Raw genomic sequence first — 54,571 nt, 5'->3', positions numbered from 1 at the left:
AGATTATGGGGGGATTCTTCCGACCGGTGCTCTCATCACTCGCACCTTCAAGAGGCAACTACGACTCTAGGCAATCATTCTGGATATTCCATGGGCAACGGCATCGCGTTTCATGTGACTGCAGTTGTGCGCGCTTACTGGGCGTGCGAGAAATGCATGCTGCCGCGTCGGCCGACGAGAACCGCGGACAGGACAATGCCCAGGACGGCGAAGACGCTGGTCATCCACCAGGTCGAAGACCAGCCGCCGGTGCTCATGGCCAGCCAGGCCACGATCATCGGGCCGGTGAAGTTGCCGACGTTGTAGATCTGCTGCATCAAGCCCATGGCGGCCGGGGCCGAACCGCCCTCCGGGGCCAGGTCAACCGCCATCCGGGTCATGGTTGCCGGGATCATGGCCCCGGAGAGCGAGAAGAACCCGACGCAAGCGACCTGCCAGGCCAGTCCGCCGGGAACCGGCGACCAGTCAACGGCAAAGGTCAGCAGGCCGGCCGCGGCCATCAACACGAAGGAGAGGAACAGCAGGGCGCGGGCCGGGGCGCCACGCTGGAGCAGCATTCCGGTGATGATGGCGCCGACCCCGTTGAGCCCGCCGACAACGGCCGACAACACCCCGGCGTGCGTGCCGCTCAATCCGCTGTCCCCGTAGAGCGTAGGCAGGAATCCCACCACGGCCATCCACTGGACGGTGTAGCAGCCGAAAACAACCCCTGCGAGCCACACCTTGGGCGAACGGGCGGTGATGCCGATGCGTCCGGCGGCCGCCTTGGCACCCCCGGCCCCCGCGGGTTGGTCCTTCGGAACCATGCGCAGCACCAGCGGGATCGGCACCAGGCTGACGGCGGCCATGACCCACCACCACGCCTGCCACGTGCCGACCTGCAGGAAGTAGGCGCTGGCGATCAATCCCACGAAGGTCGCGGTGCCCTGGTAGGCACTCCAGCAGCCGACGGCCAGGTTGACGCGGCGAAACGGTGCATGGCGGCGGATCAAGCCCGGTCCCACCACGGTGGCCACAATGAAGCCGATGCCCTCGATGGCCCGCGAAGCCAGCAGGGTGTTCGCGCCGATGGACAGGGCACCAAAGATCGACCCGGCACTCAGGAAAAGCAATCCCAGCAGCAGGGTCCGGCGCTCGCCGATGACCTCGGCCAACAGGGACACCGCCAGGCCGCCGACCATGCCGGCCACCTGCACGATGCCCAGCAGCACCCCGGCGGCAAGCAGGGACAGGCCCATGTCTTCCTGGATCCTTGGAAGTGCCGCGGGCAGTTTCCAGATATGCAGGGCGGCGGAGATGCCGGCAACCACCACCACGATCCAGGCGGCATTGCCGCTGGCGGTGCGTTGGAGACTCGGTTGGGTCAAGGTCAATGGAACAGGTCCTTCGTTGGGCAGTTGATCGGATTCTTCCACGTCAATGTCCGGAACACGAAGATATGTCGTGGCGAGCCAGCGGGCGGACAGCGATCCGGAATACGAGTAGGCACGGAACCCTGTCGGATTCCTTCAAGACCGCGGACCTGCATGAGGGGTTCAATGGAACGACAAGCAACCGTCCAGACCTTTGAAAGGTGAGAGACCATGCCCATGGAACCAACAACCACGGCAGCAACCGGCAAGCACACGACCAACGGGGTGCCGCACGGCTACACGGCGCTGACGCCGTTCATCGTCGTCGAGCCGGCGCAGGCAGCCATCGAGTTCTACCGCGAGGTCTTCGGCGCCACCGTGCTCTCGGTGATGCCAGGTGCCCCGAAGGAGGACGGCAGCCCCACCGTCTCGCATGCCGAGCTCGACTTCGGCAACGGAATCCTGCAGCTCTCGGACCCGCAGCCGGGGTACGGGCTGGTTGCGGCCGACGCCCAGCACACCAACAATTCCCTTGCGGTCTACGTGCAGGACGTGGACGCCGTCTTCGCACGTGCGCTGGAACGCGGCGCCACCGCCGTTGAGCAGCCCGCCGACTTCGTCTCCGGGGACCGCTTCGCCACCTTCGTGGATGCGTTCGGGCGGCGCTGGAACGTCATGACCCGCGTGGAAGACCTGTCCCGGGAGGAATCCGAGCGCCGGGTCACGGCCTGGCTGGAGACCTTCAACGCCACGGGCACCGCGTAGCGGGACCGCGGCGCGGCGCAGCTGCCGGCGGACCCGGCCTGGACCTGCCGGATGTACTCGCCCGGGCTCATCCCGGTGACGCCGGCGAAATCCCGGGTGAAATGCGCCTGGTCCGCATAGCCCAGCGCGTGGGCCAGGCGAGCCAGGTTCGGGCCGGTGCCCCGGCCCATGAGCGCCGCGGCCTCCTGGAGCCGGCGGCGCTGCAACAACCACTTCGGCGAGACGCCCATGCGGGCGTGCACCAGCCGCTGCAACGCCCGCTCGCCGATCTGCCAGCGCTCGCTCAGCTGTGCCACGCGCCCGATGCCCGGGGTGGACTCGATGTCGGCGCAGATCCGGTTCAGCAGCAGTCCTTCGTCGTCCATGCCCTCCGGGAGCCGTTCCACCAGCCAGTCCTCGAAGATTTCGATGGCGCGGCGCTGCCGGTGCCCGGTGGTTCCCTCCGCGAAAAGGGCCTGGTGGATGGCGCCGGCGCGATCCAGCCCGCAGTCCAGGGCCGGGATCGAGCCGTCCACCAGCTCCGGAAGGGGAATGTTGCACAGCAGGGCACCGGTGCCCGGACGCAACAGCACCCCGAATGCGCGGCCCGAGCCGGACAGCCGCTTGAGCGAGAGCCGCGTGAGAGGCCCATAGAGCGTGCCGACGCCGTCCTCGATGGCCAGGTTGCAGCCCGGGTAGGAAAGGATGCGCTGTTCGTGGGTGGCTCCGGCAGGGATCTGCCAGGTGGGAAGCCAATAGTGGACCACCAGCTCGCGCAGCGCATCGGACGGTTCGAAGCGGGTCACGTGCGCCGTTCCTTCACCTGTCGGCTGCAGCGGTCCGCGCGGGGTGTCCATGGAAGCCATTATGTCGCTCCGGCACGGCGAAAGCCGTGGTTCGGCGCAGGAAAATCGGGGGACAGGGCGCCGGGGAGCCCTGCTGGCCCCCCGATGCACCAGACTGGAACCATGAAGAACCTGCGTACCCAACACACGCTGCACATCCAACTCCATGGCTCGGAACCGGCCATCTGGCGGCGCCTCGAGGTCGACGGATCCATGACGTTGGAGCGTTTCCACGAGGTCCTGCAGGGTGCGCTGGGCTGGACCAACTCCCACCTGCACCTGTACATGGACCGCAATCCCTTCATCCGCGGCCAGGTTGCGGCGGGCGAGCAGCCGACCACCTGGCTGATGGCCAGCAGCATCGAGGACGGGCTGGAGGGCGAGGACGAAACCGGCTCCACCCTGACCCAAGCGCTGGCCCGCTCCGGAGGCACGCTCTGGTACGAGTACGACCTGGGCGACAGCTGGATGCACCTGATCACCGAGGAATCCTCCCGGCCGCTGGACCCCGCGGTTCCCGAGGCCCGCGTGCTCGACGGCGCCCTGCGCGTCCCGCTGGAAGACTGCGGGGGACTGGGCAGCTGGTACGAGATGCTCAAGCTGTCCCGGGTCCCCTCGGCGAACCCCGACCGAAGCTACATCGTGGATTGGTTCAGGGCCCACGCCGGCTATTTCACGCCCGTGGATCCGGAGGCCTTCGACGCGGGAGCCGCGAACCTGCGGGTGCGCCTGCTGCTCGGCGGGATTCCGGAAGCCACCGCGATCGGCAAGTGGCTTTCCACCCTCCCGGTGCATGCCCGCATGGTGTTGGCCGAATTCCTCCACACCCTGGGAATCGACGTGTTCGCACACCCGGCGACGGCGGAAATGCCCGAGGAGGCACCGCGGGCCATGGCCTCGATCCTGTGGTGGATCAACGCCTGCGAGGGCGCGGGCCTGCCGCTGACCGCGGCCGGCTACCTGGCCCCATCCGTGCTGCCGGAGGTGATCGCGGGGATCGGCTGGGAGCACGAGGACTTCGTGCAATTCGGCGGCAAGACCGAGGTGCACCTGCACGGCATCCATGATTTCCGCTTGATGCTCATGGACGTCGGCCTGCTCAAGGCCCAGGGCAAGAAGCTGGTGGCCACGCCCGCCGCGCTGCGCGTGGCCCGGGACCCGGCCAAGCTGTGGGCGCACCTGGCCAAACGTGCCCGGGATTCGGTGCGGGACAAGGTCACCTACGACGCGACGATGCTGGCCCTGCTGGCTGCCGCCGGGGAGGGCGACGCGGAATCCAAGGCCATCGCGGCGCGCACCAACGAGGGCATGCGGCTGCTGGAATACGTCCACCACGACGGGCGCACGATCGAGGACGACGACTTCAACAGGCTCGGGGACAGGTACGACGCCATCACCAAGGCGTTCCGCATGGCGGTGCTGGAAAACGGCAATAGGGGCCGCGCGCCCGGGCTCGAACGGGCCTTCGCCCTGGCCGTGCTGCGCTCCTGAGGTAATTGAACCCCGGCATGACAAGGCCCCGGCGCCTCCCGAAATCGGGAGGCACCGGGGCCTTGGGTGCGGTGTGCCGCGGCGCTACTGCAGGTGGGCGCCGGAGGCGCTTTCCACCTTGTGCGCGGTGCGGCCCAAAAGGTGCGTGGGCACCTTGTAGGTTTCCTTGGCGGTCAGCGCGGAGACCGAGGCGATCAGCGCGATCGCCAGGGTGAAGAAGCTGATGACCACCCAGCCGCCGGGCTGCAAGCCGCCCAGTGCCGCAACGATGGACGGGGCGAAGCCCGCCATCAGGAAGCCGAGCTGGGTGCCGATGGCCAGGCCGGAGAAGCGGACCTGGGAGGAGAACATCTCCGCGTAGAAGGAGGGCCAGACGGCGTTGGCCGCGGCGTAGGCGCAGGAGAAGACCAGCACCGAGAGTGCGAACTGCAACAGGGTGTTGCTGGTTTCCATCGAGCGCAGGTAGAACGGCATGAAGGCCGCCGAGGACAGCGCGCCGTAGATGAACACCGGCTTGCGGCCGATCCGATCGGCCAGCTTCCCGAAGAACGGCTGGGTGAACAGCGCCCCGACGTTGCCGGCGACCACCAGCCACAGGGTGACCGACTCGTCCATGTGCCCGATTTGCTTGCCATAGGAAATGGCCAGGGTGCCGTAGACGGTGGAGACCGCGGCGATGAAGGCGCAGAAGACCACGCGCAGCACATCGCGCCAGTGGAAGCGGATCAGCACGCCCAGCGGCAGCTTGGCGATCTCGTTGTTCTTCTTGGCCTCTTCGAACTCCGGGGTCTCGTGCAGCGAGCGGCGGATGAAGAAGGTGACGATGACGACCACGGCCGAAAGCCAGAACGGGATGCGCCAGCCGATGCCGAACTTGAACTCGTCGGGCATGGCCACCACGGGAATGAAGATCAGCGCGGCGAGGATCTGGCCGCCCTGGGTGCCGGTCAGCGTCCAGGAAGTGAAGAAGGAGCGGCGGTCATCCGGTGCGTGTTCCAGGGTCAGGGAGGAGGCTCCCGCCTGCTCGCCGGCGGCGGAGAGGCCCTGCAGCAGGCGCGCCAGCACCAGCAGTGCCGGGGCCCACCAGCCGATCTGGTCGAAGGTGGGCAGGCAGCCGATGGCGAAGGTGGCGGCTCCCATCAGCACCAGGGTGAACATCAAGACCTTCTGCCGGCCGATCCGGTCGCCGAAGTGTCCCAGGATGACCGCGCCGATGGGGCGGGCCACGTAGGCGAAGCCGAAGGTCGCCAGCGACATCACCGCGGCATTGGCGCCGGCGTCGGGGAAGAACACGTGCGGGAAGATCAGTGCGGCGGCGGAGCCGAAGATGAAGAAGTCGTAGTATTCCACGGCACTGCCCATGAAGCTGGCCAGGGCGGCCTTGACCGGCGTCCTGCCCCCGGTGCCGGGCGCGGATTGCGCCGGTGTGTTCTCGGTGTTTGGCATCGGATACTCCTAGGTAAGACTGGGGCTGTGGGGGAGGCGAACGGCCTATTGTGCGTATTGCGTACAGTTGTACGAATTGCGTACAACCACTAGGGTAGAGCTAAATCACATTCAAGACAATCCGCACGCGAAAAATCTCAAGGACTGGAACACTCATGAGCACCAGCACGCAGTCGTACCTTGTAGGCCTGATCGGGGACGGGGTCCTGCCATCGTTGACCCCGCCGATGCATGAGGCCGAGGCGGACGCGCACGGATTGCGCTACCTCTACCGGCCCATCGACCTCACCGAGATCGGCAAAGAGGGCGCGGACGTCGGGGAGCTGCTGCGCGCCGGGGCGATGCTGGGATTCAACGCCTTCAACATCACACACCCCTGCAAGCAGTTGGTGCTCGAGCACCTCGACGAGATCAGCGACGAGGCCCGCGCCATCGGCGCAGTGAACACCGTCGTCATCAAGGACGGCAAGTTCCACGGGTTCAACACCGACGCCTCCGGTTTCGCCTGGGCCCTGGCCAACGGCCTGCCCGGCGCCGAGCTTGATTCGGTGCTGCAGCTGGGCGTCGGCGGTGCCGGTTCCGCGGTGGCCTACGCGCTGCTGGACTCCGGGGTGAAGGAGCTGCTGCTGGTGGACCCCGAGGCCACCCGCGCCGCCGAACGCGCCGCGACCCTGTCCATGCAATTCCCGGACCGCACCATCCTGGCCTGCACCCCTGACACCGTCCCGGAGCTGCTGCCGCGCGTGGACGGCGTGCTCAACGCCAGCCCCATCGGCATGCACCACCACCCCGGCCTGCCCCTCGACGTCGCCGGGCTCACGCCCGGGCACTGGGTCGCCGACGTGGTCTACCGACCCGTGGACACCGAGCTGATCCGTGCAGCCCAGGCCCTTGGCTGCCGCACCCTCGACGGCGGGCACATGGCCGTGGGCCAGGCCGTCGACGCCTTCAACATCATCACCGGGATCGCCCCGGACACCGCCCGGATGCGCAAGCATCTGCTCGACATGCTGGAAGCTGGTCTCTAATGCGCACCTCCATCGCCACCGTCTGCATCTCCGGCACCCTCGAGCAGAAGATGCTCGCCTGCGCCAAGGCCGGCTTCGACGGCATCGAGATCTTCGAACAAGACCTCACCGTCTCGCCCATGTCCCCCGAAGAGGTGCGCGCCCTGGCCGAGCGGCTCGGGCTCACCCTGGACCTCTTCCAGCCCTTCCGCGACTTCGAAGGGGTCGATACGGCAACGCTGGCCGCAAACCTGGCCCGCGCCGAGGCCAAGTTCCGGCTCATGAACCGCCTGGGCATCGACACCATCCTGCTGTGCTCCAACGTCGGCACCGCCACCATCAACGACGACGAACTGTTCGCCACCCAGATCCGCGCCCTGGCCGAACTCGCCGCCGGCTACGGCGTGAAGATCGCCTACGAGGCCCTGGCCTGGGGCAAATACGTGAACACCTACCTGCACTCCTGGCGCATCGTGGAACTGGTGGACCACCCCAACGTCGGGCTCTGCCTGGATTCCTTCCACATCCTCTCGCGCGGGGACGACCCGGCGGGCATCGCGGACATCCCGGCCGAGAAGATCTTCTTCGTCCAGCTGGCCGACGCCCCGGTGCTGTCCATGGATGTGCTGTCCTGGTCGCGGCACTACCGGGTGTTCCCCGGCGAGGGCGGCTTCGAGCTCGACGCGTTCATGGGGCACCTGGTCCGCTCCGGCTACGACGGGATCGTCTCGCTGGAGATCTTCAACGACGTCTTCCGCCAGTCCAACGTGGAGCGCACCGCCGTGGACGGGATGCGCTCGCTGATCTGGCTGCAAGACCGGGCCATCGCGCTGCTGGGTGCCGGCGCGGCCGGCTACCCGCTGGGGATCGCCGCGCTGCCCGGGGCCCAGGCGCCCTCCGGCTTCGACTACGCCGAGATCCGCACCGAGGACCCCGAGGCCGTGGCCGGGATGCTGGCCCAGCTGGGCTTCACCTTCCGCGGCCAGCACCGCCGCAAGCCGGTCACCCTCTGGAGCGCCGGGGATGCCCGGATCATCATCAACACCCAGCGCAGCCGCGGGATCACCGCGGAGGTCTCCGGCTTCGGCATCCAGGTCCCCGACGCCGCCCTGGGCACCCGGCGGGCCACCGCGCTGAAGGCCCCGGCCGTCCCGCGCCACCACACCAGCGACGAGCAGCCGCTGCACGGCTTCACCGCCCCGGACGCGACCGAGGTTTTCTTCGGGACCACCTCCTCCGAGCCGGCCTGGGCCCCGGAATTCGGCAACGGCAGCAAGCCCGCGGACACCGGGCTGGTGACGGGCATCGACCACGTCAATCTCGCCCAGCCCTGGCAGGCCTTCGACGAATCGGTCCTCTTCTACACCTCCACGCTGAACCTCCAGGCCCGCCCGGGCACCGAGGTTCCCAGCCCCATGGGCCTGGTCCGCTCCCAGGTGCTGCGCACCGACGACGGCGCCGTGCGCCTGGCACTGAACATCGTGCCGCACGGGTTGGAGAACACCACCGACCGCGCCCTGGGCTATCCCGAGCACATCGCGGTGCACACCGATGACATCGTCGCCTTGGCCCGCCGCGCGGTGGGGGCCGGCATGGAGTTCCTGGCCGTGCCGAACAACTATTATGAGGACCTGGCGGCACGCTTCGGGCTGGACGCGGCCACGCTGGGGCAGTTGCAGGAACTGAACCTGCTCTACGACCGCGACGAGCACGGCGAATTCCTGCATTTCTACACCGAAACCGTGGGCACCATGTTCCTCGAGGTCGTGCAGCGCCGCGGCGGCTACGACGGCTACGGGGCACCGAACGCCCCGGTGCGGCTTGCCGCGCAGTTCGAGCGCAACCGCCTGATGACGTACTAGGGAAGAACAAGGGGAATGGTGGACCATGGCCGAGCAGCCTGACTACTACGTGAAGTCGGCGGAAAAGACGCTGGCGGTGCTGCTGGCGTTCGACGCCGGCCACCAGGCGCTGACCGTCACCCAGGTGGCCGAGGCCATCTCGGTCTCGCGCGCCGCGGCCCGCCGCTTCCTGCTGACCCTGGTGGATTTGGGGTATCTGGAAACCGACGGCAACGCCTACCGGCAAACCCCGCGGGTGCTGGACATCGGCGCCTCCTACCTCTCCGGGCTGACCCTGCCGCAGGTGGCACGCCCGCACCTGCAGCAGCTGGCCGTCGAGCTGTCCGAGACCACGGCCCTGTGCGTGCTCGACGACCAGGACATCCTCTACGTCGAGCGCATCAGCAATCCCCGCCTGCATTCGATGAACGTGTCCATCGGCAACCGGCTGCCGGCCTGGGCCACCTCCATGGGCAGGGTGCTGGTCGCCGAGCTGCCAGAGGCGGCGCGCGAGGAGTTCCTCTCCAAGGCCAGGCTCACCCACTACACCGCCAAGACCGTGGCGAGCATCGACGAGCTGCGCGCGGAACTCGACACCGTGCGCGCCCAGGGCTGGTCCCTGGTCGCGCAGGAACTTGACGAGGGGCTGCGCGGGCTGGCGGTCCCCGTGTACCGCGGCAAGCAACTGCTCGGCGCGCTGAACGTCTCGGTGCAGCCCGGGCGCATCGGCTCCGCCTCGATCACCGAGGAGATGTTGCCGCTGATGCGCCGGACCGCCCAGGACATCGCCGACGACTTCGGCGGACGCACCGCGGCCAGGAACTAGCGGCGCCGGCCTCGCCTCCGACCTGGTTCCGCCGGACGGCGGCGAGGCCCGAAGTCGCTACCGCGGTGCCGGCGCCTCCGCGGCCGTGCCGGCCAGGCGCAGCCAGGTGTCAACCACGGTGTCAGGGTTCAGCGACACCGAATCGATGCCCTCGTCCACCAGCCACTGCGCGAAGTCCGCGTGGTCGCTGGGCCCCTGTCCGCAGATGCCCACGTACTTGCCGCGCGCCTTGGCAGCGGCAATGGCCATGCCGAGGATCTTCTTGACCGCCGGGTTCCGTTCGTCGAAGCTCTCGGCGATCACCGCGGAATCGCGGTCCAGGCCCAGCACCAGCTGGGTCATGTCGTTGGAGCCGATGGAGAATCCGTCGAAGTGGTCAAGGAACTCGTCGGCCAGCAGCGCGTTGGACGGCAGCTCGCACATCATGATGACTTCCAGCCCGTTCTCGCCGCGGCGCAACCCGTTCTCCGCGAGCAGGTCGATGACCCCGCGGCCCTCGGCCACGGTGCGCACGAAGGGAATCATCAGCTTGACGTTGCTCAGGCCCATCTCGTTGCGGACAAAGGACAGGGCCTCGCATTCCAGGTCGAAGCAGTCCCGGAAGGACGGATGCAGGTAGCGGGAGGCACCGCGGAAGCCGAGCATCGGGTTTTCCTCGTGCGGCTCGTAGGCCGGTCCGCCCAGCAGGTTGGCGTACTCGTTGGACTTGAAGTCGGACATGCGCACGATCACCGGCTTGGGGGCGAAGGCCGCCGCGATGGTTGCCACGCCCTCGGCCAGGCGCTTGACGTAGTAGTCGCGCGGGGAGTCGTAGGCGGCAATCCGCTCGTGGATGGCCGAGGCCACCTCCGCCGGCTGGTCTTCCAGGTTGAGCAGGGCCTTGGGGTGGATGCCGATCTGCCGGTTGATGATGAATTCCAGCCGCGCCAGGCCCACCCCGTCGTTGGGGAGCTGCGCAAAGGTGAAGGCCTGTTCCGGGGTGCCGACGTTCATCATGACCTTGACCGGGGCCTGCGGGAGCGTGTCGATCTCGGTTTCCGCGAGGCTGAAGTCAAGCAGCCCCTCGTAGATGAAGCCCGCCTCGCCCTCGGCGCAGGAGACCGTCACCTCCATGCCGTCGGCCAGGGCCTCGGTGACGTTCCCGGTGCCCACCACCGCGGGGATCCCCAGCTCGCGGGCGATGATCGCCGCGTGGCAGGTGCGCCCGCCGCGGTTGGTGACGATGGCCGAGGCCCGCTTCATGATCGGTTCCCAGTCCGGGTCCGTCATGTCGGCGACCAGCACGTCGCCGGTGGTGAAGGCCGCCATCTGGTCGACGGAGGTGAGGATGCGGACCCGGCCCGCGCCGATGCGCTGTCCGATGGCCCGGCCCTCGGCGAGCACGCGGCCCGACTCGTTCAGGCGGAAGCGGCTGAGCCGGCCGGCGGCGCGGCGGGACTGCACGGTCTCCGGGCGGGCCTGCAGGACATAGATTTCCCCGTCGATCCCGTCCTTGCCCCACTCGATGTCCATGGGACGGCCGTAGTGCTCCTCGATGGCCAGGGCGTGGCGGGCGAGCGTCTGAACGTCCGCGTCGGTGATGCTGAAACGGTTGCGCAGCGAGGCTTCCACCGGCACAAAGTCGATGGTGCGGCCTACCTCCTCGCTGGCGGTGTAGGTCATCTGCAGCGCCTTCTCGCCCAGCCCGCGCTTGAGGATTGCGGGGCGCCCGGCCCGCAGGGCCGGCTTGTAGACGTAGAACTCGTCGGGGTTCACGGCCCCCTGCACCACCGCTTCGCCCAGCCCGTAGGAGGAGGTCACGAAGACCGCGTCCTGGAACCCGGATTCGGTGTCCATGGTGAACATGACGCCCGAGGCCCCCACATCCGAGCGCACCATGCGCTGGATCCCGGCGGAAAGGGCGACCTCGGCGTGCTCGAACTTGTGGTGCACGCGGTAGGCGATGGCGCGGTCGTTGTACAGGGAGGCGAAGACGTCCTTGATGGCCAGCAGGATGTTCTCGATGCCCCGGATGTTCAAGAAGGTTTCCTGCTGCCCGGCAAACGAGGCATCCGGAAGGTCCTCGGCGGTGGCGCTGGAACGCACGGCCCAGGAAAGCTCCGCCGACCCGCCGTGCTTGTCCACCAGTTCCCGGTAGGCGGTGCGGATCTGTGCCTCGAATTCCGGCAGGAACGGCGTCCGGCGCATCATCTCGCGGATCTCCTGGCCGGCGGCGGCCAAGGCCGTGACGTCGTCGGTGTCCAGCCCTTCCATCCGCGCCACGATCCTGCGGTCGAGGCCGGATTCGGCCAGGAAGGCACGGTAGGCCTCGGCCGTGGTGGCGAACCCGTCGGGGACCTGGACCCCGGCCGTTCTCAGGTTCTGCACCATCTCGCCGAGCGACGCGTTCTTGCCGCCCACCCGGTCCAGGTCTTTGAGTCCAAGTTCCGAGAACCAGAGGATGTCTGTTGTCATGGTCATTGCTCCTTTGCAATTGCTGACATGCGGTGCTGCTGCCTCCGGTGCGCGGCCGATGGCCGGGCAGGGGGGACGTTCCTGTCCACTGTGACAGGTTCCTGCGGTTTCTTACTAGGTGATGTGCACCATATTGACTTGGCGGGATTCCTTGCCTAGTGCTTCAGGCGCATTTTCTGCAGGATGGTCGCGGACATCTCTTCCACGGACACGCTGGCCGAATTCAGGTAGGGAATCCCGTGGGCAAGGTACAGCAGTTCGGCACTGCGCAGCTCGTAGCCGCATTGCTGAAGCGAGGCATACGAGGAACCCCGGCGGCGTTCGGTGCGGATCTGGCTCAGCCGCTGGGGAGTTGAGGTGAGCCCGAAACATTTCTGCGCAAACGGCCGCAGCGGCACCGGAAGCCCGTCCCTTTCAAAGTCCTCCTCGATCAGCGGGAAGTTCGCCGCGAAGATCCCGTGCTGCAGCGCCAGGTACATGGTGGTCGGCGTCTTCCCGCAGCGCGACGGAGCCACCAGGATGACCTGGGCCTTCTCCAGGGCCCGCAGGCTCTGCCCGTCATCATGCTCCATGGCATATTCCACGGCCGTCATCCGGGCCTGGTAGCGGACCGCGTTTCCCAGGCCGTGCGCCTGGCCCGGCTTGCCGCTGGCCGCGGTGCCCAGCGCACCCTCCAGTTGCCCGATGTGGGTCCCGATCAGGTCCACGACCGTTGCCCGGCATTCGGCCAGCGTCGCCCGGATGTCCCCGCCCACCACCGTGGAAAACACGATCGGCGGCAGGCCCCGGGCAGCGATCGCGTCGATGGCGTTCACCACCGACCGCGCCTGCTCGACGGTCGTGATGAAAGGTACGGTGGTGCGATTGAAATTGCTTTCGGGGAACTGGGTGAGCAGGGTGTTGCCCAGTGTTTCGGCAGTGATTCCGGTGCTGTCCGAGAGGAAATAGACGGGGCGGGACACCGGTTCATCGCCGCCGGGATTGTCGATCTTGCCCAAGATGCATCTCCTTTTTCCCCATCATTGCAGATGGCCGGAAACCAGATGCGTCCGCCCGAACGCCAAGACCCCGGAAAAACCCTTGGAGGGATCGGGGAGAGGCGCGGAAATGCGGGGTTTTCGGGCCGTCTGCCGCCGGCCGGTCCACGTGGCTGCCCTGCCCGGGCGGGCGGGCGAACCGGCGGAAGATCCACGGCAAACGACGGGTCAAACCGTGTGGAGGAAGACTAGAATTGCGTCAGTTTCCTTCGAATCGAGGCGTTCGCCATGCGCGGGCATTCATCTTCCACCCCTCGTTCCGCCGCACGCGCGGCACTCACCGGAGCCCTGGCGCTCGTGCTGGCGACGAGCCTCTCTCCATTTTCGCCGCCCCTGGCAACGCCCGGCCCGGCCGCCACGACCGCCGGCGTGCAACGCGCCGCGGTGAACATCGCCGCGCTGACCCCGTCCCAGACCTTGGCCACGCTGAGTCTTGACCAACGCGTCGGGCAGGTGCTGATGATGGGGGTGCCCGCCACCGGCGCCAGCTCCACCGACCTGTACATCCTCACGCACAACAAGATCGGCAACGTGTTCCTCAAGGGCCGCAGCTACTCCGGGGTCACCGCCACCAAGGCCGTGGTCACCAAGATCAATGCCACCGTGTCCCTGGCAACCACCGGCGGGCAGAAACGCTTCATCGCCACCGACCAGGAGGGCGGATACGTCCAGGTGCTCAAGGGGCCCGGCTTTTCCACCATGCCCACCGCGCTGCACCAGGGAACATGGGCTCCCTCGACGCTGAAGGCCGCGGCCACCACCTGGGGCAAGCAGTTGCATGCCGCTGGCCTGAACGTGAACCTGGCCCCGGTCGCCGACACCGTCCCGTCCGCGGCCTTCGCCCCCTACAACCTGCCCATCGGGTATTGGTACCGCGAGTACGGGTACACCTCCTGGCACGTCGCCGACGAGGTCGCGGCCTTCGTGTCCGGGATGCGCGCCGGCGGTGTGGCCCCGGTGGCCAAGCACTTCCCGGGCCTGGGCCGGGTCACCAAGAACACCGACACCTCCACCAACGTGAAGGACACCATCACCACCCGGTACAGCGTCTACCGCCGGCCGTTCATCCGGGCGATGGCCTACGGCACGCGCTGGATCATGGTTTCCAACGCCATCTACACGCAGATCGACCCGTACCACGTGGGGCCGTTCTCCCCGACGATCATGAAGACCATGCTGCGCCACGACCTGGGGTTCACCGGCATCGTGATCTCCGATGACATGTGCAACGCGAAGCAGCTCTCGCCCTGGAGCTACGCGACCCGCGCGAAGAACTTCTTCAACGCCGGCGGCACCATGATGCTGTGCGTGAATGCCGCCGCCATCCCGACCATCCACCAGGCGCTGGTCTCCGCGGCCAAGGCCAGCCCGAGCTTCCGGGCCAAGATCGACGCCGCCGCCCTGGAGGTGTTGCAGACCCGCGTCGGGCAGTAGCAGCAAAGGCGATTCGGCCGGCTATGGCTGCCCGAAATCGATGCGCATCACGAAGCGGCGCGGGGTCGGGTGGCCGACCTCCCTGAAGCCGGCGTCGGCAAAGATCGAGCGGCTACCCACATACAGCTCGCCCCACATCGGGGCCTTGCCCGCGGGCAACAGCAACGGGTAGCCCTCCAGGGCGCGGGCCCCGCGGGACCGGGCGAAGTCCACGGCCGCCGCAGCCAGGGCGCGGCTGACCCCGCGGCGCCGGAACCCCGTGCGGGTGACAAAGCAGACCGCCGTCCACACGCCCGCATCTTCCCGGTCCTCCTCGTCGCGGCCGCCAAAGGCCACGCGCGAGGTGCGCAGCCGCGGGTAGGCGGTGCGCGGCTCGACGGCGCACCAGCCCACCGGTTCGTCCCCGAGGTAGGCGACCAACCCGCTGGTGGTCTGCGCATCCGGAATCCCGCACCGGGTCTGGGTGCGCAAGTCGTGTGCGCGCTCCTGCACGGAGAGTGCGTCGAAGCTCTTGCCGGGATTCTGGAACCACTGGCACTGGCAATCCCACGCGGTGCCCCTGGAGCCGAAGACCTTCTCCAGGTCCGCGCTGCCGGCCTGGTTGGCCGGCACGATGCGCAGGTCCGCGGTCTTGGTGGATTCCCGGTTTGTTTCCATGTTCTTTTCGCTCCCGCCCTGGCGGCATGTGCCGGGCGAGGTTCGTCCGGCACCCTGGATACGAGACTGCCAGCGCAGTATCCGGCGGTCAAGGGTAAACGAGGCCCAGCGGCCCGGGGAGCCGGCGTCGCGGCGCTGCAAGACAAGGAAAGGGGACCCCGGAGCATGCTCCGGGGTCCCCTGGCTGGCCGTGCGGCCGGCGCTACTTGGCCTTCTTGGCAGCGCCCTTCTCGGTGCGGGTGTCCTTGTTGGACAGCTCCCCGGCGCTGTTTTCCAGGTGCGAGCGCATGAACCACTGGAACTGCTCCAGTTCGCCGGTCTGGCCGATGAGGATATCCTCGGTGATCGGGTCCAGCTTGCCGACCTCCTCGATGGTCTTGCGCATGGAGGTGATGACCCCGGTGTAGACCAGGTCCAGGGCTGCAAGGTGCTCGGTGGTGCTGGCCCGGCCGATCTCGTAGTCGTCCCAGGCGCGTGCCGCGACCAGGGCGCCGGGCAGGCCGTTGGGGGAAACACCCATGGTGGCCATGCGTTCGGCCAGGGCGTCGATCATGGCCCGGACCAGATCGATCTGCGGGTCAAGCATTTCGTGGACGCCGATGAAGTCGCGACCCACCACGTTCCAGTGTGCGTGCTTGAGGGTCAGCTGCAGGTCGTTGAATGCGTGGATCCGCATCTGCAGCGCATTGGCGACCTTGTGCCCGTTGGCCAGGCTCATGCCCGGGACCGTGAATCCTGCGTTGGTTTTTGCTGCCATAACTGCCTCCTCGATGATCGGCTGCCGCGCAGCCTTCCGTGGATATCCATGTGATGTAGCGGTGACAGCAACGTATCACGCACCGGGAAGGAAACGCCCGGGGATTTCGCGAATGGCAAACAACGGCGGGTTGATTCCTGCGTCGGGGTCGTTCATTCCGCCGGGAGCGTCGAGCGCGGGGTAACGATCCGCGGCAGCACCAGCAGCAGGAAGAGCGCGGCCGCCATCAGGATCCCGCCCACAAGCAGGCCCATCTGCCAACCATGCAGCACCTGGACGACGAACCAGACGCACCCGGCCACCAGCACCCCCACCCCCAAGACCACGAGCCGGGAAATGATGTGGCCCAGGTGGACGGTGGTGGCCTTGAGCTGCTGGCCGAAGAAGTGCCGGTGCACGGCCACGGGGGTGACCAACAGCAGGATCACCAGGGCCGAGGCCACCAGCAACACCAGGTAGAACCGTTCATCGGGTACCTCCAGGGTGTCGAAGCGGGACTGGAAGGGCAGGACCACCAGGAAAGCGGCGAGGATCTGCGCGCCGGTCTGCATCACGCGCATCTCCTGCAGCAGCTCGTTCCACTTGCGGTGCAGCTCCTCGTCGCTGTCCTCGGTCTTCGAAGCCGGTGTGCTGTGCTTGGCCATGTCTGTTCCTCTTGCCGGGAATGGTGTGTGGGAAAACCCTATGCGACACCGGGGCGCCGTGCCCGGCAACACGGCCCATGAATTGCACCGACAAGTGGCGCGGGTGGAGCTCCGGTGCACGCTGGCCCTAGGGTGGGGAAGGTGAACAGCATTGGCCAGGACACCGAATACACCCCGGCACCGGGCACGCATGACGGATTCGTCCACGTGCGCGGCGCCAACGAGAACAACCTGCGCGACGTCGAGGTGCGCATTCCGCGCGATGCCATCGTCGCCTTCACCGGGGTCTCCGGGTCCGGGAAGTCCTCGCTGGCCTTCGGCACGATCTTCGCCGAGGCGCAGCGACGGTTCCTGGAATCCGTGGCGCCCTATGCGCGCCGGCTCATCGCCCAGGGCCATACGCCGAAGGTCGAGTTCATTTCCGGCCTGCCTCCGGCCGTGGCGCTGCAGCAGCGCCGCGGCACCGCCAGCTCCCGCTCCACCGTGGGCACGCTGACCACGTTGTCGAACTCGGTGCGGATGCTCTTCTCCCGTGCCGGGGACTATCCGGCCGGGGCGCCGCGCCTGGATTCGGATTCCTTCTCTCCGAACACCGCGGTGGGCGCCTGCCCGCAATGCCACGGGCTGGGCGTCGCCCACACCGTCACCGAGGATTCGCTGGTCCCCGACCCGACCTTGAGCATCCGCGAGGGCGCGATTGCCGCGTGGCCCGGTGCCTGGCAAGGCAAGAACCTGCGCGACATCACCTCGCACCTGGGCCACGACGTGGATGTGCCCTTCCGCCAGCTGCCGAAGAAGGTGCGCGACTGGCTCCTGTTCACCGACGAACAACCCGTGGTCCAGGTGACGCCCGAGCGCGACAGGGTCGCCAAACCCTACCAGGGCCGCTTCTGGAGCGCGCGGCGCTACGTGCTGCACACCGTGGCCGACTCCAAGTCCGAAACGATGCGGGCCAAGGCGCTGCGCTTCATGCGCTCCGGGCCCTGCCCCCAATGCCATGGCACCGGCTTCCGCCCCGAAGCGCTGGCGGTCACGGTGGCGTCCCTGGACATTGCCGGCTTCAACGCCACCGCGCTGACCGACCTGGCCGCGGTGCTGCGGCCGCTGGCCGATCCCCGGAAGGAGGCCTCGGGGGACCTTGCCGCCGGGGTCGCCGCCTCGATCGCCGCCGACCTGCTGGGACGCATCGAGGTGCTGGTGAATCTGGGCCTGGGCTACCTGAGCCTTGACCGCGGAACCCCGACGCTCTCTCCCGGGGAGATGCAGCGCCTGCGCATCGCCACGCAGCTGCGCTCGGGCCTCTTCGGGGTCATCTATGTACTCGACGAGCCCTCGGCCGGCCTGCATCCGGCCGATGCGCGGCCGCTGCTTGAGGTGCTCGAGGCGCTGAAGGCGTCCGGGAACTCCGTCTTCGTGGTGGAACACAACATGGAGGTGGTGGCCCGGGCGGACTGGATCGTCGATGTGGGCCCGGGCGCCGGTGCCGGCGGCGGCAAGGTGCTCTACAGCGGCCCGGTGGCCGGACTCCGCCGCGTGGACGAATCGGTGACCCGGCGGTTCCTGGAGCCCCGCGCGGACGCCGCGGTGGCACGGGCGCCGCGGGTTGCCGAGCACTGGCTGGAGCTGGACGGGATTTCCCTGCACAACCTGGCGGACCTGGATGCGCGCTTCCCGCTGGGCGTGCTCAGCGCCGTCACCGGGGTGTCCGGATCGGGCAAGTCCTCCCTGGTCAGCCGGGCGCTGGCGCACGGGCTGGCGGACAGGTTGGGCGGCAGCCGGCGCAACGGATCCGCCGAAACCCCCGAGCCCGCGGCCCCGGGGCCGGAGGCGGAAACGGACTTCGCCACGGTGCTCGAGGTGCGCGGGGCGCAGCGGATCGAGCGGATCGTGGCCATGGACCAAAAGCCCATCGGCCGCACCCCGCGCTCGAACCTTGCCACCTACACCGGCCTGTTCGACGCGGTGCGCCAGGCCTTCGCCGACACGCCGCTGGCCAAGCGGCGCGGCTACGGCGCCGGGCGCTTCTCCTTCAACGTCGCCGGCGGCCGCTGCGAAACCTGCCTGGGCGAGGGCTACCTGGAGGTGGAGCTGCTCTTCCTGCCCGGAAGCTACGGGCCGTGCCCGGAATGCCACGGCTCGCGCTACAACCCCGAGACCCTCGAGGCCACCTATGCGGGCAAGAACATCGCCGAGGTCCTGGCCCTGAGCGTCGATGATGCCGCGGCGTTCCTGGCCGGGATCCCGGCCGCCGCACGGTCCCTTGAGACGTTGCGCGACGTGGGATTGGGCTACCTGGCCCTGGGGCAGCCGGCGCCCGAGCTCTCCGGCGGCGAGGCCCAGCGCATCAAGCTGGCCACCGAGCTGCAGCGTGCCCGGCGCGGGCACACGCTCTACCTGTTGGACGAGCCCACCACCGGCCTGCACCCGGCGGACGTGCAATTGCTGCTGGGCCAGCTGCACCGGCTGGTGGAGGCGGGCAACACCGTGATCGTGGTGGAGCACCACATGGACGTGGTGGCCGCCGCCGACTGGGTCATCGACCTGGGCCCGGCCGGGGGAGACGCCGGAGGGAAGATCGTGGCCACCGGGACCCCCCGGGAGCTGGCGCTCCACCCGGAGTCCAGGACCGCGCCCTACCTGGCCCGGCGCCTGGGGATGGCGGGGTCGAACGCGCCGTAACCGGCGAGCGCGGCACCTCGCGCTCGCCGGTTGGCCGGACGGCTCAGGCCGTAAAGCCCAGGTCCCGGCGGCGGCTCTGGCGCATCAGGTGGCGGATGCGCCCGACGGCGCTGGGCGTGAGCACCTCATCGATGTGCTCTTGCAGCAACCGCGACTGCTTCTCCCGGTGGGCCGGCCGCGCCCCCTGGCGCATTTGCCGGGCGGCGTCGGCGGCCAAGGCGTCCTGCGCATAGGCGATGAAGGCCTGCGGTCGCGCGGCGCGGATCATGTCGAAGGCCTCGATGGGCCGGTATCCGCGATCCAGCAGGATCGCGAAGCCCATGGACGGCCCGCGGTTGATCCCCATGTGGCAGTGGGCCAGCAGCTTTCCGCCCTCGCGCGCCGCGAGCCGGGCGAAGCGCACCCCCGCGTCGAAGATTTCCGGCGGGACCACGTGCCCGTCGGCGTCGTCGGTCCCCAGCCAACGGTAATTGACCTGCACGTGTTTCCAGATCTCTGCGTCGTTGGCCTCACTGCGCAGATCCACCACGTGGGTGATCCCCGCATCAAGGATCTCGGCCATTTGCTGCACCATGACGTCGTCGTCGACGTCCAGGTCCCCGCCGACGGCAAGGTCTGCGGTCACCCACCCCAAGTTGGCGCGCATGCTACTTGCCGGTGGCCTTGCGCTGGCGTGCGGTGAAGACCGACTCGGCGCGGACCTCGTCCCAGTCCGCGCCGAGGCGGGTGGCGCCGCGGGCCTTGCTGGTCATCTGGCTGTAGGCGTCCATGGCTTCGGCGGCGGTTTCCCGGGTGTAGGTCAGTGAGCGCTCGGGGGCGATGCCCAGGCTGGTGCCGATCTCGACGGCGTCCTGGTCGCAGCCCATGTAGGAAATGATCCAGTGGTCGACCTCCTGCTGGGTTTGGACCAGGTCCCGGATGGCCCGGCGGGTGTATCGGGTGGAAGCGTTCTCGTGTCCGTCGGTGGCGATGTTCAGGTGCACGATGCCCGGGCGCCGGTTGGCGGGCATGGCGGCAATGCGCTTGCGGGTGTTGGTGATGGTCGTGGCGATCGAATCGAACAGGGCCGTGGAGCCGCGGGGTTCCAGGGTGAAGGTGGGCACGTCCTCCAGCGGCAGGTCCACGTAGACGTCCTCATACTCGTTGTCGAATTGGTGCAGGGACGCGGTGGCGCTGCCTGCTTCGGCCTTCTGCTTGGCGACGTAGGCGTTCAGTCCGCCCTCGATGTCGTGCTTGATGTCGTGCATGGATCCGGAACGGTCGAGCAGGAAGACCAGCATGGCGGTGTCTTTGTCTGACATGATCAGTGCCTTTCGGATGTGGCGCGTCGTTTAGTTGGTGCGCCGGGGTTTGAAGGTCATCGGTTCGGTGGGCGCGGGGCGCCCGGTTTCCGAGTCGTAGCGGGCCCGCTCGATGGAGGAGCTTGACACCTTTCCGCCGGCGTCCGTGTAGCTGGACAGCTGCGAGGTGCGGGCCAGCCGCGGGGGGACCGCGTTGGGCGAGAGTCCGGCGCGGACGGCCACCGAACGGATCGATGCGCCTTCGAGGGCGGCCTTGGCCATCTCCTCGTTCAGTGCGGCATCGATCAGTTCGCGGACCTCGCCCAGTCGTTCGACTGCTGCCAGCGGGTCGGACGGGACGTCCCCCAGCAGCTGGCGGGCTTCGTCGATCGGGGTGCGCTTCTTCTTGTTCATAAACTCATTATGTGCAGTTTCTGAGCATGTGTCAATAGTGAGAAGTGGATTATTTTGCGCAGACGTGTCTCCGGCGGGCCGAAGGTCCCATGGAGGGCCGCCCAAAGAATGGCAGAATCGATTGCGTGGACAGCGAATCAGGACCGAGAACCCAAGCCCCATCTGCCGAAATCCAGTTTCGAGTGGAGAGCTGGGCACTATGGCTGGGACTGGGCTGCACCGTGGCGGGCATCGTGGCGGGACTCATCGGATTCGTCGGCTACCGCCCCGATCTGGCCGGCTTCCGCTCGGTGGGCGTCTTCGCCGCGGTTCTCGCTGCACTGGCCGCCACCGCCGGCGCCATCCTGGGATACCAGCGCTTCCTGCTGCAGACCCAGGTGTGGCTGCTCGAGTTTCCCCGCTACCGCCGGATCATCAACGCCGTTGCGCTCGTGCTCATCCATGCCGCCATCTGCGCCATGGCAGCGATCATCATCTTCCGGGTGTTCCAGGACGCCTTCCTGGGGCTGACCGTGGACAGGTTCGCCGGAAGCCTGATGGTGGGCATTTTTGCCGGGATCGCCGGGTACGCGGCGCTGGTCTCAGCGGCCAGGCTCAACGCCCTGAACCTCTCCGGACTGCTGGCCGTCTTCCTGGTGACGGGCGTTTTCATCAGCATGCTGGCGGCCGAGAACCCCTATTGGTGGAGGTCGATGTTTTCCTCGCTGGGAACCCGGACCTCGGGGCTCACCTCGTTCTGGACCTTCAATGTCACCCTGGTGATCTCCGGACTGGTGCTCAGCACCCTGACCGCGTTCATCGTGCGCAACGTCAGGCAGCTGGCCCTCATCCACGACGAATTCGCCCGTGCCCAGGGCAAGCCGCGGCCCAGGTTCATCCGGCCGCGGCCCGCGGTGGTGCGCACCTGCCTGCTGGGCCTGGGTGCCTGTGTCATCGGCATCGGGCTGGTTCCGGTCAACGTCGCGGCCCCGGTGCACTCGGTCATCGTGCGGATCGCGGCGGGCTTCATCGTGGTGCTGCTCCTGGGGGCGGCCTTCTGGCTCCCGGGGTTCCCCTGGGTCTTCCACCTGCTGTCCTTCGCCTGCTTCCTGGGGCTGGTGGGCGCGGCGCTGCTCTGGCAGCCGCTGGCCTACTACAACCTCACGGCGTTCGAGCTGGCGGTGGTGGGCATCGTCTTTGGCTGGCTGGTGGTCTTCATCCGGACCGCCGCCGCGGCGCTCGCCGTCAAGGAGAAGGCACTGGCCGACGTGGTGGCGGTCAGCGGCTGAGGAATCAGGCCGGGACCTGTTCGAAGTGTGCGACGAACATGTCCGGGCGCACCAGCACCACCGAGCCGTTGGGCAGCCGGCGCTTGGGGGCGGGCGCGAATTCATGCAGCGGCACCCCGAACTCGGAAGCCAGTTCCTCCCCGCGGTCCCGTCCTGCGGGACCATAGATGTGCACCTGCCAGCAGGCGTCGTTGAGCACCTCGAAGTTGTCCGGTGCGGCCCCGGAGCGGTTGGGCACCCAGGGCAGGCGGCGGCCCAGCACCTTGCCGCGGCGCCTGGTGCGGGCAAAGCCGGTGGCCAGGGTGGCGCGGTCCTTGGACCGGTCGTCCATCCAGTAGTGGATGCGGATCTGCGAGAGGTATCCGAAGAAGCGGCGCCCGGCGGAGATCCGCCCCACCAGGCGCACCGCCGCCGGCCAGAAGATCGGCAGCGCACGGGTGCGCACCGTGCGGGCCAGCAACGAGCTGGAGGTTGCGGCGCTGAAGAGCTTGTCGGTGGTGGACACCAGCCGCAGCGCCACGGGACGGCGCTCGGCCTCGTAGCGCTGGAGGTAGGTCTCGGGCATGCGGCCGGAGAACACGTCGGCCAGCTTGCACACCAGGTTGTGTGCGTCCTGCAGGCCGGTGTTCATGCCCTGGGCCCCGACGGGGGAGTGGATGTGGGCGGCGTCCCCGACCAGGAAGACCCGGTCCTCGCTGAAGTGCTCGGCGACCCGGTGGTGCACCCGGTAGGTGGCAAACCATGCGGCATCGCGGTACCGCACGCCGAATTCCCGGCGCAGGCTGGCGCGCGCCCGCTCCTCGTCCACATCGGGTTTTTCCCGGCCGGAATCCTTGGGCTCGTGCAGGATGCCCAGCAGCCGGCGGCGTTCCGCGCCGTTCTCGTCGTTGCCCATGGGGAATCCGAGCATGAAGTTCTCGTCGGAGAAGCGCAGGTTGATGCCCGAACCCATGCCGGTGACCCCCTGGGCGTCGAGCACGTAGAAGACCTCGTCGTCGGTGGTGCCCTCGAAGGCGATGCCGAAGGACTCGCGCAGCGGGGAGGAGGCGCCGTCCGCGGCGATCACGTAACGTGCGGAAATATGCACCGGGCCTTCCGGGCCGGTGCACTTGATGAGCATCCGGTCCCCGGTGTCCTCGAAGGATTCGTAGCCGTGCTCCCACATGACCTCGTGGCCGCCGTCCTTGAGGTGCTCGGCGAGCAGTTCCTCGTTGGCGCTTTGCTCCAGCATGGTCAGGCCCGCGTAGTGCGTCTGGGCGTAGCCGAGCCGGTTGAGCTTGATGCTCTTGAAGCTGCGGGCGCCGATGCCGGGGCGCAATTCACCGGTGGGGATGGCGCGGGCCTTGACCTTCTCGGCCAGGCCGAGCTGGCGGTAGATCTCCATGCTGCGCGCCTGCAGCGCCAGCGCCCTCGATTCCTTGGTCGGGCCGGATTTCAGGTCCACGACCTTCGCGTCGATCCCGAATTTTTGCAGCCAGGCCCCCGCCATCAGGCCCGTGGGCCCGGCGCCGACTACCAGAACGTCAGTGTGTAGCAGTGAGGTCTCCATGGTTCCCACGCTACGCCCCCGGCCCCGGCAACGCACCGGTGGAGCACCGCGTGGCGGGGCCGTCAGCCCTCGACGCCGGTGCCCCCGGACTCCTTCATGCGCGCCAGCGCCGCCAGGGCCCCGGCGCGCGACGGCCCCAGCTCCACGATCGGCTCGCCCGGGGACAGCGGTGCGAAGCGGGCCACATAGGCGCCGCGCGGATCGAACTTCTTGGCCTGCAGCTGCGGGTTGAAGATCCGGAAGAACGGGGAGGCGTCGGCACCGCACCCGGCAACCCACTGCCAGTTCGCCGGGTTCGAGGCGGCATCGGCGTCCACGAGGGTGTCCCAAAACCATTCCTCGCCCGAGCGCCAGTGGATGCCCAGGTTCTTGACCAGGAAGCTGGCGGTGACCATGCGGACCCGGTTGTGCATCCACCCGGTCTCCCACAGCTGCCTCATGCCCGCGTCCACCAGGCCAAAGCCCGTCGAACCCGCGCACCAGGCCGCGAAGTGGTCCTCCGCTTCGTCGTTCGGGACCCCGGCGCCGGGCCGGGCCCAGTCGAACGCGTCGAACTCCGCACGCAGGTTCGCCGTAGCCAGCTCCGGGTGGTGGTAGAGCAGGTTCCAGCAGAAGTCGCGCCACGCCACTTGCCGCATCATGGCCCGCGCCCCCGCCGCCCGGTCGGGGTGCCGGGCCAGGGTGAAACCCAGTGCCTCCCAGACCTCGACCGGGCTGAGGTGCCCCCAGCGCAGGGCTGCCGAGAGCCGTGCGGTGCCGTCGGTGTCGGGCCTGTCGCGGGTCTGCGCGTAGTGACCGGCGATGTCCTCCAGCACCGTGCCGAGGCGGTCGCGGGCGGCTGCCTCGCCGGGAACCCAGGTGGCAGCCAGCCCGTGCGACCAGTCCGGATGCACCGGCAGCAGGTCCCACGCGGCAAGCTCCTCCGCGGGCAGGGAGATCGCCGGGGCGTGTTGTGCGGCGGGCCGCGGCAGTGCCCGGCGCAGCGGAAGGGCCTGCAGCGCGTTGAAGAAGGGCGTGAACACCTTGAAGTTCGTGCCTCCTTGCGTCGCCACGGTCCACGGCTCGTGCAGCAGGGTGCCGGCATGGCTGTGGACCTCGATTCCCGCCGCTGCCGCCAAGGCCTTCGCCGCGGTGTCCACCGCGCGTTCGGGCCCGCCGTAGCGGCGGTTGAAGTGCAGCGCGGTGAAGGAACCGGTGGCCAGCAGCCCCGGGAGGATGTTCGTCGCGGCCCCGCGGTAGAGCAGCAGCGGCACGCCGAGCCCCGCCAGGGAATCGCGCAGTTCGTTCAGCCCGTGGTGCAGCCACCACCTGGCCGCGCCGCCCAGCGGCCGGATCCCGGGGGACTGCTCGTCGAGGATGAACAGGGCAACGGCCGGGCCAGCGGCCATCGCGGCGGACAGCGCCGGGTTGTCGGCGACGCGCAAGTCGTCGCGAAACCACATCAGGGAGGTGGGTGCGTTCATGGTCCGGTCCTTCGGGATCAGTGGGGGCGGGGTGGGCCTAGCGGCCCAGGACATGCCAAACCAGCAGCATGGTGACGAAGAACCCGGTGGCGTAGTTCAGCCACAGGAAGCGCCGCCATCCGGCGTTGGCCGCGACGGAATCCTCGTCCCGCAGCCGCGCGTAGGGCAGCACGTTGGCCAGGTAGGGCAGCGCCAGCAACGCGGCCAGCGGACCGGGCCAGTCGGTGGCCAGCAGCAGCGCGCCGGCTCCGAGGTAGGCGGCCGCGGCGAAGCGGACCGTCCACCTGGCCCCGAGCACCGTGCCGATGGAGCCCAGGGACGCGGCGCGGTCCGGCAGGATGTCCTGCACCGCGCCAAAGGCGTGCGAGGCCATGCCCCAGAGGAAGAAGGCCAGCAGGATCGCCACCAGGGCGAAGTCGAAGTGCGCCCCGGCCAGCACCAGGCCATAGAGCGCGGGGGAGACGAAGTGCGTGCTGGAGGTCAAGGAGTCAAGGAAGGGCCGCTCCTTGAAGCGCAGTCCCGGGGCACTGTAGGCGATGACCGCCGCCATCGAGAGCAGCAGCACCAGGTTCGCCCGCCAGGAACCAACGATTCCCAGCACCGCCAGGAACGGCACGCAGGCCACCGCGCAGGCCACCAGGATCCCGCGGTGCCGGCTGCGGTCCACCACCGCACCCTCCGCCCCGCCCTTGCGCGGGTTCAACAGGTCCGACTCGTGGTCGAAGACGTCGTTGATCCCGTACATGGCCAGGTTGTAGGGGATGAGGAAGAAGAGCGTTCCCGCCACCGCGATCCAGTCGATCCGCCCGGTGGCCAACAGGTAGGCGGCGGCAAAGGGGTAGGCGGTGTTGACCCAGGAGACGGGCCTGGAGGTCGCCAGCAGTTCGCGCAGCATCGCTAGCCTTCCCTTCCGGAGTCGTCCGGGGAGGAATGCTTCGGCGTGGCACCGGCGGGAGAACCCCCGGCCAGCCACCACAGCGCCGGGACCACCAGCGCCGCGCAGAACGGGTAGCTGAAGTCCTCCAGCGGGGCCAGGCCCACGCGGATGCCCAGCAGGGTCTGGCTGTTGTAGTCAAAGAGGCCGGAGCCGATCATCACGTTGTCGAACACCGCGGTCAGCACCAGCAGCACCGCCAGGGTGAGCCCGGCCGCGGGGGCGACGTCGCGCAGCCGCACACCGCGCATGCGCAGCGCCACGGCGAAGAGCACCATGGAGCCGAGCATGAAATAGAGGGACAGATGGGCGAAGCTCATGAGTTTTCCTCCGGGGCCGGAAGGGGCGTTGAAATGCGGGCCGCCACGGCGCGCCGTGCCCGCAGGGCCAGGGTGCCGGTGAACAGGACCATCGCGTTGTAGCAGAGGAAGAGCAGGAAGAAGGCCTCTTCCAGCGGCAGTTGGGGACCGAGCATCACCCCGGTCATCAGCGCCGACTCGCGGTGCAGGAAGATCCCCAGGTCGATGGCGATCACGTCCCAGAGCAGGAACATCGCGGTGCCGCCGGCCAGTGCCAGGAGGGCGGGTGCCGGCCGGGCGAAGACGAACAGCCGGTACCTGGCATCCAGGGCGGCCATGCAGGCGATCAAGGCCAGCAGGATCAGCAGGTAGGTCACGGGCGTGCCTCCCGGGCCGCCGCGGTGCGCCCGGCCGCCCACGCCGGGTGGCCGGGGTCGATGGGCCCCTTGCCCGTGAACCCGTTGACTTTCTTGGCAATGATTTCGGCACTGATCAGGCACATGGGGATGCCGATGCCCGGACGCACCGAGCTGCCGGCGTAGTGCAGTCCGCTGACCTTCGAGCTGTGGTTCGAGGGGCGGAAGAAAGCCGACTGGCCCAGCGTGTGGGCCAGCCCCAGGGCCCCTCCCTGCCAGGCATTGACGTTCTGCGCGAAGTCTCCGGGGCCAAAGCTCTGGCGCACCACGACGCGCTCGCGCAGGTCCTCGATCCCGGCCCAGGCGGCCAACTGGTCGAGCGCGGCATCCGCCACGGCCTCCACCTGGTGCGAGCCGGTGCCGTCCGGGCCGCCGGTGCCCCATGCGGGCAGGGCGGGGGCGGGAACCAGGATGAACAGGTTCTCGTGGTCCGCCGGTGCCACGGAGGGATCGGTCGCGCTGGGCATGCAGACGTACAGGCTGGTTTCCTCCGCGAGGTCTTCCCCGCGGTGGATGCGCCCGAAGTTGTCGTCCCAGTCGGCGGTGAACAACAGATTGTGGTGGCTGAGCTCCGGTAGCTTGCCGGCGATGCCCAGGCAGAGCAGTACGGCGCTGGGCCCCGGATCGCGCCGCTTCCAACTGGCCGCGGAGGAGGAGCGATGTTCCGCCGGGAGCAGCTCGGTCTCCAGGTGGTGCAGGTCCGCGGCTCCCACCACGGTCTGCGCCTCCAGGTGCAGTGGGGTGCCCTCCTGGATCCAGCGCACGCCCCGGGCCCGGGCGTTCGCGCCGGTGCCGGAGACCTCGATGCCGGTGACCTCGGCCCCGGTGACGATCTGCACCCCGGCATCGACGCAGAGCGCGGCCATGGCATCGACCAGCTGCGCGAAGCCGCCCATCGGGTACTTCACGCCCTGGGTCAAATCCAGGTGGCTCATCAGGTGGTAGAGCGCCGGGGTGCGCTTGGGGCTGGAGCCCAGGAACACCGCGGGATAGCCCAGGATTTGGCGCAGCCGCGGATCGCTGAAGCGCTTGGCCACGAAGGATTCCAGGGAACCGGCCAGCAGCGGCGCGAGCCGGGGCAGCAGCGGCAGCAGCCGGGGATCGAGCACGGAGGCGGCGGAGGAGAGATCGGCGTAGAGGAAGTGCTCCAGGGCCAGGTCGTGGCTCTCGGCGGCTTTTTCCAGGTAGCTGTCCAAGGCGGCTCCGGCTCCGGGCTGCAGGGACTCAAAGGCATCCCGGGCCCCGGCCCCCGACGGCATGTCCAGCGGGGTGTAGTCGCTCTGGAACCAGGTGCGGTAGCCGATGGGCAGGTCCACCAGGTCCAGCTCGTTCTGCGTGGAGGTTCCCATGAGCTCGAACCAATGCTCGATGACCTCCGGCATCAGGTACCAGGAGGGGCCGGTGTCGAAGCTGAATCCCGCGCGCCGCAGTCGTCCGGCGCGTCCGCCGAGCTCTTCCTGCTTTTCCAGCAGGGTCACCCGGTGGCCGGAGGCGGCCAGCAGGCCGGCGGTGGCCAGGCCGGAAAACCCTCCGCCGATGACCACCACCGCGCGTCCGGAGTCTGTCGGTGTGTTTTTCATGGTCGTCCTTTGGTCGCCGCGTCGGCGGTGGCGGTGGTGGGGCGTCGGCCCAGGGCGGTGCGCAGCGCGATCAGTGCCTTGCGTCCGGGCGGCACCGAGATCCGCCGTGTCATGAGCTCGGCGGCGGGGGCGCGTTCGATTCGGTGGTTCAGTTCGCTGAACAGCCCATGGGCCATGGCCACGGCGCGGGCGGCGCCGGGGGCCAGGTGCTCGATGCCCAGGGCTGCGGCGTCGAGGTCCGCGCGGATCTCCCGCACCAGGGCGTTTTTGTGCTCGTCGGAGAAGCTGCGCGGATCCAGCCCCGGGAAGTAGCTGCGGCCCAGCTCGGAGGTGTCGGCGGCCAGGTCGCGCAGGAAATTGACCTTCTGGAAGGCCGCACCCAGGCTCTGGGCGGCGGCCTCGGTTTCCGCCTCGTGCCCGGCCGGGGCGCCGGGCATGGAGCCGAACACCCGCAGGCACATGAGGCCCACGACTTCCGCCGATCCGTAGATGTAGCCCTTCAGGGTCTCCGCGTCGTGGTTGGCGACCTGCAGGTCACTGCGCATCGAGGCGAAGAACGGGCGGGTCAGCTCGGTGTCGATGCCCCGGGACCGGGCGGTGCAGGCGAAGGCGTGCACGATCATGTTGGTGCTGTAGCCGCTGGCCAGCGCCGCCTCGGTTTCGGCCTCGAGTTGTTCCAGGGCCGCGGCGACCTCCCGGGCCTCGAGGCCCGCCTCGCGGGCGACCCCGTCGACGACCTCGTCGGCCAGGCGCACCAGTGCGTAGATGTTGGAGATGTCCTCGCGGGCCGGGCTGCCCAGCAGGCGGCAGGCCAACGAGAAGGAGGTGGAATACCGGGTGATGACCACCCGGGCGCTGCTGCTGGCCGTGGCCGAATAGCGTTGCAGGGCGGTGGGCCCGCCGGTTCCGGCCATGGTGTGGGCGTTCATGTCCTAGGCACCCCGGTTCAGGATCAGGTCGGCGAAGTCCTCGAGCTCGGAGCTGACGGCCACGGGCAGGTTGAGCGTGCGCGAGGCCGAGGTGGCGCCGGCGCACAGGTCATGCGCCAGCTGCCGGGCGAAGCGCTCGGCGCCGGTGGCTTCCAGTGCCGAGCGCATGGCCGGGACATCCGCATCCGGATCACGGAAAAGCTGCAGGTGGGCTGTGAAGCCGGGAGTGGCCGCGGCCATGGCCGTGAGGATGGTGCTTTTGCCTTCGCGCAGGTCCGACTCGATGGACTTGCCCGTCTGTTCGGGATCTCCGAAGGTCCCCAGGATGTCGTCGATGAGCTGGTAGGCGACGCCCAGCTGGCTGCCGATGTTGGCCAGGGCCGCAGCCCCGGCGGCATCGGCGCCGGCCAGCAGCGCCCCGGTGTGCAGCGGCACCTGGAAGGAATATGCGGCGGTCTTCAGCTTCTCCATGCGCAGCACCTCGTGCACCTGGGCCGGAACCGGGTCCAACGAAAAGAGCAGGTCTTCCAACTCGCCGGCGGCGGCGTGGTGGATGGCCTGGTGGAAGGAATCCTCGATGGCCTTGGCGGCGGGCAGCGATTCCGCGGCGCCCCGGGCGAGCTTGATCGCGGCGGCCAGCAGCAGGTCCCCGGCAATGATGGCCGCCGAGTGTCCCGCGTGTTCGGCGTCCTGCGCGGACTTGCCCCGGGCCAGGGCATCGTCGCGGTACAACGCCGAAAGGGTGGGGCGCCCGCGGCGGGTGAAGTCGCGGTCTATCACGTCGTCGTGCATCAGCAGCGAACCGTGGAGCAACTCGAAGGCGCAGCCGAGCTGGATGACGCGTTGGAGGCGCTCCGCGGACTCGGTTTCGCCGGCGGCGGGGGACGCGAAGGCCTCGTGGCCCAGCAGCACCAACCGTGGCCGGGTGAGCTTGCCTCCTTCCAGGGCCAGCCCGATGCGGGTCCAGAGTGTTTCGGTGGCCTTCGAATACTGGGCTGCGGCTTCCCGATGCTCCTGGATGACGGCCGCCAGGTGGAGCCGGACCCGCTGCTGGAGTGCGTCCGATGCCGGGGCTGGTCGTGGTCTGCAAGTCTGCGCGTGACTTTGGCTGGGCAGGCTCATGATCGTTCGTTCCGTTTCTTGGTGGCGGTCGGAGGGGTGAGGGCGTCGATCCGGGTTTGCATGACGGAGAGGATGTATTCCAGGTAGCGCACCACTGCGCGTTGCCCCTCGGGGCTCAGCCCTTGGACGGCGAGTTCGGCGTCGTCGACGAGCGGCCGCAGGGCGGCCATGGTCCGGGTCACGGCCCGGGGGCTGGGCTTGAGCAACAGGCTGCGCCGGTCGGTGGGGTGGGCCAATCGCACCACGAACCCGCGCCCACTCATCCGGTCGATCAAGGCGGTGGTGGCGGCGCTGGAGATGTTCAGCTTCGCCGCCAGATCCCGGGGAGTCATGGGATGGCCGAGCATCAGGTGCTGCAGGGCCTGGAAATCGGTCTCGTTGATTCCGAGATGGCGGCACAGGGCATGCTCCAGTGCGGCGTTGAGCTGCAGCACCGAATGCAGCAGTGCGGACGCCGCGTGCGGGCCGGATGTCTCGCCGGTGGAAACCTGGATCACGAATTCCTCGAATGGTTGATTACTAGTCTAGCTAGATACATCATGGGTTAACAAGATAGGGTTTGTCGAGTAGGGCAGATCGATTCAGTGCATTTTTCCCCGAGGCAAAGGAAACCGAATCCATGCAATCGACACCACCGGCGTCCATCGCGAGCCGGATCATCTGCGCAGCGGCGGTTTTCGCCGCCATCGCCGGGGCCTTCATCGGAAGCGGCGCGCTGGGCGGCACGCCCATTGCCGAGGCCGCCGACGGACGCCTCGGGGCCGATTCGACACTGCTGGCCCCGGGTACCGGAGCCTTCTCCATCTGGAGCGTGGTCTACATCGGGCTCGTCGTCTACGCGATCTGGCAACTTACACCGGCGGCGGCGCGCAGTGCCACGCAGCGGCGCATCCGACCGTGGGCCGCCGGCTCCGCGATCCTCAACGCGCTGTGGATCGGCGTGGTGCAACTGGGCTGGCTCGGTGCCAGCGTCGTGGTGATGCTGCTTCTGCTGGCGGTGTTGGCCAGGATCTTCGTGTTGATGAAGCCCCGGATCGAGAGGCACGCCGAGCGCTGGATCATGGCCCTGACCTTCGGGCCGTATCTGGGCTGGGTCAGCGTGGCGACCGTGGCCAACATCGCCGCCTGGCTCTCCGCACTCGGTGTGGGGGCCGGGGCGACCTGGACCGTGGCGCTGGCGTGCGTCATGGTGGCGGTGGCCGCCCTCATCGGAGCCCTGACGGTCGCGTTTTCCGGGGGCCGGATCGCCGCCGCCCTGGCCATGGTGTGGGGCATTGCCTGGATCGGCGTAGGACGCAGCGACGGCGGACTGGAATCCGGCACCGTCGCGATCGCCGCCTATTGCGCTGCCGGGGCCCTGCTGCTCTTTGCCCTCGTTTCGGCCGCAAGGCGTCGGGTACGAGAGAACGCCGCTGCGGGGGTGGCGGCATGAGCGTCATCGCCGTCACCGGGGCCACCGGCTACATCGGCGGGCGACTGGTTCCGCTGCTGCTGGAGCAGGGGCACAGCGTGCGGGTGCTCACCCGCCGAAGCAACGCCCTGCGCGATGTTCCCTGGGGAACGCGGGTGCAGATCGTGGAGGGGGACCTCACCGATCCGCAGGCCGCTGACCAACTGTGCGAGGGCGCCGAGGTCCTCTACTACCTGGTCCACTCCATGGGCGGCACCAGCAATTTTGCCCCCGTGGAGGAACGCTGTGCCCACACCATCGTGGAAGCGGCACGGGCCGCGGGCATCGGGCGTCTGGTCTATCTCTCGGGACTGCATCCCGAGGGCGAGCTGAGCCGCCACCTCGCCTCGCGGGTCGAGGTCGGGCGGATCCTGGAATCCAGTGGCATTCCCACCATCACGCTGCAGGCCGGGCTGATCATCGGTTCCGGGTCCGCCAGCTTCGAGATGGTCCGCCACCTCACCGACGTGCTTCCGGTGATGCCGGCCCCGCGCTGGGTGCTGAACCGTGTCCAGCCCATCGCCGTGCGCGACGCCCTGCACTACCTGGGCGCATGCGCGGGCCTGCCGCCGGAGGTGTCCGGCACCTACGACATCGGCGGGCCGGAGGCGCACAGCTACGGGGACATGATGCGCCTCTATGCCGATGCCGCGGGCATCCGCCGCCCGGTCATCCTGGCGCTGCCCGTGCTGACCCCCTGGCTGGCGGCCCAGTGGGTCAACCTGGTCACCCCGATCCCGCGCGCGCTGGCCATTCCGCTGGTCGAGTCCCTGCAGCACGACTGCGTGATGCGAAACCGCGACATCGATGGGGTCATCGACCGCCCCGCCGGCGGGCTGACCGGATACCGGCGCTCCGTCGAGCTGGCGCTGGCCAAGATGCGCGACGACACCGTGGAAACCACGTGGACGACCGCCCACGCCCTGGAAGCTCCCGCCGAGCCGCTGCCCTCGGATCCGCAATGGGCCGGGCACACAGTCTTCACCGATGTCCGGGAGCGGGAAACCAGCGCGAGTCCCGCCGCGTTGTTCCGGGTCATCGCGTCACTCGGCGGTGAGACCGGATACTACTCGCTGCCTGGCGCCTGGGCGCTGCGCGGATTGATGGACAAGCTCGCCGGGGGAGTGGGCCTGCGCCGCGGGCGGCGCAACCGCACCTCCCTGGCGTTGGGGGACGCGGTGGACTGGTGGCGCGTGGAGGAGCTGGTTCCGGATCGCCTGCTGCGCCTGCGTGCGGAAATGCGGGTCCCCGGACGGGCCTGGCTGGAGCTCTCGGTGGAACCGACCGAATCGGGAAGCCACTACCGGCAGCGTGCGGTGTTCTTCCCCGAGGGCTTGGCGGGCCGGCTCTACTGGCTGGCGATCTTGCCCTTCCACGGGGTGATCTTTTCCTCCATGGCCCGTCGCATCACCACCGCCGCGGAGGGGCTCGAGGCCACGGACGATGCCTAGTCTTCGGAGGTCTTGCGCTCGCCGACCGAGCCGATGCTGTCCTCGAGGTCCATGGCCGTTTCGGCGAGGAACCGGATGACCACCTCGCGTTCGGCGGGGCTCAGCCGCGCGGCCGCGCCGAAGCGCGCGGCGTGGTGTCGACCGACCTGCTGGCGGGCGGCAAGGTGCGTCTCGGGGGTCACGGTGATGCACAGGGACCGGCGGTCGGTGGGATGTGCCGCGCGCACCACGTGTCCGGCCTTCTCCAGCCGGTCAACCATCTTGGTCACCGAGGCGGTGGTGATGCCCAGGTGCTTGGCAAGCATGCCGGGGGTCACTGCGGTCTCGGTGTGCTTGGCCGAGATCAGGAACCTGATGGCCCGCATGTCGGTCTCGTTCAGGTTCATGTAGCTTTGCGAGGCGCGGGAGATCTTGCGTTCCACGGCCCGCAACCGACCCATTTCGGCCATGATCCGATCGATCTGCTGCAGCGTTTCCTCGCTGAGCTGCGACCTGTCGATCAATTCGCTGCGGGGATCGCTCGAGGCAAGGTTGAAGATGGTGGGAAGTTCTTCGCGGTCCACTGGATTCCACTCCCTTTCCCGTGCGCAGGCTGATAGATTCGACGTCCCCATGATACGACCCGGTCAGGCCGCGTCCGGTATCGCACGAAGTTCCGCGACTGCGGGACTGTCACAGCGCCGCCCCGGTCGTGACCTGCTTGGGCCGGGCAGCGCTCCCGGGCACCGGGTGGTGCCCAATCTCACCGCCCACACTCTGGACATGCATGGGAGAATGGAAACGATGACTTCCCCCGAAATTACCCCAGTGACCGAGCCTGCCGCTGCTGCGCCGACCGCAGCTGACATAAAGGCACGCCGCGCTGCCCAGGCCGCGGCGCAGGGCGCCCAGCAAATGCGCATCTCCGAATCCCGGGCCAAGGCCGAGGGCCGCGCCCAGGTGCGCCCCACCGCCGAAGGATGGAAGCAGGCCATGGGCGAGGACGGCCGCCCGCAGCTCCAGTTCACCGCCAAGGCCCGCGTCAGCCAGCCTCCGGTGCACCTGGCCGATCTCACCCTGGCCGAGCGCGCCGAGAAGCTCAAGGAGCTGGGCCTGCCCGGCTTCCGCGCCAAGCAGCTTTCGGTGCACTACTTCCAGCACTACACCACCGATCCCGAGCTGATGAGCGACCTTCCCAAGGACCGCCGCGCCGAGATCGCCGACGTCATGTTCCCCAAGCTGCTGACCGAGGTCAAGCGGCTTGCCACCGACGATGGCCGCACCATCAAGTTCCTCTGGCGACTGTTCGACGGGTCGTTGGTCGAGTCGGTGCTGATGCGCTATTCCAACCGCATCACCCTGTGCATCTCCAGCCAGTGCGGCTGCGGCATGAACTGCCCGTTCTGCGCCACCGGCCAGGCCGGCCTGACCCGCAACATGTCTACCGCCGAGATCCTGGACCAGATCGTCCAGGCCAACCGCGTGATTGCCGAGGGCGGACTGGGCGGACAGAAGCACCCCGAAGAGCGCGTGGGCAACATCGTCTTCATGGGCATGGGCGAGCCCCTGGCCAACTACAAGCGCGTCATGAACGCCGTGCACCGCATGGTCGCCGAGGCCCCCGAGGGCCTGGGCATGAGCGCCCGCGGCATCACGGTCTCCACCGTGGGCCTGGTTCCGGCCATCAAGAAGCTTGCTGAAGAGGACGTCCCGGTCACCTTTGCCCTGTCGCTGCACGCCCCGGACGACGAGCTGCGCGACGAAATGATCCCGGTGAACTCGAAGTGGAAGGTCGACGAGGCGCTTGACGCCGCCTTCGCCTACTACGTAAAGACCGGACGCCGCGTCTCCATCGAGTACGCGCTGATCAAGGACATGAACGACCACGGCTGGCGTGCGGACCTGCTGGCCCGCAAGCTCAACGCCCGTGGCCGCGGCTGGGTGCACGTAAACCCGATCCCGCTGAACCCGACCCCGGGTTCGGTCTGGACCTCCTCGGAGCCCGACGTCACCGCCGAGTTCATTGACCGCCTCGAGTCCGCCGGAGTGCCCACCACGCTGCGCGACACACGCGGCAAGGAAATCGACGGGGCCTGCGGCCAGCTCGCCGCGGCTGAGTAGGCTGTAACCACCACACCACGGGCGCGATGCGCCATTGATGAGATGAGTTTTTAGATGTCGTTGGCAGCACCGTTCTTCCTGGACAAGTCCGACACCGCCAGCTGGAAGGCCCTGAACGGCCTCTCGCTCAAGGTGAAGGAAGCCACCGAGGCCGCGGGGCTGGGCACCAGGCTCATCGAGCTGCTCAACGTGCGCATCTCCCAGATCAACGGGTGCTCGTTCTGCCTGGACATGCACTCGCGGATGGCCCTTGAAGCCGGCGAGACCACCCAGCGCCTCGCGGTGCTCTCCACCTGGCGCGAGACCTCGCTTTTCGACGACCTCGAATCGGCAGCGCTCTCGGTTGCCGAGGCAACCACCGAGCTGCCTGATTCCGAGACCCGGATTGCCGAGCTCGCCGCATCCCGGTTGGTGCTGGACGACGCGCAGTTCTCCGCGATCCAGTGGGCGGCGATCGCCATGAACGCCTTCAACCGCGTCTCCATCCTGTCCCAGCACCCGGTGCGCCCGAGCAAGAAGTAGCTGCACCATGGCAGCGGGAACGACCGATATGCGGGGTGCACCAGCGAGTCCCGAGTCGGTGCTTTCGCGCTTTGCCCCCGAGGCCGTCTACCTGCTCGGTGGCGGACGCGCCATCCTCATGCAGCTGGCGATGCCAGGTGTCGGCCACGGCGTGGCTCGGCACTCGAATTTCGCCGCCAATCCGCTCGGCCGCCTCAACGGCACGCTGACCTACATCTACGCCCTGAGCAACGGCACCGACGCGCAGCGGGCCAGGGTGCGGGAGGTCGTGCACGCGGCGCACGCGCCGGTCAGGGCCCCTGCTGCGAAGGATGGATCGCATCCGGCGTATTCGGCCCGTGATCCGAAGCTCCAGTTGTGGGTTGCCGCCACGCTCTACGACTCCGCGATGCAGATCCAGCACGCTGTCTTCCCTCCGCTGGACGAGGAGACGGCCGAGGCGTTGTACCGCGAGTACGCGCAGCTGGGGACCGAGCTGGGCATGCCCGCACACCTGTGGCCTGCGACCCGCGCCGACTTCGCCGACTACTGGGCGACGACAACGGATCAGCTGCGGGCTGATCCTCAGATTCGAGCGGTGGCTCATGAGCTGCTGGCAGCCAAGCGTGCGCCGCTGTGGATCCGAGCGGCGATGCCGCTGGTGCGGCTGATGACCATCGGGTTGCTGCCCCAGCAGGTGCGCACCATGTATGGGTTCGAGTTCGGCCCCCGCCAGCAACGACGAATGGGCATGGTGCTACGCTGCGCGAGGGTCTCAATGCGCATCCTGCCGCGTGTCATCCGGCATTTCCCCATGCACTACTACTTGCGCCGCCTTGATGGATATGTAGCCAACTGACATGGCCAAATGTCGTGCGCGCGGCGGATTTTCTTAGCCAGCAAGCCAGAGGTTAGGGCGGGCCTTCCATACATCCTTGGCTATTGGCCATCTCTTGGCCGAATCCCTATGAGCGTGCTGTTTGGCGGCGAATTCACTGTTAGCGTCAGAAAATGATTCACCAACTTCTGACGCTTCGGCGATGGAGATCCCGTGTGGATTTCTGGATGCCCCGCAGATTTCTAGCAAGGGGGAGCAATGGCTCAGCAGGAAAAGAACCGCAAGGTACGCGCAGTGCTAGCCGGAGGGCTGGTGCTCGGTGTAGGAGTCGCCGTCACCTTGGCGGCATGGAACGATTCCGAATTTGCCGAAGGGGTCTTCGGGACCGGTCACTTCAACATGCAAGGCAGCGTTGACGGCATCAATTTCACCGATCATGCTTCGGGGGCTGCGGCGTCGTTGAGCTTTGCAGTCGAACCCGGATCGATGAGCCCGGAAGACACAGTTGCAGCGCCGTTCGTATTGCATCTGGATGAGGAAACCACCAACAATGCCAAGGTGAACGTCGCCTCGGCGCTCGGTTCGGGAACCGCTGTTGACCAGCTCAGCTACGCCATCGTGCAGGTGCCATCTTTGACGGACTGCAAGCCCGAGGCCACTGGTACGGTAATCGTCCCACCAGGAACTGCATTTGGTGCGGCCACCGGCGTGGCAACTTTCGACCTGACGAAGAGCGACGTCTCCGGCGAGCCTGGCGCTGATGCATTCCTGTGTGTTCAGGTCACAGCTGCTGAAGACCTTATCCAGGACACATCCGCCACTGCCACCTGGGAATTCGTCGGCCAGTCTGTGTCATAGCCAGCAATGGGAGAGCATCTAGTGCAGGGAGAAGGCTCCCGTTTTACCCGCCTGCGAGCAGTTCTCGCGGGCGGGCTTGTCCTTGGCCTCGGTGTTACGGCGACGCTGGCCGCATGGACCGACAAGGAACACGCGTCGGGTGAGTTCAAAGCAGGGACCTTTTCCATCATCGGCAGCACGAACGGCACGGACTACAGTGATCATCCAAGCGCGCCCGGAGCACCATTGGCTTTCACGCTGACTGCGAATTCCATGGTCCCCGGTGCAACGGTCTACGCGTTGTACTCCGTTAAGACTAAAAGTGAGAGTGTTGGTGGCTCCATCCAACTAACGGGCCATTCGGGCAATGAAAACGGGCTGGGTGCGTACCTTGAATATGGTGTCGCCAAGATCGCGGGCACGACATGCAACGCAGGTGCGTTCGCCGAGGGGACAGCGGTGGTCGGTCTGAAGTCGAAGCTGACGTCGGGTGCCGCCACAAAAGCCACGTTGCCAGCGGCAGGGACATCGCCCGTCAACTACTGTTTCGCAGTTTCTTTGCCCCCGAATGCACCTAACGAGGCCCAAGGCACCGCGCTCGACGGACAGTGGACGTTCCAGGCGACCACCGATCCCGCAGGAACCTGACGTGGGCAGACGGGTCAAGGGCGTCGGGCAGTTCATAGGTGGTGCTGCGTTGAACCTGGCCGCATTGGGTGGAGTCATCTGCTTGGCATTTGTCGCTTTGGCCTTCATATTCAACATCACCCTGATAATGTTCAAGACCGGTTCCATGAGTCCCACGATTCCGGCGGGTTCCCTATCCGTGGTTCGGGAAATCCCGGCGACCGAGATTAAAGTCGGAGACGTAGTGACGGTGGATCGCCCGGCTGCTCTGCCCATCACGCATCGGGTGACGTCCGTAGCCGAGGTGCCATTGAGTACCGAGCGGATCATCACCATGAAGGGCGACGCCAACGAGGCCGAAGACCCATTCCCCTACACCGTCAACACTGTTCGGCTTGTCCTCGCTTCGGTACCCAATCTGGCATACGGTGTCATTTGGTTATCGAATCCGTGGGTAATGGCCGTCCTCACGATCGGCGCCTCGACATTGGTCACATGGGCTTTCTGGCCACGGGATCCGTCGGAGGACGACACCGATTTGCAAGAAGACCCTATTCCCCGACGGGAACCACCAAACAATTTCTCGCAGCTTGGGCTGATCGTGTTGATCGCTCCCATTGTCCTCGACCTGGCTTTGGCCGGCGCCGCCCCGACGGTCACAGAAGTCGCCTCCAGCAGCGGGCAACTGACAATCATCTCGATCGGTGATGAAACGGCCATGGCTCAGCTGGCTCCCGGTGACCCCGTGCAATGGCAGGTCGGCGTTACAACTACGCAGAGAGCATCCGGGGAAGTCAAGATCGAGTTGCTGGGTGCTGGGAACGCACGTATGGGGCTGAAGACGGATATTCGATCCTGCGACCAGCGGTGGGTCAAGGGCAATTGCGGCGGTAACGTCATCGAGGTCCAAACGTCTGGTCTGGTTGCAGTCGACGGAATGAAGCGTCAGCTCACGGCCATGACCGCGGAAGAGGAGCGCTGGTTGCTATTTGATCTGTGGCTGCCGATGGACGGCCCGGCAGATGCCGGCGACGAGTTGGTGCGCCTGCAGGTGCACGCGTCGGGCTCAGGAGACGAAGTCGCTTCGTCCCCTCGGCCGATCGGTACCTTGCCCCCAACTGGCGCAAACCCGATAGTGCCCTTGCTGGCAGCGGTGGGCGCAATAGTATTCGGTCTCGTTTTGGCCGTCTTCGCCAAAAAGCGGAGGAGCCGAGGATGCTGAATCGCATGGCCTCGCACCGGGATAGGAAAAGGCGGCGAGTTGCCTTGACCATCTGCTCGGTCTTTGTCGTCTCCTCCGGACTTGTTGCTTCCTTGGTGCAACCCTTAGTGACAGAGGCAGCGTGGATGGACGCAGAGGTAGCTCAGGCACACTTCTCTGCCGGGACCTTACCTGCTCCCAACTCACTTGCCTGTCAAACCCAGGCGGGCGGTCTACTCGGGACCGATAAGGCACATGTTTCTTGGAACACGAGTGCGTCGTTGCCGCCCGGTGCGAAATATGAAATTGTCATGCAGAAGGTGGGAGGGGCAGCAGGGACTCTGCCACTCCAAACCGAGCGACAGATAACTGTTGTTCCGGGACTTCTCGACAGTCTGCTTGGCTTGGTCTTGAACTTGCTGTCCCCGCCTGCCGAGTATTCCGTGAAGGTCAGCGTTGTTTACCCTGGAACTCAGTGGCGTTCTATGCCGAGCACACCGCAGTCGGTCCGGTACACGGGGGCGCTACTCGGGCTTCTCGGCGGATTCCAATGCTTGTCGTAGTCCAATAGAAAACGGTGGGCCAAGCAATCGCCGGTGCTCACGTCAAAAAGCGATTATTTGCAGCCGCAGCGATCAGCCACAGCAACGTCACCGAGTGCATCCTCGATGTGCTCGCCGCAGCCTTCCCAGGTCGGCTTGGCGCAGGCTACGCAGGTGATTTTCTTGCACATGTTTGACTCCTTGGGAGATAAGCGTTTACGAACTCATAGGAATATTACCCCTGCGGGTATGGTTGTGCCATTTGCGGGTGCTCCCGGTATCCGCGGCAAACGCAACATCTCGAAGGGAAGAAGCACGCATGGCTTCCGTAGAACTCACCGCAGCAAATTTTGAATCCACCATCTCGGGCAGCGGTACGGTCTTTGTCGACTTTTGGGCCGCATGGTGCGGTCCGTGTCTCAACTTCGCCCCGGTCTTCGAAGCAGCCAGCGAGAAGTACCCCGACATCACCTTCGGCAAGATCGACACCGAAGCCGAGCAGCAGCTGGCGGCAGCCGCAAACATCACCTCCATCCCCACACTGATGGCGTTCCGCGACGGGATCCTCGTGTTTTCCCAGCCCGGCGCACTGCCCGCAGAGGCTCTTGAAGACCTCATCGGCCAGGTGCAGGGACTGGACATGGAAGCGGTCAAGAAGGACATCGCTGCAGGCGCCCAGGTGTAAGCACCGGCGTGTCCAAGGTTCGTAGGCCTCACCCGCATGTGTTGCGGGTGAGGCCTTCGGTCTGTCCCGGTGCCGTTTGTGACACCCTTGGGGAGAGTAGGAACGCACAAGTTCACTGGAGGAAGAGTGCAGCGCAATTTGAAGGTCGCGGACCGGGCCAAGGTTCCGGCGTTTGAGGTCATGAATATCCTGGATCGGGTAGCCCAGTTGCGGGCCGAGGGCCGGGATGTCATCTCCTTGTGCGCAGGCGAGCCTGGCGATGGCGCACCGAGCGCCGTTTCGCAGCGCGCAGCCCAGATCCACGCCGCCGGCACCCCGATGACCTACACCCCGGCCCTGGGCATCAGGGACCTGCGCGAAGCGGTCGCCAAGCACTACAAGCGTTGGTACAACATCGACGTTTCGGCGGACAACGTCGCGGTTACCACCGGCAGTTCCGGCGCCTTCTTGCTGATGTTCCTTTCCGCGTTCAACGCCGGCGACAAGGTCGCGTTGGCGCGTCCCGGCTACCCCGCCTACGCGAACATCCTGCGCACATTGGGCATCGATGTCATCGAGCTAGATGCTGGGCAGGAGTCCCGCTACCAGCCCACCGTGGAACTGCTTGAAGCGGCCTGGCAGCAGCACGGGCAGCTCGATGGCCTGATGCTGGCCTCGCCGGCGAACCCGACGGGCACCATGGTCTCCGGAGACGAATTGGCTGCCCTCACCGGTTGGTGCAAGGAACGCGGGGTCCGGCTGATCAGCGACGAGATCTACCACGGCATCGACTTCCCGGAGCCGGGCACCGAAGCCCGCCGCTCGGTCAGCGCCTGGGAAATGAACACCGACACGGTCGTGATTTCGAGCTTTTCCAAGTACTGGGGAATGACCGGCTGGCGTCTGGGCTGGGCGCTGGTGCCCGACGACATGCTGCCCACCGTTGATGCGTTGGCCGGCAATGTGGCGCTCTGCCCTCCGGCGCCGGCCCAATACGCCGCGCTCGAGGCCTTCACCGAGGCCTCCTACGCAGAGGGCGAAGCCCGGGTGGCCGAGTTCGCGCGGACCCGCAAGACGGTCCTGGATTCGATCGGACGCCTGGGATGGGGCGAATGCGCACCGGCCGACGGAGCCTTCTACCTGTATGCGGATCTGGGCGACAAGCTTGGAACCCACGCGAATGCTGCAGCGTATTGCACCGCTTTGCTCGAAGCCGAGGGCGTTGCGATCGTGCCGGGCAATGACTTTGACCGGGTCAACGGGAACACCCACGTGCGCCTGAGCTTCGCCGCCGGGTACGAGGCCGTCACCGCGGCCATCGAGCGAATCGTGCGGTTCCAGGCGAACGCCTGATTCCTTGCGGCAAAGCGCCGCTTCTCCGCACAGCTGTGGTTGGCCCAAATCGGTTCCGCTTGTGCACAGCAGGGGCGCATGCCGGCCCGGCGACAGCATCCAGTGTCCATGCTGAAGACTCCACAGATCCAAGGAGTCCACCATGGAGCAATACACGGTCACGGAACTTGAGGACGCACTCAAGGTCGTAAAGAGGCTGCTGCCTCCGCGCTACGAATGCCTGGCCTGCTACGTCAATCGCATGCTCGACCACGGGTGCAACGGACTGAAGTGGTGCACCACGTACCGGGACCTGCGCGCGCCCCGTGCCACGGCGATGGAACGGAAATTCCCGGCGCTCGGCGGCTACTGCGACTGCGAGGTCCTGGCCAACGTTTTCCGGATCAACGACGGGCTCTGGCCGCACGCGGAAGACGGAAGCATTGACGACACCTACGTCCCGCAGTGCCACAAGGTCCGGCTGGGCACCATCAAACCATGCGAACTGTGGCTCATGCGAAGCGGGGTCCAGTGGGGCGGGGGAGTCTTCCGGCAGGCAACGAAGGCGTCGTAGCCGGGATTATTGGTTGGCACCGGCCAAGGAGCCCGTGATCTTGGGGCTGTCGGGATCCGTGACCAGGCAATGCACGAGCCTGTCGCCCTCGGCCCAGCTGCTTTTGGTGGGCTGCATCGAGGTGTAGTCCAGGCGGGATTCCTCGTACGAGCGCCCCACGAAGGACCTGAATGCGGGGTCGCACTGCTCAAACGTCAGGTCGTCCATGGCCTCCGCAGTCTCGGGATAATCTGCAGTCTGGATGCTGAATTCGTGGAAGACCTCGAGTTCGTGCGGTTCCGCGCAGGGGACCACCGGGACGCGGTCGATGTTGCCCTCACCCGGATCGTTGATGCAGTCGCCGACGCGGATGGAGAAGGCATCGGCGTCGGCTTTCTTGTCGATGGCCCCGGTCTCGTCGCGCGGGGCCTCGCTTGCTCCGAGCAGAGCACAGCCACTGAGCGCGAGGGCGCCGGCAACGAACAAGATGGCCGTCTTCGTCAATCGAATCATTGCGGTGTCCCCTGCAGCTGGGTGATGGTTGGGATCATCGTAACCGTCGATTGCACGTGGTCTGCCAGTTGCCCATGCGTGTCGCGAGTGCTCCCGGCCTAAAGTCCCTGTTTGGTGGAGGAGCGCGGTGATGGAATGGGGGCATGGCACAGGATTCGCGGGCCGAGAGCGTTGGATCCGTCTTGCAAAGCAGGCTCACCACCGGGTCGTTGGCCGTCCTCGTCCTGGCCGGTGGATTTCACCTGGGTCGCGGCGCGCCCGTCGACGGGGCCACCTACCTGGCGCTCGCGGCCATCGTCTTTTTCTCGGAGCGTCAGGGGCGCAAGGAGCCCGAACGGTCCGGTCTGCGGCAGTGGCCGGCGTTGACGGCGACCGGTCCATGGCTGTGGATGGCCGTGGTGGTGCTGGGCACGGCCTTGGCCATGTTGCCGCTGGGTGACGGGCTGGCGACCGTGCTGCTGGCACTTGGTGCGTTGATGGTGTTACTGGGGTGGCGGCAGTCGGCCCGCCGATTGACGCCGGACCACGCCCGCCGAAAGGCGGTGCGACGGACTTCCCTGGCCTGGTCGCTTCTCGTCCTGTACCTGTGCGCCTGGGAGCTGGGAATGTTCTTCAGCGACCACTACCACCCGCAGGGGGCCAGGACGTATCCGCCGCTGACCGACTTGGTGGAGCCGTCCTTCCAGCAGCCGTTCACCCGCTGGCTGGCGACGGTGACCTGGATGGTTGCCTGTGCGCTGGTGCTGCGTGCGCGCCGCGGCAAGGAAACGGTGGGCGAGCCATGACCCGCGGCATCGCGATCACCGGCTACCTGCTTGTTCCGGTGCTGGGCCTTGTGCTCTTCCTGCTGCCGCGGCGGTGGCCCGATTCCTGGGTTCCGCTCTCGGGAATCACGGGGATGCTGTGGGAGAACCGGGCCGCCCGGCTGACGTTGGTGCTGTTCTGCTGGTGGTTCGGCTGGCACTTCCTGATGGACGGATAGCGACCCCGCCAGGGGAAGGCTAGCTTTCGTCGGACTGCTTGATCTTCAGGTGCTCGCCGGGGATGCGGTCGCGATCATAGGTGATCTCCGAGTAGCCGTGCGGAGCGGGGATTCCGTCCGGGCCCATGTTCACGAACACGATCTTCTCGATGGTCAGGATGGACTGGCGGGTGATCATGTTGCGGACCTCGGCACGCATGGTCAGCGAGGTGCGCCCGAAGTGGGTGGCGGTCAGGCCCATCTCGATGAGGTCGCCCTGCTGCGCGGAGGAGACAAAGTTGATCTCAGACATGTATTTGGTGACGGCAAAGCCGTTGCCCAGCTGGACGATGGCGTAGATCGCCGCTTCCTCGTCAATCCAGCGCAGCAGGCTTCCTCCGAAGAGCGTGCCATTGGCGTTGAGGTCTTCGGGGCGGACCCATTTGCGGGTGTGGAATGTAATGTCGCCTGCGTTCATGGAACGAGTCTATGGCGTTGGTGCCTCGTGGAACGTCCATCGTGACCGGAGCCATGGGTGTGGCAGCCGGCTGTGCCCAGGGGGACTACCCGAGGTGGTCCATGGCCTCGCAGGGATTCGCGCCCGGCTGCGCGCGATGAATGGCCATGGAGAGCTTGGAGACCAGGCCCGCGAGCTGCGTGCTCTCCGCGGCATCGAGTCCGGCAAGCAGGGTCTGCTCTGCGGCGGCGACGCGCGATTCGAGCCGGGTCAGCAGCTCTGTTCCCTGCCGGGTGGCAACGATTTTCCGGGCCCGGCGGTCCGTGGGCGCGGGCACGCGTTCGACGAGCCCGGCCTCGACCAGATCGTCAATGAGGTAGGTCAGCACCGTGCGGTCGATGCCCAGGTGCGCGCCCAGGGCCTGCTGGTTGGCCGGATCGTGGTGGACGACGGTGGAGAGCATCTGGTATCCGCGCACCGAGCAGGGCATTTCCTCCACGGCCTGCGCAAAGTGGGTCTGGTGGCCACGCAGGATCATGCCGAGGTGCCACGCGAGATCGCCTGGGATGAATCCCGGCAAAGGCTTGTCCAGTGAAAGGGGTGCGTGTGCAGTGGTAGCCATGGCACCCATCATACCCGAATATGTGGAGTTGCACAGATGATCTGTTCGGAATATAGTCTGTGTAACAGCATATATTTCGGAGAGTAGGACACATGGACATCGGCGAACAAGAGCTCACCGCCTCCCGCGGCACCATCGGCATCCTGGGTGCGGGCCGCGTGGGAACGGCCATCGCACGCCTGGCCGTCGCCGCCGGGTACCGCGTGAAGATCGCCACCTCCAAGCCGGCGGCCGAGAACGCCTTGATTATCGAGATCGTGACCCCGGGCGCCGAGGCCGTCGATGCGGCCGAGGCCGCCGGATCCGACCTGGTGGTTGTGGCCGTTCCGCTGCACAAGTACAAGTCCGTCAACGCCGACGCGCTCGCCGGCCGGGTCGTGGTTGACGCCATGAACTACTGGTCCGTCACCGACGGAGACATTGCCGACTTCGAGGCCGACGACCGTTCCTCATCCGAGGTCGTCGCCGCACATTTGTCGGCCTCGCGGGTCGTAAAGTCCTTCAACCACATCGGTTACCACGAGATGGAACCAGACTCCGCGGCGCCCGGCACCGCCGACCGCCGAGCCCTGGCCATTGCCTCCAACGACGCGGCGGCCAAGGAACAGGTTTCCGCCTTCATCGACGCGCTCGGCTTCGACTCCGTGGACGCCGGGGATCTTGCATCCGGCAGGGCCTTCGAGCCGGGCACGGATGTCTTCAACGGCCGCTTCAACGCCGATGAACTATCGGTGAAGCTGCACACCAGCCTCGTCGCCGCCTGACACGCTTCCCGAAACCTTCAACGAAAGAGACGAACCCACATGGAAATCGGTGCCTACAGCTTTGGCGACACCCAACGCAATTCCGACGGATCCCTGCGTTCCACGACCGAGGCCATCGCGAACCTCTTCGAAGCCATCAAACACGCCGACGCGCAGGGCCTGGACTACTTCGGGGTCGGCGAGCACCACACCGCAACGATGCCCGCCTCCTCGCCCGGTGCCATGATCGCCGCCGCGGCGGCAGCCACCGGGCAGATCACCCTGGGCAGTGCCGCAAGCATCATCGGCACCGACGACCCGGTGCGCATCTTCCAGCAATTCGCCATTGCCGACGCAATTTCCGGCGGGGGTCGGGTGGAAATCACCGCCGGGCGCGGCTCCTCCGTGGAAACCTTCCCGCTCTTCGGTCACAGCCTGGAGGAATACGACGAGCTCTACGCCGAAAAGCTCGACCTGCTCATGACCATCAACAACGCGACCAGCGAGAACGTCACCTGGTCCGGCACCGTGCGCCCCGCGCTCGAGGACCTGGCCGTGGTGCCGCGCCCGGCCTCCGGCAAGCTGCCGATCTGGCTGGCCACCGGCGGCAACGCCAGCTCCTCGGCCCGTGCCGGCCAGCTGGGCCTGCCGGTGTCCTACGGCATCATCGGCGGGGCACCGCACCGCTTTGCCCCGCTGGCCGAGCTCTACCGCCGCTCCGGCGCCGCCGCGGGCCACGCTCCCGAAACCCTGAAGGTCTCAGTCGGAGCGCTGGGCTTCGTGGCGCCGACCAAGAAGGAAGCGCTGGAGCGCTTCTACCCGGGCTGGCACAACCTCAACGTGGAAATGGGCCGGCTGCGCGGCTGGCCGGCACCGGACAAGCGGGCCTACCTGGCGCAGGCCGACGCCCCGGGTGCCTACTACGTCGGCTCCCCGGACGAGGTCGCCGAGCGCATCGCCCACCTGCACGGACACCTGGGCCACATGCGCCACTTCCTGCAGATGGACATCGGCGGCATCCCGCAGGAACAGCTGCTCGAATCGATCACGCTGCTGGCCACCGAGGTCAAGCCGCGCGTGGCACGCCTGCTGGCGCAGAAGTAGCGGACCTGCGGCGGCGCGGCCACGTCCCGCCGCGGGACCCGGCTGGGTGCCCCCGCGTGGGTTGGCCCAGATGCGTGTAGAACCCCGGCCGGCTCTTTGCTTGGATTGAGGTTGTGGTTCCCATTCATGGGGCAAAGCATTCCACCGACGGCGCGTACGCATCCGGGGGAAGGCCGAACCCATCGTGGAATTCGGCTTGGCGTGTCCAATCGGGGAGTAGCGGATGCCCGCTGGATCAGGAACCACCTGTGTTGCGGCGCATGCGTCAATGGCACAGCCGGGGCGGGAGCGCCTGGCCACTTGGGGGTGGCCGGCTCCCGCCCCCATCAATCTTCACCAGCGTTCCCGGACGCCGGGGAACCCTGGTCCGACGGTCAGGTTGAGCGCCGCTGGTGTATCCCGAGTTCGGCGGCCCGTTCCAGGGACAGGCCGTCGCCGGGATCCACGAGTGCCATGAACAGTGCCAGCGCCGCGGTGCCCAGCAGGGATGTCTTCGTCTCGTGGTCGAGCACCGGCTCGTCCACCTCGGAAAGCAGCCGAAGACCCAGGCCCTCGGCCATGGCCTGCAGCAGGATGTTGAACTCCTGCATGCCAATCCCGGGCCTGAACCTGAATCCGTAGTGCTCAAAGACCTGGGTGTAGAGGGTCATCCACACCTGCGAGAGATTCTTGTACATGCGGTTCAGGGCCACTGCGGACGCGGAGTCGGACTGGGCCGTGGCCACCGCCAGCAACTGGAAACGGTAGGCCGGAAGTTCCATGATCAGCTTGAGGTCCTCGTAGGCCACCCGGTGCACGGCGCGGGAAAAGTCGTCGTCGCTGGTGAGCAAGTCCTTGGCATGGTGCGAGAGTGCCACCTGCAGGCTCCAGTGCTTGTCCGCCAGCGCGTAGGAAATGAAATCCGCCAGGAAATCCCCGTGCGAGCTCCAGCGGTGGCGCATCATGTTTTCGCTCAGCGGGAAGTTCTCGCCGCAGTTGCTTCGTGCCTTGGCCAGGACCTTGCGGCGCGAGAGGTAGGACATCACCGGGCGCGCGTCTTCCTCGTCGGCGTCCAGGAGCTGCTCGGACAGGCCGGGCGTGAACAATTCCGTGGTGAGGTCCAGCGCCGCGTCAAGGAAGGCCCTGGTCTCGCGGCCGTTGGCCAGGCGCTTGCGGGTCAGCGCGGTGCGCCCGGACACCTTGGTCACGATCTTGGCGTCGTACAGGTCCAGGTCGTTCCCCGGGCGCCGATGGGCAGAGCGGTCCGGGGGCGTCTTGTTCCATGAACCCATTGGTGCCTCCAAAACCGGACCTGCTCGTTAAACGCATGACTGATCCCAACGTACAACACCCCGCGGGCGCAAGCGGAGGTCAGGAGCCGAAAAGTTATGTCCGTCCGTTGCACCGCCACCGACTCCGGAGCAAGCCCGTGCCGTGGTTTCCCGGTCGCGTTCCCTTGGCCGCCGCGGGGGTGGCCTCGAACTCCGGGATGCCGGAGACCCCTGGTTCACCGTCCTCTGTCCGGGAAACCGGCACCGGTCCGCACCGGGAGCCGACGAAGGAAGGTGCCGGCCAAGCGCAAGCTGGCGGTGTTGAACAACCTGACCATGCATGTCGCTTCCCGGACGCTGGCCGAGCCGTGGCCCTGGGCGAACTCCGTGCTCCTGCCGCCCGATGCCGCGGACGGCGTCGCGGAGCTCAAGAGCCAGGTTGGCCCGGACCTGCTGGTGATGGGCAGCGGTAATCTCTTGCGTTCCCTGATCGCCGAGGGACTGGTCGCCGAGTACACCTTGCCGATCCATCCGCTGATCCGGGGGAACGGTGGCCGCTTCTTTGACCGGGGTTTGCCGGCCACCGACCTCGAACGGGTCGAAACGCTGGATACCACGACCGGTGTCATCATTGCGGTGTACCGCCCGGCAAACCGGTAGGGCAAGAGGTATGCGGTGCTCAAGGCGCTTCCGCATGCGGAGGTTAAATGCGTGTGGTGCCGCCCGCAACTGCGGACGGCACCACACGAAGGCAGAAGAAGCTTAGTTCTGCGAAGCGAGCACGAATGCGGAATCGATGTTGATGGTGACCTTGTCGCCAACCAACACGCCGCCGGCCTCGAGGGCGGCGTTCCAGGTGATGCCGAATTCCTTGCGGGAGATCTGCGTGGTGGCGGAGAATCCTGCGCGGGTGGCACCGAACGGGTCAACGGCCACTCCGCCGAACTCGACCTTGAAGCTGACCGGCTTGGTGGTTTCCTTGATGGTCAGTTCGCCGCGCAGTTCGAACTCTTCCGGGGAGCCTGCAACGCCGGTGGACACGAAGGTCATTTCCGGAAACTGCTCAACGTTGAAGAAGTCCGCGCCCTTGACGTGGGCATCGCGGTTGTTGTCGTTCGAGTCGAAGGACTCGGTCTTGACGATTGCTTCGACCTTGGAGGAATCGATCGAATCGCCCACGGTCAGGGTGCCGGTGACGTCGGTGAATGCGCCGCGGACCTTGGAGATGCCTGCGTGGCGGACCGTGAAGCCAACCTCGGTGTGCGAGGTGTCGAGGTTCCAGGTGCCGGGGATGATTTCAAAGCTCATGGGGAAATTCCTTCTCTCGGAAGCCGGTGCAGCTGACCGGATTGCATGTGTATGCATCTAAATATGCCACAGGATGATTGACGTGTCAACCATTTCTTTTGGATGGTGAAACATTCCTTAATCTGTCGCACCCCGGCTGCTGCCCGGGGAACGCTTGGTTGATGCGCGATGAACACCTGGTGCACATGTCGGAGGCAGGTTTGTGAAGGGGTCCTCCCGGTTGTTTGGACGATTGGACGACAGGGGCTTTGGTTTCGTTGGTCCAAGGCTTCACATGCGCCCGGGCAGGGACCTTCCGGCATAGGCTGGCTTCGAGGTATCCAGCGATTGCAGTGAGAAGAGAGAGATCAAATGACCCAGATCGTTCCAGTTCGCCACCTTTTCGGGCCGGGCCCGTGCAACCCCTACCCGGAAGCCACCGCGGCGCTTGGCCTGCCGCTGCTGGGCCACCTTGATCCGGCATTCATTGCCCGCATGGACCGCACCTGCGACGGGTTGCGCACCTTGTGGGGAACCGAGAATTCCCGCACCCTGCCAATCAGCGCCACCGGTTCGGCCGGCATGGAGGCCTCGTTCGTGAACACCGTGAAGGCCGGCGACGTTGCGGTCATCGCCGTCAACGGCCTGTTTGGCGAGCGCATGTGCGAGGTCGCTTCGCGCGCCGGGGCGGAAGTGGTCCGCGTGGACCACGAGTATGGCACCCCGGTCGACGCGCAGCGGGTCGCCGATGCGCACCCGAATCCAACGGTCATTGCCGCCGTGCACGCGGAAACCAGCACCGGTGTCATCTCCGACATGGCCGCGCTTGGCGCCATCAAGGGCGACGCACTGTTGATCATGGATGCCGTCACCTCGATCGGCGGGATGCCGGTGAAGGTGGACGAATGGGGCGTGGATGTCGCCTAGGCCGGAACGCAGAAGTGCATCGGGGTGGCCCCGGGACTGGCCCCATTCACCATTTCCGAGCGTGCGTTCGAACGCCGCGTGCAAAGGCCGCAGTCCTGGTACCTCGACCTTGGCTTGCTCGGCGGATACGCCACCGGAGGTGCCGGCGGCGGGCGCACCTACCACCACACCGCGCCGGTGGGCATGGTGGCCTCGCTTGAGGCCGGCATCGACCGGATCCTGGCCGAAGGCATTGAAGCTGTCACCGCCCGCCACCAGGCCGCCGGCCAGGCATTGCAGGACGGGCTTGAGGAGATGGGCCTGACGCTCTTCGCCGCCGAGGGCCACCGCCTTCCGCAGCTGACCACCGTGTATGTCCCGGAGGGGGTGGACTCGGCCAAGGTCCGTAACTACCTGCTGGAGCGATTCAACATCGAGATCGGCGGCGGCGTGGGCAAATACGCCAGCACCGTATGGCGCATCGGGCTCATGGGCCCGAACGCCAACCCGACCTCGGTCGCACTGATCCTCGCCGCACTGAAGGAAGCGATCGCCAAGGCCTAACGCCGATCCGCAACCGCTTGCCTGCTGCCCGTCCCGAATCCGGGGCGGGCCGCAGGGGTCTGCGCTAGTACTGCCGGTGGCGCACCCGCTGGCAATGCCCAATCACCCTATGGGCATCGCAGGAACGGATGGAGTCCAGCGATTGGAACGGGCGCCGGAGGATCTGGCTGACGTTGCTGAGTACTTCATCCGGGTCGTTGCTGCCCAGAATCCTCAACTCGCGCAACATCAAGTCCTTCTCGGCCCGGCTTGCCGTGTGTGTCGGCCTGTCCAGCAGCATGGTTTCTTCAAGGATCTCGTATTGGTTAGGCATTTCCCCTCTGCCATTCCCCGCCCCCAAGGCGGTAGTGCTTCGGCCATATGACCGTAGTGTCAGTAGAACACAGGCCTGGGACATTTTGGAGCGCAGGGCGGCCGAAAAATCCGGAAGTTTTCCTCCGGGGCGTTCCATTGGAAATCCATGCACTGCTTGCCAATGGAGCCGGCCGGGGAAATCGGACAAGATTCGGTGACGCGGCCGTAGGGTCACGGCAAGCTGACTTCGGGGTTTGTCCAGTGAAGCGGCGCAGGTGGGGGTGTTCGGGGGGGCTTGAAGGTCGTGCGGCACAACCCATTGCATCGCGTATCCAGGCGGAGTAACCTACAACCAAATGGTTGTACATGAACTGAGCGAAACCGAGATCGACCGCATTTTCCATGCCATGGCGGATGCAACCCGGCGCGACATCATCAAGCAAGCAATGCTCCGGGAACAATCGGTCTCCGAACTGGCGAAGCGCTATGTGATGAGCTTCGCGGCCGTGCAAAAGCACGTGGCCGTGCTCGAGCGGGCCTCGCTGGTTGCCAAGCAACGACGCGGGCGGGAGCAAATCGTGCAGGCAAATCCCGAATCACTGCGCCGTGCAGCGCGGCTGCTGGAAGCCTACGAAGACATCTGGCGCGAGCGGGCAAACCGCATTGGGGAGATACTCTCCAACCAACCCGAAGGAACGGAACCATGAGTGTCATCAGCACCCAGAAGAATACGGAAAACCTCACGCTGACCTTCGTCGCGGAATTTGCCGCCGACATCGATCGGGTTTGGCAAATCTGGGAGGACCCGCGCCAACTCGAACGGTGGTGGGGCCCTCCCACCTGGCCGGCCACGTTCGTGCGCCACGAGATGTTTGTCGGCGGGGAATCCCGGTACTACATGACCGGGCCCGACGGGGAAAAGGCGCGTGGCTGGTGGAAGATCATCGCGGTCGATGGCCCCAGCGGCTTTGAATTCGAGGACGGGTTCGCCGGGGACGACGGGGAGCCCAGTGGATTCCTCGGCAGCACCCGCTGCGTGGTGACCCTTGAGCAAAACGGCGGGACCACCAGGATGACTACGGTTTCTTCGTTCGAGAGCGCCGAGCAGCTCGAAGAAATGGTCAAGATGGGCATGGAAGAAGGCATGGGCCTGGCCATGGGACAGATCGACGCTTTGCTCGCCGAATAGACGAGTCCGCGGGCGGGCGGGGCCGGCAACAGCACGCCCCGCCCGCTTCCGGGCCAGAACACAGCGTGTTTGAATGTCGAGGCAGGCCGTGGGCCATCGCCAAGCCCGCGGCTGCGGCGTACCGTGGAGATACCAGGCCGCTTCAACCGGATCGCAGATCATGAAACCCGCTGTGCTCAAGAAATGGATACCTGCCGTGCTGGCGCCCGCAGTCATTGCGGCCTTCGCCATCGGGGCCTCGATCGCCGCCGACGCGCAGGTGCAGCTCGAGCCCAAGACGCCGCAGCAGGTCCTGCAGATGATTGTCGATTCCAAGGTCACCGACTTCTCCGGAAGCACGAGTGCAACCCTGGACCTCGGAATTCCCCGGCTGCCGGATCTGGGAAGCAACGGCACGATGGCAACCCCGGACGCGAGCCCTGGCCCCGGTGCTTCCGCGTCGCCCGATTCAACCTCGGCTCCCCCCGAAGCGCACCTGTTGGACATGCTCGCGGCACTCTCCGGCACCCACGAGGCCCAGGTCTACGTCGACGGACCCGACAAGGCACGGATCCAGGTGCTTGACGGCATGGATGAACAGAATTTCATCCGCAATGGTTCCTCGCTGTGGCATTACGACTCCTCCAGCAACACCGCGGACCACATCGTGGTTCCCGGCTTCCCCAAGAAGGCCTCCTCGAAGCATTCGACGATGCCGCCGACACCCGGAGCCATGGCAGACAAGATCCTGGAAGCCATGGGTCAAAACACCGACATGAGCGTGGCCGACGGGCCCCGGATTGCCGACCGCGATGCCTACACCCTCGAATTGGTCCCGCGCAGCGACGACTCCCTGGTTGCGAAGGTGAGCATCGGGGTCGATGCGGCCACCGGGGCACCGCTGCAGGTCGTGGTGGACGCCGTGGGACAAACGAACCCCGCGGTTTCCGTGGGATTCACAAGCTTCACCCCGGGCACTCCCGCAGCCAACCTCTTTGAGTTCACCCCGCCGGCGGGGGCCAAGGTGAACGAACACAAGGTCCCGCCGCGGGCACTGAAGGACAAGCCCGGACACCATCCCGATGCCGCCAATCCCGGCAAAAAGTTGGGCCACAAGCCCGGCAATGCCAAGCCTGGCAAGCAACCGGGGCACCGATTCGATACCGACAAGCCCGGCCACAAGAAAGCAATGCAACGCCCCGATTCCATCAGGGGCACCGGTTGGGACACCGTGGTGGTGGTCCCGGCCAAGGACGTCCCCAAGGAGGTGGCCGGGAACGCGATGCTGAACCAGCTGGCAACCCCGGTGGAGGGCGGCAAGCTGCTGCACACCTCGCTGCTCAACGTCTTGCTCACCGACGACGGGCGCATGGTCCTTGGCCTGGTCTCTCTGGCCCGGCTGCAGGCCGTGGCCAACGGAAAGTGACCGGGGTGCCGGAGTCCGGCGACCTCGCCATCCAGACCGCGGGGCTGGGCAAGAGCTTCGGGAAACGCCGCGCGGTCAACAACCTCGATTTGGCCGTGCCGCGCGGCTCGGTCTTCGGATTCCTGGGACCCAACGGCTCCGGCAAGACCACCACCATCCGCATGCTGCTGGGCCTGGCAACCCCCAGCAGCGGAACCATCTCCCTGCTCTCCCAACCCATGCCAGCAGCGGCAGGCGAGGTGCTGCCGAGGGTCGGCGCCCTGGTCGAAGGCCCGGCCTTCCACCTTTTCCTCAGCGGAAGGGCCAACCTCACCCGCCTCGATTGCGCCGATGCCACCGCCGACCGCTCCACCCGGACCCGCCGCGTGGATGCGGCACTGGAAAAGGTCGGGCTCGGCAAGGCCGCGAAGCTTCCGGTGCACGCCTACTCGCTGGGCATGAAGCAGCGGCTGGGGATCGCCAACGCGTTGCTGCGCGAACGCGAGCTGCTGGTGCTCGACGAGCCGACCAACGGCCTGGACCCGCAGGGAACCCGCGAGGTCAGGCACCTGATCAGCGCACTGGCCACGGAGGGGACCACGGTGTTCGTCTCCAGCCACCTGCTCTCCGAGATCGAACAGATCTGCAGCCACGTGGCGGTGATGAGCGTGGGGAACCTCGTGGCCCAGGGAACGCTGGAGCAGTTGCGTGCCCAGGGCCGGCGCGGGGTGAA

Annotated in this window: 55 protein-coding genes and 2 pseudogenes (1 of these 57 only partly in view); 29 read left to right on the top strand and 28 right to left on the bottom strand. The window is 66.9% G+C overall.

The genetic code is table 11. From position 1 onward, the window contains the following. Positions 1 to 134: 134 nt before the first annotated feature. Positions 135 to 1,373 carry an MFS transporter gene (locus FPY90_RS11705; protein ID WP_071214219.1) on the bottom strand — a complete coding sequence of 413 codons (1,239 nt, stop codon included), beginning with the start codon at positions 1,371 to 1,373 and terminating at the stop codon, positions 135 to 137. Between the two features lie 210 nt (positions 1,374 to 1,583). Between FPY90_RS11705 and FPY90_RS11700 the strand changes: the two genes are divergently transcribed. Next, positions 1,584 to 2,117 (top strand): VOC family protein, encoded by a 534-nt coding sequence (locus FPY90_RS11700; RefSeq protein WP_083411111.1) that lies wholly within the window; start codon positions 1,584 to 1,586, stop codon positions 2,115 to 2,117. Between the two features lie 92 nt (positions 2,118 to 2,209). On the opposite strand, the pseudogene FPY90_RS11695 reads toward FPY90_RS11700, so the two are convergent. Then, a pseudogene (locus tag FPY90_RS11695) lies at positions 2,210 to 2,953 on the bottom strand (DUF6597 domain-containing transcriptional factor); the annotation flags it as partial. A 111-nt stretch (positions 2,954 to 3,064) separates the two neighbouring features. Between FPY90_RS11695 and FPY90_RS11690 the strand changes: the two are divergent. Then, complete coding sequence (locus FPY90_RS11690; protein WP_498681130.1) at positions 3,065 to 4,432, top strand: plasmid pRiA4b ORF-3 family protein; 1,368 nt, start codon at positions 3,065 to 3,067, stop codon at positions 4,430 to 4,432. An 84-nt stretch (positions 4,433 to 4,516) separates the two neighbouring features. Here FPY90_RS11690 and FPY90_RS11685 read toward each other — a convergent pair whose 3' ends face one another. Beyond that, positions 4,517 to 5,878 (bottom strand): MFS transporter, encoded by a 1,362-nt coding sequence (locus FPY90_RS11685; RefSeq protein ID WP_071214216.1) that lies wholly within the window; start codon positions 5,876 to 5,878, stop codon positions 4,517 to 4,519. Positions 5,879 to 6,033: 155 nt separating this feature from the next. Here FPY90_RS11685 and FPY90_RS11680 point away from each other — a divergent pair, with 155 nt between their 5' ends. Genes FPY90_RS11680 through FPY90_RS11670 form a run of 3 tightly spaced genes read left to right on the top strand, consistent with a single transcriptional unit; the run spans position 6,034 to position 9,552 of the window. Continuing rightward, entirely contained in the window at positions 6,034 to 6,906 is an 873-nt protein-coding gene (locus FPY90_RS11680) for a shikimate dehydrogenase (RefSeq protein ID WP_071214215.1), read from the top strand. After that, on the top strand, positions 6,906 to 8,747 hold the full coding sequence (locus FPY90_RS11675; protein WP_498681128.1) for a bifunctional sugar phosphate isomerase/epimerase/4-hydroxyphenylpyruvate dioxygenase family protein: 1,842 nt from the start codon (positions 6,906 to 6,908) through the stop codon (positions 8,745 to 8,747). The genes FPY90_RS11680 and FPY90_RS11675 overlap by 1 nt, the downstream gene beginning before the upstream one ends. 25 nt (positions 8,748 to 8,772) lie before the next feature. Further along, positions 8,773 to 9,552: an IclR family transcriptional regulator domain-containing protein gene (locus tag FPY90_RS11670; protein WP_071214213.1), complete on the top strand. Its 780-nt coding sequence runs from the start codon at positions 8,773 to 8,775 to the stop codon at positions 9,550 to 9,552. 57 nt (positions 9,553 to 9,609) lie between these two features. Here FPY90_RS11670 and ppsA read toward each other — a convergent pair whose 3' ends face one another. Further along, positions 9,610 to 12,006: a phosphoenolpyruvate synthase gene (ppsA, locus tag FPY90_RS11665; RefSeq protein WP_071214515.1), complete on the bottom strand. Its 2,397-nt coding sequence runs from the start codon at positions 12,004 to 12,006 to the stop codon at positions 9,610 to 9,612. 155 nt (positions 12,007 to 12,161) lie between these two features. Continuing rightward, entirely contained in the window at positions 12,162 to 13,004 is an 843-nt protein-coding gene (locus FPY90_RS11660) for a pyruvate, water dikinase regulatory protein (RefSeq protein ID WP_498681126.1), read from the bottom strand. 267 nt (positions 13,005 to 13,271) lie between these two features. Between FPY90_RS11660 and FPY90_RS11655 the strand changes: the two genes are divergently transcribed. Further along, the gene (locus FPY90_RS11655; protein ID WP_498681124.1) at positions 13,272 to 14,477 is read left to right on the top strand and encodes a glycoside hydrolase family 3 N-terminal domain-containing protein; all 1,206 of its coding nucleotides are present in this window, start codon (positions 13,272 to 13,274) and stop codon (positions 14,475 to 14,477) included. A 21-nt stretch (positions 14,478 to 14,498) separates the two neighbouring features. On the opposite strand, the gene FPY90_RS11650 is transcribed toward FPY90_RS11655, so the two are convergent. The 3 genes from FPY90_RS11650 to FPY90_RS11640 form a co-directional block, all read right to left on the bottom strand. After that, the gene (locus FPY90_RS11650) at positions 14,499 to 15,134 is read right to left on the bottom strand and encodes a GNAT family N-acetyltransferase (protein WP_071214212.1); all 636 of its coding nucleotides are present in this window, start codon (positions 15,132 to 15,134) and stop codon (positions 14,499 to 14,501) included. Between the two features lie 202 nt (positions 15,135 to 15,336). Continuing rightward, positions 15,337 to 15,891: a Dps family protein gene (locus FPY90_RS11645; RefSeq protein ID WP_071214211.1), complete on the bottom strand. Its 555-nt coding sequence runs from the start codon at positions 15,889 to 15,891 to the stop codon at positions 15,337 to 15,339. Between the two features lie 152 nt (positions 15,892 to 16,043). Further along, a complete protein-coding gene (locus tag FPY90_RS11640) occupies positions 16,044 to 16,535 on the bottom strand; it encodes a DUF6328 family protein (RefSeq protein WP_071214210.1) in 492 nt (163 codons plus the stop codon). A 141-nt stretch (positions 16,536 to 16,676) separates the two neighbouring features. Here FPY90_RS11640 and FPY90_RS11635 point away from each other — a divergent pair, with 141 nt between their 5' ends. Continuing rightward, complete coding sequence (locus tag FPY90_RS11635) at positions 16,677 to 19,214, top strand: excinuclease ABC subunit UvrA (protein ID WP_498681123.1); 2,538 nt, start codon at positions 16,677 to 16,679, stop codon at positions 19,212 to 19,214. 43 nt (positions 19,215 to 19,257) lie between these two features. Here FPY90_RS11635 and FPY90_RS11630 read toward each other — a convergent pair whose 3' ends face one another. Genes FPY90_RS11630 through FPY90_RS11620 form a run of 3 tightly spaced genes read right to left on the bottom strand, consistent with a single transcriptional unit; the run spans position 19,258 to position 20,908 of the window. Beyond that, the gene (locus tag FPY90_RS11630; RefSeq protein WP_217641841.1) at positions 19,258 to 19,839 is read right to left on the bottom strand and encodes a protein-tyrosine phosphatase family protein; all 582 of its coding nucleotides are present in this window, start codon (positions 19,837 to 19,839) and stop codon (positions 19,258 to 19,260) included. 22 nt (positions 19,840 to 19,861) lie between these two features. Next, positions 19,862 to 20,515: a vWA domain-containing protein gene (locus FPY90_RS11625; protein WP_071214208.1), complete on the bottom strand. Its 654-nt coding sequence runs from the start codon at positions 20,513 to 20,515 to the stop codon at positions 19,862 to 19,864. A 30-nt stretch (positions 20,516 to 20,545) separates the two neighbouring features. Beyond that, positions 20,546 to 20,908 (bottom strand): hypothetical protein, encoded by a 363-nt coding sequence (locus FPY90_RS11620; protein WP_498681122.1) that lies wholly within the window; start codon positions 20,906 to 20,908, stop codon positions 20,546 to 20,548. A gap of 182 nt (positions 20,909 to 21,090) precedes the next feature. On the opposite strand from FPY90_RS11620, the gene FPY90_RS11615 reads away from it, so the two are divergent. Further along, positions 21,091 to 22,176, top strand: a complete 1,086-nt coding sequence (locus FPY90_RS11615; RefSeq protein WP_498681121.1) for a hypothetical protein — start codon at positions 21,091 to 21,093, stop codon at positions 22,174 to 22,176. Positions 22,177 to 22,180: 4 nt separating this feature from the next. Here FPY90_RS11615 and FPY90_RS11610 read toward each other — a convergent pair whose 3' ends face one another. The 9 genes from FPY90_RS11610 to FPY90_RS11570 all read right to left on the bottom strand — a co-directional run bounded on the left by FPY90_RS11610 (position 22,181) and on the right by FPY90_RS11570 (position 30,965). Next, positions 22,181 to 23,725, bottom strand: coding sequence for an FAD-dependent monooxygenase (locus FPY90_RS11610; protein WP_071214205.1), 1,545 nt, complete (start codon positions 23,723 to 23,725; stop codon positions 22,181 to 22,183). A 62-nt stretch (positions 23,726 to 23,787) separates the two neighbouring features. Continuing rightward, a complete protein-coding gene (locus FPY90_RS11605; RefSeq protein WP_498681119.1) occupies positions 23,788 to 25,188 on the bottom strand; it encodes a cryptochrome/photolyase family protein in 1,401 nt (466 codons plus the stop codon). A 37-nt stretch (positions 25,189 to 25,225) separates the two neighbouring features. Next, complete coding sequence (locus FPY90_RS11600) at positions 25,226 to 26,083, bottom strand: prenyltransferase (protein ID WP_498681117.1); 858 nt, start codon at positions 26,081 to 26,083, stop codon at positions 25,226 to 25,228. A gap of 2 nt (positions 26,084 to 26,085) precedes the next feature. Then, on the bottom strand, positions 26,086 to 26,442 hold the full coding sequence (locus FPY90_RS11595) for a lycopene cyclase domain-containing protein (RefSeq protein WP_498681115.1): 357 nt from the start codon (positions 26,440 to 26,442) through the stop codon (positions 26,086 to 26,088). Next, positions 26,439 to 26,798 carry a lycopene cyclase domain-containing protein gene (locus FPY90_RS11590; protein WP_498681113.1) on the bottom strand — a complete coding sequence of 120 codons (360 nt, stop codon included), beginning with the start codon at positions 26,796 to 26,798 and terminating at the stop codon, positions 26,439 to 26,441. The genes FPY90_RS11595 and FPY90_RS11590 overlap by 4 nt, the downstream gene beginning before the upstream one ends. After that, positions 26,795 to 28,417, bottom strand: coding sequence for a phytoene desaturase family protein (gene crtI / locus FPY90_RS11585; protein WP_498681111.1), 1,623 nt, complete (start codon positions 28,415 to 28,417; stop codon positions 26,795 to 26,797). Before crtI ends, FPY90_RS11590 begins: the two co-directional genes overlap by 4 nt. Beyond that, on the bottom strand, positions 28,414 to 29,346 hold the full coding sequence (locus tag FPY90_RS11580; protein WP_498681109.1) for a phytoene/squalene synthase family protein: 933 nt from the start codon (positions 29,344 to 29,346) through the stop codon (positions 28,414 to 28,416). The genes crtI and FPY90_RS11580 overlap by 4 nt, the downstream gene beginning before the upstream one ends. Before the next feature lie 3 nt (positions 29,347 to 29,349). After that, the gene (locus tag FPY90_RS11575) at positions 29,350 to 30,468 is read right to left on the bottom strand and encodes a polyprenyl synthetase family protein (RefSeq protein WP_498681108.1); all 1,119 of its coding nucleotides are present in this window, start codon (positions 30,466 to 30,468) and stop codon (positions 29,350 to 29,352) included. Beyond that, entirely contained in the window at positions 30,465 to 30,965 is a 501-nt protein-coding gene (locus FPY90_RS11570) for a MarR family winged helix-turn-helix transcriptional regulator (protein WP_498681107.1), read from the bottom strand. The genes FPY90_RS11575 and FPY90_RS11570 overlap by 4 nt, the downstream gene beginning before the upstream one ends. A 122-nt stretch (positions 30,966 to 31,087) precedes the next feature. Here FPY90_RS11570 and FPY90_RS11565 point away from each other — a divergent pair, with 122 nt between their 5' ends. Both FPY90_RS11565 and FPY90_RS11560 read left to right on the top strand, forming a co-directional pair. Beyond that, positions 31,088 to 31,900, top strand: coding sequence for a TspO-related membrane protein (locus tag FPY90_RS11565; protein ID WP_498681105.1), 813 nt, complete (start codon positions 31,088 to 31,090; stop codon positions 31,898 to 31,900). Then, positions 31,897 to 33,369 (top strand): SDR family oxidoreductase, encoded by a 1,473-nt coding sequence (locus FPY90_RS11560; protein ID WP_498681102.1) that lies wholly within the window; start codon positions 31,897 to 31,899, stop codon positions 33,367 to 33,369. The genes FPY90_RS11565 and FPY90_RS11560 overlap by 4 nt, the downstream gene beginning before the upstream one ends. Here FPY90_RS11560 and FPY90_RS11555 read toward each other — a convergent pair. Beyond that, positions 33,366 to 33,932, bottom strand: coding sequence for a MarR family winged helix-turn-helix transcriptional regulator (locus FPY90_RS11555; RefSeq protein ID WP_498681101.1), 567 nt, complete (start codon positions 33,930 to 33,932; stop codon positions 33,366 to 33,368). The two genes, FPY90_RS11560 and FPY90_RS11555, sit on opposite strands and share 4 nt — an antisense overlap. A gap of 331 nt (positions 33,933 to 34,263) precedes the next feature. Here FPY90_RS11555 and rlmN point away from each other — a divergent pair, with 331 nt between their 5' ends. From rlmN to FPY90_RS11525, 6 genes are all read left to right on the top strand, one after another. After that, entirely contained in the window at positions 34,264 to 35,469 is a 1,206-nt protein-coding gene (gene rlmN / locus FPY90_RS11550; RefSeq protein ID WP_498685574.1) for a dual-specificity RNA methyltransferase RlmN, read from the top strand. A 54-nt stretch (positions 35,470 to 35,523) separates the two neighbouring features. Beyond that, positions 35,524 to 35,991 (top strand): carboxymuconolactone decarboxylase family protein, encoded by a 468-nt coding sequence (locus tag FPY90_RS11545; protein WP_498681098.1) that lies wholly within the window; start codon positions 35,524 to 35,526, stop codon positions 35,989 to 35,991. 7 nt (positions 35,992 to 35,998) lie between these two features. Beyond that, positions 35,999 to 36,829: an oxygenase MpaB family protein gene (locus FPY90_RS11540; protein WP_083411104.1), complete on the top strand. Its 831-nt coding sequence runs from the start codon at positions 35,999 to 36,001 to the stop codon at positions 36,827 to 36,829. Between the two features lie 237 nt (positions 36,830 to 37,066). Beyond that, positions 37,067 to 37,666: a SipW-dependent-type signal peptide-containing protein gene (locus tag FPY90_RS11535; protein WP_498681095.1), complete on the top strand. Its 600-nt coding sequence runs from the start codon at positions 37,067 to 37,069 to the stop codon at positions 37,664 to 37,666. A 6-nt stretch (positions 37,667 to 37,672) separates the two neighbouring features. Beyond that, entirely contained in the window at positions 37,673 to 38,293 is a 621-nt protein-coding gene (locus FPY90_RS11530) for a SipW-dependent-type signal peptide-containing protein (protein ID WP_071214192.1), read from the top strand. Between the two features lies 1 nt (position 38,294). Further along, positions 38,295 to 39,494, top strand: a complete 1,200-nt coding sequence (locus FPY90_RS11525) for a signal peptidase I (RefSeq protein WP_071214191.1) — start codon at positions 38,295 to 38,297, stop codon at positions 39,492 to 39,494. 595 nt (positions 39,495 to 40,089) lie between these two features. On the opposite strand, the gene FPY90_RS11520 is transcribed toward FPY90_RS11525, so the two are convergent. Then, positions 40,090 to 40,206, bottom strand: a complete 117-nt coding sequence (locus FPY90_RS11520) for a DUF8730 family Cys-rich protein (RefSeq protein WP_498681093.1) — start codon at positions 40,204 to 40,206, stop codon at positions 40,090 to 40,092. Positions 40,207 to 40,334: 128 nt separating this feature from the next. Here FPY90_RS11520 and trxA point away from each other — a divergent pair, with 128 nt between their 5' ends. The 3 genes from trxA (at position 40,335) to FPY90_RS11505 (ending at position 42,585) form a co-directional block, all read left to right on the top strand. Beyond that, positions 40,335 to 40,700, top strand: a complete 366-nt coding sequence (trxA, locus tag FPY90_RS11515; protein WP_071214190.1) for a thioredoxin — start codon at positions 40,335 to 40,337, stop codon at positions 40,698 to 40,700. A 126-nt stretch (positions 40,701 to 40,826) separates the two neighbouring features. After that, positions 40,827 to 42,032 carry a pyridoxal phosphate-dependent aminotransferase gene (locus tag FPY90_RS11510; RefSeq protein WP_498681091.1) on the top strand — a complete coding sequence of 402 codons (1,206 nt, stop codon included), beginning with the start codon at positions 40,827 to 40,829 and terminating at the stop codon, positions 42,030 to 42,032. A gap of 142 nt (positions 42,033 to 42,174) precedes the next feature. Further along, positions 42,175 to 42,585, top strand: a complete 411-nt coding sequence (locus FPY90_RS11505; protein ID WP_071214188.1) for a DUF2695 domain-containing protein — start codon at positions 42,175 to 42,177, stop codon at positions 42,583 to 42,585. A 6-nt stretch (positions 42,586 to 42,591) separates the two neighbouring features. On the opposite strand, the gene FPY90_RS11500 is transcribed toward FPY90_RS11505, so the two are convergent. Beyond that, on the bottom strand, positions 42,592 to 43,077 hold the full coding sequence (locus FPY90_RS11500; RefSeq protein ID WP_498681089.1) for a septum formation family protein: 486 nt from the start codon (positions 43,075 to 43,077) through the stop codon (positions 42,592 to 42,594). Positions 43,078 to 43,220: 143 nt separating this feature from the next. On the opposite strand from FPY90_RS11500, the gene FPY90_RS11495 reads away from it, so the two are divergent. Together FPY90_RS11495 and FPY90_RS11490 are read left to right on the top strand one after the other, a co-directional pair. Then, positions 43,221 to 43,862 (top strand): hypothetical protein, encoded by a 642-nt coding sequence (locus FPY90_RS11495; RefSeq protein WP_498681087.1) that lies wholly within the window; start codon positions 43,221 to 43,223, stop codon positions 43,860 to 43,862. Further along, the gene (locus tag FPY90_RS11490; RefSeq protein WP_498681085.1) at positions 43,859 to 44,059 is read left to right on the top strand and encodes a DUF6186 family protein; all 201 of its coding nucleotides are present in this window, start codon (positions 43,859 to 43,861) and stop codon (positions 44,057 to 44,059) included. The genes FPY90_RS11495 and FPY90_RS11490 overlap by 4 nt, the downstream gene beginning before the upstream one ends. 19 nt (positions 44,060 to 44,078) lie before the next feature. On the opposite strand, the gene FPY90_RS11485 is transcribed toward FPY90_RS11490, so the two are convergent. Both FPY90_RS11485 and FPY90_RS11480 read right to left on the bottom strand, forming a co-directional pair. Beyond that, on the bottom strand, positions 44,079 to 44,516 hold the full coding sequence (locus FPY90_RS11485; protein ID WP_498681084.1) for an acyl-CoA thioesterase: 438 nt from the start codon (positions 44,514 to 44,516) through the stop codon (positions 44,079 to 44,081). An 85-nt stretch (positions 44,517 to 44,601) separates the two neighbouring features. Then, positions 44,602 to 45,117 carry a MarR family winged helix-turn-helix transcriptional regulator gene (locus FPY90_RS11480; protein ID WP_071214184.1) on the bottom strand — a complete coding sequence of 172 codons (516 nt, stop codon included), beginning with the start codon at positions 45,115 to 45,117 and terminating at the stop codon, positions 44,602 to 44,604. Between the two features lie 92 nt (positions 45,118 to 45,209). Here FPY90_RS11480 and FPY90_RS11475 point away from each other — a divergent pair, with 92 nt between their 5' ends. Continuing rightward, positions 45,210 to 45,881, top strand: coding sequence for an NADPH-dependent F420 reductase (locus FPY90_RS11475; protein WP_071214183.1), 672 nt, complete (start codon positions 45,210 to 45,212; stop codon positions 45,879 to 45,881). A gap of 39 nt (positions 45,882 to 45,920) precedes the next feature. Next, a complete protein-coding gene (locus tag FPY90_RS11470; protein WP_071214182.1) occupies positions 45,921 to 46,964 on the top strand; it encodes an LLM class flavin-dependent oxidoreductase in 1,044 nt (347 codons plus the stop codon). Between the two features lie 374 nt (positions 46,965 to 47,338). Here FPY90_RS11470 and FPY90_RS11465 read toward each other — a convergent pair whose 3' ends face one another. Continuing rightward, positions 47,339 to 48,235 (bottom strand): hypothetical protein, encoded by an 897-nt coding sequence (locus FPY90_RS11465; RefSeq protein ID WP_175475421.1) that lies wholly within the window; start codon positions 48,233 to 48,235, stop codon positions 47,339 to 47,341. A 273-nt stretch (positions 48,236 to 48,508) separates the two neighbouring features. Between FPY90_RS11465 and FPY90_RS11460 the strand changes: the two genes are divergently transcribed. Further along, on the top strand, positions 48,509 to 48,874 hold the full coding sequence (locus tag FPY90_RS11460; protein WP_071214181.1) for a dihydrofolate reductase family protein: 366 nt from the start codon (positions 48,509 to 48,511) through the stop codon (positions 48,872 to 48,874). Between the two features lie 102 nt (positions 48,875 to 48,976). Here the strand turns inward: FPY90_RS11460 and FPY90_RS11455 are convergent, their stop codons facing one another. After that, positions 48,977 to 49,522 (bottom strand): YceI family protein, encoded by a 546-nt coding sequence (locus tag FPY90_RS11455; protein WP_071214180.1) that lies wholly within the window; start codon positions 49,520 to 49,522, stop codon positions 48,977 to 48,979. A gap of 351 nt (positions 49,523 to 49,873) precedes the next feature. Between FPY90_RS11455 and FPY90_RS11450 the strand changes: the two are divergent. Then, positions 49,874 to 50,971 (top strand): annotated as a pseudogene (locus FPY90_RS11450) (pyridoxal-phosphate-dependent aminotransferase family protein). Positions 50,972 to 51,035: 64 nt separating this feature from the next. Here the strand turns inward: FPY90_RS11450 and FPY90_RS11445 are convergent. Continuing rightward, positions 51,036 to 51,284 (bottom strand): hypothetical protein, encoded by a 249-nt coding sequence (locus tag FPY90_RS11445; protein ID WP_071214178.1) that lies wholly within the window; start codon positions 51,282 to 51,284, stop codon positions 51,036 to 51,038. 337 nt (positions 51,285 to 51,621) lie between these two features. Here FPY90_RS11445 and FPY90_RS11440 point away from each other — a divergent pair, with 337 nt between their 5' ends. From FPY90_RS11440 to FPY90_RS11425, 4 genes are all read left to right on the top strand, one after another. Continuing rightward, the gene (locus tag FPY90_RS11440) at positions 51,622 to 51,972 is read left to right on the top strand and encodes an ArsR/SmtB family transcription factor (RefSeq protein ID WP_498681079.1); all 351 of its coding nucleotides are present in this window, start codon (positions 51,622 to 51,624) and stop codon (positions 51,970 to 51,972) included. Next, entirely contained in the window at positions 51,969 to 52,454 is a 486-nt protein-coding gene (locus FPY90_RS11435) for an SRPBCC family protein (RefSeq protein WP_498681075.1), read from the top strand. Before FPY90_RS11440 ends, FPY90_RS11435 begins: the two co-directional genes overlap by 4 nt. A gap of 160 nt (positions 52,455 to 52,614) precedes the next feature. Further along, positions 52,615 to 53,859 (top strand): LolA family protein, encoded by a 1,245-nt coding sequence (locus FPY90_RS11430; RefSeq protein WP_498681073.1) that lies wholly within the window; start codon positions 52,615 to 52,617, stop codon positions 53,857 to 53,859. Continuing rightward, positions 53,856 to 54,571: the 5' portion of an ABC transporter ATP-binding protein gene (locus FPY90_RS11425; RefSeq protein ID WP_498681071.1), read on the top strand. 256 nt of this gene lie beyond the right edge of the window; only the first 716 of its 972 coding nucleotides appear in the window; it begins with the start codon at positions 53,856 to 53,858; its stop codon lies beyond the right edge, outside the window. Before FPY90_RS11430 ends, FPY90_RS11425 begins: the two co-directional genes overlap by 4 nt.

Source organism: Arthrobacter sp. C2 (genome assembly GCA_024207135.1).
Lineage (GTDB): Bacteria > Actinomycetota > Actinomycetes > Actinomycetales > Micrococcaceae > Paeniglutamicibacter.
Note: the sequence above shows the minus strand (reverse complement) of the source record. Positions and strands in the feature narration are given on the sequence as shown.

Bases quoted from the DNA above. Each gene is read 5' to 3' on its own strand.
- FPY90_RS11700 (WP_083411111.1), top strand. From the start codon at position 1,584: ATGCCCATGGAACCAACAACCACGGCAGCAACCGGCAAGCACACGACC.
- FPY90_RS11690 (WP_498681130.1), top strand. From the start codon at position 3,065: ATGAAGAACCTGCGTACCCAACACACGCTGCACATCCAACTCCATGGC.
- FPY90_RS11685 (WP_071214216.1), bottom strand. From the start codon at position 5,878: ATGCCAAACACCGAGAACACACCGGCGCAATCCGCGCCCGGCACCGGG.
- FPY90_RS11680 (WP_071214215.1), top strand. From the start codon at position 6,034: ATGAGCACCAGCACGCAGTCGTACCTTGTAGGCCTGATCGGGGACGGG.
- FPY90_RS11675 (WP_498681128.1), top strand. From the start codon at position 6,906: ATGCGCACCTCCATCGCCACCGTCTGCATCTCCGGCACCCTCGAGCAG.
- FPY90_RS11670 (WP_071214213.1), top strand. From the start codon at position 8,773: ATGGCCGAGCAGCCTGACTACTACGTGAAGTCGGCGGAAAAGACGCTG.
- ppsA (WP_071214515.1), bottom strand. From the start codon at position 12,006: ATGACAACAGACATCCTCTGGTTCTCGGAACTTGGACTCAAAGACCTG.
- FPY90_RS11655 (WP_498681124.1), top strand. From the start codon at position 13,272: ATGCGCGGGCATTCATCTTCCACCCCTCGTTCCGCCGCACGCGCGGCA.
- FPY90_RS11650 (WP_071214212.1), bottom strand. From the start codon at position 15,134: ATGGAAACAAACCGGGAATCCACCAAGACCGCGGACCTGCGCATCGTG.
- FPY90_RS11645 (WP_071214211.1), bottom strand. From the start codon at position 15,891: ATGGCAGCAAAAACCAACGCAGGATTCACGGTCCCGGGCATGAGCCTG.
- FPY90_RS11640 (WP_071214210.1), bottom strand. From the start codon at position 16,535: ATGGCCAAGCACAGCACACCGGCTTCGAAGACCGAGGACAGCGACGAG.
- FPY90_RS11625 (WP_071214208.1), bottom strand. From the start codon at position 20,515: ATGTCAGACAAAGACACCGCCATGCTGGTCTTCCTGCTCGACCGTTCC.
- FPY90_RS11620 (WP_498681122.1), bottom strand. From the start codon at position 20,908: ATGAACAAGAAGAAGCGCACCCCGATCGACGAAGCCCGCCAGCTGCTG.
- FPY90_RS11610 (WP_071214205.1), bottom strand. From the start codon at position 23,725: ATGGAGACCTCACTGCTACACACTGACGTTCTGGTAGTCGGCGCCGGG.
- FPY90_RS11605 (WP_498681119.1), bottom strand. From the start codon at position 25,188: ATGAACGCACCCACCTCCCTGATGTGGTTTCGCGACGACTTGCGCGTC.
- FPY90_RS11600 (WP_498681117.1), bottom strand. From the start codon at position 26,083: ATGCTGCGCGAACTGCTGGCGACCTCCAGGCCCGTCTCCTGGGTCAAC.
- FPY90_RS11595 (WP_498681115.1), bottom strand. From the start codon at position 26,442: ATGAGCTTCGCCCATCTGTCCCTCTATTTCATGCTCGGCTCCATGGTG.
- crtI (WP_498681111.1), bottom strand. From the start codon at position 28,417: ATGAAAAACACACCGACAGACTCCGGACGCGCGGTGGTGGTCATCGGC.
- FPY90_RS11580 (WP_498681109.1), bottom strand. From the start codon at position 29,346: ATGAACGCCCACACCATGGCCGGAACCGGCGGGCCCACCGCCCTGCAA.
- FPY90_RS11575 (WP_498681108.1), bottom strand. From the start codon at position 30,468: ATGAGCCTGCCCAGCCAAAGTCACGCGCAGACTTGCAGACCACGACCA.
- FPY90_RS11565 (WP_498681105.1), top strand. From the start codon at position 31,088: ATGCAATCGACACCACCGGCGTCCATCGCGAGCCGGATCATCTGCGCA.
- FPY90_RS11560 (WP_498681102.1), top strand. From the start codon at position 31,897: ATGAGCGTCATCGCCGTCACCGGGGCCACCGGCTACATCGGCGGGCGA.
- rlmN (WP_498685574.1), top strand. From the start codon at position 34,264: ATGCGCATCTCCGAATCCCGGGCCAAGGCCGAGGGCCGCGCCCAGGTG.
- FPY90_RS11545 (WP_498681098.1), top strand. From the start codon at position 35,524: ATGTCGTTGGCAGCACCGTTCTTCCTGGACAAGTCCGACACCGCCAGC.
- FPY90_RS11540 (WP_083411104.1), top strand. From the start codon at position 35,999: ATGGCAGCGGGAACGACCGATATGCGGGGTGCACCAGCGAGTCCCGAG.
- FPY90_RS11535 (WP_498681095.1), top strand. From the start codon at position 37,067: ATGGCTCAGCAGGAAAAGAACCGCAAGGTACGCGCAGTGCTAGCCGGA.
- FPY90_RS11530 (WP_071214192.1), top strand. From the start codon at position 37,673: ATGGGAGAGCATCTAGTGCAGGGAGAAGGCTCCCGTTTTACCCGCCTG.
- FPY90_RS11520 (WP_498681093.1), bottom strand. From the start codon at position 40,206: ATGTGCAAGAAAATCACCTGCGTAGCCTGCGCCAAGCCGACCTGGGAA.
- trxA (WP_071214190.1), top strand. From the start codon at position 40,335: ATGGCTTCCGTAGAACTCACCGCAGCAAATTTTGAATCCACCATCTCG.
- FPY90_RS11505 (WP_071214188.1), top strand. From the start codon at position 42,175: ATGGAGCAATACACGGTCACGGAACTTGAGGACGCACTCAAGGTCGTA.
- FPY90_RS11500 (WP_498681089.1), bottom strand. From the start codon at position 43,077: ATGATTCGATTGACGAAGACGGCCATCTTGTTCGTTGCCGGCGCCCTC.
- FPY90_RS11495 (WP_498681087.1), top strand. From the start codon at position 43,221: ATGGCACAGGATTCGCGGGCCGAGAGCGTTGGATCCGTCTTGCAAAGC.
- FPY90_RS11490 (WP_498681085.1), top strand. From the start codon at position 43,859: ATGACCCGCGGCATCGCGATCACCGGCTACCTGCTTGTTCCGGTGCTG.
- FPY90_RS11485 (WP_498681084.1), bottom strand. From the start codon at position 44,516: ATGAACGCAGGCGACATTACATTCCACACCCGCAAATGGGTCCGCCCC.
- FPY90_RS11480 (WP_071214184.1), bottom strand. From the start codon at position 45,117: ATGGCTACCACTGCACACGCACCCCTTTCACTGGACAAGCCTTTGCCG.
- FPY90_RS11475 (WP_071214183.1), top strand. From the start codon at position 45,210: ATGGACATCGGCGAACAAGAGCTCACCGCCTCCCGCGGCACCATCGGC.
- FPY90_RS11470 (WP_071214182.1), top strand. From the start codon at position 45,921: ATGGAAATCGGTGCCTACAGCTTTGGCGACACCCAACGCAATTCCGAC.
- FPY90_RS11465 (WP_175475421.1), bottom strand. From the start codon at position 48,235: ATGGGTTCATGGAACAAGACGCCCCCGGACCGCTCTGCCCATCGGCGC.
- FPY90_RS11455 (WP_071214180.1), bottom strand. From the start codon at position 49,522: ATGAGCTTTGAAATCATCCCCGGCACCTGGAACCTCGACACCTCGCAC.
- FPY90_RS11445 (WP_071214178.1), bottom strand. From the start codon at position 51,284: ATGCCTAACCAATACGAGATCCTTGAAGAAACCATGCTGCTGGACAGG.
- FPY90_RS11440 (WP_498681079.1), top strand. From the start codon at position 51,622: ATGGTTGTACATGAACTGAGCGAAACCGAGATCGACCGCATTTTCCAT.
- FPY90_RS11435 (WP_498681075.1), top strand. From the start codon at position 51,969: ATGAGTGTCATCAGCACCCAGAAGAATACGGAAAACCTCACGCTGACC.
- FPY90_RS11430 (WP_498681073.1), top strand. From the start codon at position 52,615: ATGAAACCCGCTGTGCTCAAGAAATGGATACCTGCCGTGCTGGCGCCC.